The organism is Streptomyces sp. AC602_WCS936 (assembly GCF_019049125.1).
In the GTDB taxonomy this organism is placed as follows: Bacteria; Actinomycetota; Actinomycetes; order Streptomycetales; family Streptomycetaceae; genus Streptomyces.
In genome coordinates this window covers 1-51,316 of record NZ_JAGMUF010000089.1, presented here as the reverse complement: position 1 = coordinate 51,316, position 51,316 = coordinate 1, and the positions used below count along the sequence as shown (strand labels likewise).

At 73.6% G+C, this 51,316-nt stretch carries 45 protein-coding genes and 2 pseudogenes; 34 read left to right on the top strand and 13 right to left on the bottom strand.

What is annotated here, in order from left to right; translation table 11 throughout:
* From KUM03_RS38570 to KUM03_RS25370, 4 genes are all read left to right on the top strand, one after another.
* The coding region (locus KUM03_RS38570) for an alpha-glucosidase C-terminal domain-containing protein (protein WP_254399862.1) at nt 1–585 on the top strand (585 nt) is incomplete at its 5' end.
* A gap of 28 nt (nt 586–613) precedes the next feature.
* Nucleotides 614–1,975: a maltokinase gene (locus KUM03_RS25380; RefSeq protein ID WP_217251606.1), complete on the top strand. Its 1,362-nt coding sequence runs from the start codon at nt 614–616 to the stop codon at nt 1,973–1,975.
* A gap of 3 nt (nt 1,976–1,978) precedes the next feature.
* Nucleotides 1,979–4,201 (top strand): 1,4-alpha-glucan branching enzyme, encoded by a 2,223-nt coding sequence (glgB, locus tag KUM03_RS25375; RefSeq protein WP_217251605.1) that lies wholly within the window; start codon nt 1,979–1,981, stop codon nt 4,199–4,201.
* A gap of 111 nt (nt 4,202–4,312) precedes the next feature.
* On the top strand, nt 4,313–5,404 hold the full coding sequence (locus tag KUM03_RS25370) for a glutamate--cysteine ligase (RefSeq protein ID WP_217251604.1): 1,092 nt from the start codon (nt 4,313–4,315) through the stop codon (nt 5,402–5,404).
* Between the two features lie 36 nt (nt 5,405–5,440).
* Here the strand turns inward: KUM03_RS25370 and KUM03_RS25365 are convergent, their stop codons facing one another.
* Nucleotides 5,441–5,674 carry a DUF6480 family protein gene (locus KUM03_RS25365; protein WP_217251603.1) on the bottom strand — a complete coding sequence of 78 codons (234 nt, stop codon included), beginning with the start codon at nt 5,672–5,674 and terminating at the stop codon, nt 5,441–5,443.
* Between the two features lie 151 nt (nt 5,675–5,825).
* Here KUM03_RS25365 and KUM03_RS25360 point away from each other — a divergent pair, with 151 nt between their 5' ends.
* On the top strand, nt 5,826–7,730 hold the full coding sequence (locus tag KUM03_RS25360; protein WP_217251602.1) for a long-chain fatty acid--CoA ligase: 1,905 nt from the start codon (nt 5,826–5,828) through the stop codon (nt 7,728–7,730).
* Nucleotides 7,731–7,881: 151 nt separating this feature from the next.
* Nucleotides 7,882–8,316 carry an ATP-binding protein gene (locus KUM03_RS25355; protein ID WP_217251601.1) on the top strand — a complete coding sequence of 145 codons (435 nt, stop codon included), beginning with the start codon at nt 7,882–7,884 and terminating at the stop codon, nt 8,314–8,316.
* Nucleotides 8,317–8,332: 16 nt separating this feature from the next.
* Here KUM03_RS25355 and KUM03_RS25350 read toward each other — a convergent pair whose 3' ends face one another.
* Together KUM03_RS25350 and KUM03_RS25345 are read right to left on the bottom strand one after the other, a co-directional pair.
* On the bottom strand, nt 8,333–8,785 hold the full coding sequence (locus KUM03_RS25350) for an ATP-binding protein (RefSeq protein ID WP_217251600.1): 453 nt from the start codon (nt 8,783–8,785) through the stop codon (nt 8,333–8,335).
* 46 nt (nt 8,786–8,831) lie between these two features.
* Nucleotides 8,832–9,224 carry a PRC-barrel domain-containing protein gene (locus KUM03_RS25345; protein ID WP_254399861.1) on the bottom strand — a complete coding sequence of 131 codons (393 nt, stop codon included), beginning with the start codon at nt 9,222–9,224 and terminating at the stop codon, nt 8,832–8,834.
* A gap of 316 nt (nt 9,225–9,540) precedes the next feature.
* Here KUM03_RS25345 and KUM03_RS25340 point away from each other — a divergent pair, with 316 nt between their 5' ends.
* From KUM03_RS25340 to KUM03_RS25295, 10 genes are all read left to right on the top strand, one after another.
* A complete protein-coding gene (locus KUM03_RS25340) occupies nt 9,541–13,536 on the top strand; it encodes a HAMP domain-containing protein (RefSeq protein WP_217251599.1) in 3,996 nt (1,331 codons plus the stop codon).
* A gap of 97 nt (nt 13,537–13,633) precedes the next feature.
* On the top strand, nt 13,634–16,132 hold the full coding sequence (locus KUM03_RS25335; protein WP_217251598.1) for a SpoIIE family protein phosphatase: 2,499 nt from the start codon (nt 13,634–13,636) through the stop codon (nt 16,130–16,132).
* 115 nt (nt 16,133–16,247) lie between these two features.
* Entirely contained in the window at nt 16,248–16,640 is a 393-nt protein-coding gene (locus tag KUM03_RS25330; protein ID WP_217251597.1) for an STAS domain-containing protein, read from the top strand.
* A gap of 156 nt (nt 16,641–16,796) precedes the next feature.
* The gene (locus KUM03_RS25325; protein ID WP_217251596.1) at nt 16,797–17,693 is read left to right on the top strand and encodes an STAS domain-containing protein; all 897 of its coding nucleotides are present in this window, start codon (nt 16,797–16,799) and stop codon (nt 17,691–17,693) included.
* The gene (locus KUM03_RS25320; RefSeq protein WP_217251595.1) at nt 17,690–18,121 is read left to right on the top strand and encodes an STAS domain-containing protein; all 432 of its coding nucleotides are present in this window, start codon (nt 17,690–17,692) and stop codon (nt 18,119–18,121) included. Before KUM03_RS25325 ends, KUM03_RS25320 begins: the two co-directional genes overlap by 4 nt.
* Nucleotides 18,121–18,561: an anti-sigma regulatory factor gene (locus KUM03_RS25315; RefSeq protein WP_217251594.1), complete on the top strand. Its 441-nt coding sequence runs from the start codon at nt 18,121–18,123 to the stop codon at nt 18,559–18,561. Before KUM03_RS25320 ends, KUM03_RS25315 begins: the two co-directional genes overlap by 1 nt.
* On the top strand, nt 18,561–19,625 hold the full coding sequence (locus KUM03_RS25310) for an ATP-binding SpoIIE family protein phosphatase (protein WP_217251593.1): 1,065 nt from the start codon (nt 18,561–18,563) through the stop codon (nt 19,623–19,625). Before KUM03_RS25315 ends, KUM03_RS25310 begins: the two co-directional genes overlap by 1 nt.
* Complete coding sequence (locus KUM03_RS25305; protein WP_217251592.1) at nt 19,622–21,361, top strand: PP2C family protein-serine/threonine phosphatase; 1,740 nt, start codon at nt 19,622–19,624, stop codon at nt 21,359–21,361. Before KUM03_RS25310 ends, KUM03_RS25305 begins: the two co-directional genes overlap by 4 nt.
* A gap of 238 nt (nt 21,362–21,599) precedes the next feature.
* The gene (locus KUM03_RS25300) at nt 21,600–22,976 is read left to right on the top strand and encodes an NAD(P)/FAD-dependent oxidoreductase (RefSeq protein ID WP_217251591.1); all 1,377 of its coding nucleotides are present in this window, start codon (nt 21,600–21,602) and stop codon (nt 22,974–22,976) included.
* 102 nt (nt 22,977–23,078) lie between these two features.
* Nucleotides 23,079–25,325 (top strand): FUSC family protein, encoded by a 2,247-nt coding sequence (locus tag KUM03_RS25295; RefSeq protein WP_217251590.1) that lies wholly within the window; start codon nt 23,079–23,081, stop codon nt 25,323–25,325.
* A 3-nt stretch (nt 25,326–25,328) separates the two neighbouring features.
* Here the strand turns inward: KUM03_RS25295 and KUM03_RS25290 are convergent, their stop codons facing one another.
* The 5 genes from KUM03_RS25290 to KUM03_RS25270 all read right to left on the bottom strand — a co-directional run bounded on the left by KUM03_RS25290 (nt 25,329) and on the right by KUM03_RS25270 (nt 28,567).
* Nucleotides 25,329–25,763, bottom strand: coding sequence for a hypothetical protein (locus tag KUM03_RS25290; protein ID WP_217251589.1), 435 nt, complete (start codon nt 25,761–25,763; stop codon nt 25,329–25,331).
* A gap of 28 nt (nt 25,764–25,791) precedes the next feature.
* A complete protein-coding gene (locus tag KUM03_RS25285; RefSeq protein ID WP_217251588.1) occupies nt 25,792–26,625 on the bottom strand; it encodes a DUF1206 domain-containing protein in 834 nt (277 codons plus the stop codon).
* Nucleotides 26,626–26,817: 192 nt separating this feature from the next.
* Complete coding sequence (locus tag KUM03_RS25280; protein ID WP_217251587.1) at nt 26,818–27,051, bottom strand: DUF5133 domain-containing protein; 234 nt, start codon at nt 27,049–27,051, stop codon at nt 26,818–26,820.
* A 31-nt stretch (nt 27,052–27,082) separates the two neighbouring features.
* Nucleotides 27,083–27,952, bottom strand: coding sequence for a SigB/SigF/SigG family RNA polymerase sigma factor (locus KUM03_RS25275; RefSeq protein ID WP_217251586.1), 870 nt, complete (start codon nt 27,950–27,952; stop codon nt 27,083–27,085).
* A gap of 177 nt (nt 27,953–28,129) precedes the next feature.
* On the bottom strand, nt 28,130–28,567 hold the full coding sequence (locus KUM03_RS25270; protein ID WP_217251585.1) for an ATP-binding protein: 438 nt from the start codon (nt 28,565–28,567) through the stop codon (nt 28,130–28,132).
* Nucleotides 28,568–28,693: 126 nt separating this feature from the next.
* Here KUM03_RS25270 and KUM03_RS25265 point away from each other — a divergent pair, with 126 nt between their 5' ends.
* From KUM03_RS25265 to KUM03_RS25255, 3 genes are all read left to right on the top strand, one after another.
* Complete coding sequence (locus KUM03_RS25265) at nt 28,694–28,909, top strand: hypothetical protein (protein WP_217251584.1); 216 nt, start codon at nt 28,694–28,696, stop codon at nt 28,907–28,909.
* Between the two features lie 49 nt (nt 28,910–28,958).
* Nucleotides 28,959–30,437 carry an aminotransferase class I/II-fold pyridoxal phosphate-dependent enzyme gene (locus tag KUM03_RS25260; protein WP_217251583.1) on the top strand — a complete coding sequence of 493 codons (1,479 nt, stop codon included), beginning with the start codon at nt 28,959–28,961 and terminating at the stop codon, nt 30,435–30,437.
* A gap of 327 nt (nt 30,438–30,764) precedes the next feature.
* Nucleotides 30,765–31,220, top strand: coding sequence for a cyclic nucleotide-binding domain-containing protein (locus tag KUM03_RS25255; protein ID WP_217251582.1), 456 nt, complete (start codon nt 30,765–30,767; stop codon nt 31,218–31,220).
* 15 nt (nt 31,221–31,235) lie between these two features.
* On the opposite strand, the gene KUM03_RS25250 is transcribed toward KUM03_RS25255, so the two are convergent.
* Both KUM03_RS25250 and KUM03_RS25245 read right to left on the bottom strand, forming a co-directional pair.
* The gene (locus KUM03_RS25250) at nt 31,236–32,576 is read right to left on the bottom strand and encodes an MFS transporter (protein WP_217251581.1); all 1,341 of its coding nucleotides are present in this window, start codon (nt 32,574–32,576) and stop codon (nt 31,236–31,238) included.
* Between the two features lie 96 nt (nt 32,577–32,672).
* Nucleotides 32,673–33,287, bottom strand: a complete 615-nt coding sequence (locus tag KUM03_RS25245; protein ID WP_217251580.1) for a LysE/ArgO family amino acid transporter — start codon at nt 33,285–33,287, stop codon at nt 32,673–32,675.
* Between the two features lie 68 nt (nt 33,288–33,355).
* On the opposite strand from KUM03_RS25245, the gene KUM03_RS25240 reads away from it, so the two are divergent.
* From KUM03_RS25240 to KUM03_RS25230, 3 genes are all read left to right on the top strand, one after another.
* A complete protein-coding gene (locus tag KUM03_RS25240) occupies nt 33,356–34,270 on the top strand; it encodes a LysR family transcriptional regulator ArgP (RefSeq protein WP_254399860.1) in 915 nt (304 codons plus the stop codon).
* Between the two features lie 113 nt (nt 34,271–34,383).
* On the top strand, nt 34,384–34,635 hold the full coding sequence (locus tag KUM03_RS25235) for a WhiB family transcriptional regulator (protein WP_217251579.1): 252 nt from the start codon (nt 34,384–34,386) through the stop codon (nt 34,633–34,635).
* A 66-nt stretch (nt 34,636–34,701) separates the two neighbouring features.
* Nucleotides 34,702–35,055, top strand: coding sequence for a DUF488 domain-containing protein (locus KUM03_RS25230; RefSeq protein ID WP_217251578.1), 354 nt, complete (start codon nt 34,702–34,704; stop codon nt 35,053–35,055).
* Between the two features lie 36 nt (nt 35,056–35,091).
* On the opposite strand, the gene KUM03_RS25225 is transcribed toward KUM03_RS25230, so the two are convergent.
* Together KUM03_RS25225 and KUM03_RS25220 are read right to left on the bottom strand one after the other, a co-directional pair.
* Nucleotides 35,092–36,765: an FAD-binding dehydrogenase gene (locus KUM03_RS25225; RefSeq protein ID WP_217251609.1), complete on the bottom strand. Its 1,674-nt coding sequence runs from the start codon at nt 36,763–36,765 to the stop codon at nt 35,092–35,094.
* Between the two features lie 23 nt (nt 36,766–36,788).
* Nucleotides 36,789–37,411, bottom strand: a pseudogene (locus KUM03_RS25220) (TetR/AcrR family transcriptional regulator).
* Between the two features lie 140 nt (nt 37,412–37,551).
* On the opposite strand from KUM03_RS25220, the gene KUM03_RS25215 reads away from it, so the two are divergent.
* The 3 genes from KUM03_RS25215 (at nt 37,552) to KUM03_RS25205 (ending at nt 40,246) form a co-directional block, all read left to right on the top strand.
* The gene (locus KUM03_RS25215; protein ID WP_217251577.1) at nt 37,552–38,181 is read left to right on the top strand and encodes an alpha-ketoglutarate-dependent dioxygenase AlkB; all 630 of its coding nucleotides are present in this window, start codon (nt 37,552–37,554) and stop codon (nt 38,179–38,181) included.
* A gap of 76 nt (nt 38,182–38,257) precedes the next feature.
* The gene (locus KUM03_RS25210) at nt 38,258–39,004 is read left to right on the top strand and encodes an MBL fold metallo-hydrolase (RefSeq protein ID WP_217251576.1); all 747 of its coding nucleotides are present in this window, start codon (nt 38,258–38,260) and stop codon (nt 39,002–39,004) included.
* Between the two features lie 9 nt (nt 39,005–39,013).
* Nucleotides 39,014–40,246 carry a DUF4032 domain-containing protein gene (locus KUM03_RS25205; RefSeq protein ID WP_217251575.1) on the top strand — a complete coding sequence of 411 codons (1,233 nt, stop codon included), beginning with the start codon at nt 39,014–39,016 and terminating at the stop codon, nt 40,244–40,246.
* 25 nt (nt 40,247–40,271) lie between these two features.
* Here the strand turns inward: KUM03_RS25205 and KUM03_RS25200 are convergent, their stop codons facing one another.
* Nucleotides 40,272–41,147 (bottom strand): universal stress protein, encoded by an 876-nt coding sequence (locus KUM03_RS25200; RefSeq protein ID WP_254399859.1) that lies wholly within the window; start codon nt 41,145–41,147, stop codon nt 40,272–40,274.
* Nucleotides 41,148–41,210: 63 nt separating this feature from the next.
* Between KUM03_RS25200 and KUM03_RS25195 the strand changes: the two genes are divergently transcribed.
* The 9 genes and pseudogenes from KUM03_RS25195 to KUM03_RS25155 all read left to right on the top strand — a co-directional run.
* Nucleotides 41,211–41,576 carry a VOC family protein gene (locus KUM03_RS25195; protein ID WP_217251573.1) on the top strand — a complete coding sequence of 122 codons (366 nt, stop codon included), beginning with the start codon at nt 41,211–41,213 and terminating at the stop codon, nt 41,574–41,576.
* A 66-nt stretch (nt 41,577–41,642) separates the two neighbouring features.
* Nucleotides 41,643–41,774 (top strand): annotated as a pseudogene (locus KUM03_RS39330) (UBP-type zinc finger domain-containing protein); the annotation flags it as partial.
* A gap of 192 nt (nt 41,775–41,966) precedes the next feature.
* Nucleotides 41,967–44,921 carry an AAA family ATPase gene (locus KUM03_RS25185; RefSeq protein WP_217251572.1) on the top strand — a complete coding sequence of 985 codons (2,955 nt, stop codon included), beginning with the start codon at nt 41,967–41,969 and terminating at the stop codon, nt 44,919–44,921.
* Between the two features lie 109 nt (nt 44,922–45,030).
* The gene (locus KUM03_RS25180) at nt 45,031–46,341 is read left to right on the top strand and encodes a CAP domain-containing protein (RefSeq protein WP_217251571.1); all 1,311 of its coding nucleotides are present in this window, start codon (nt 45,031–45,033) and stop codon (nt 46,339–46,341) included.
* A gap of 59 nt (nt 46,342–46,400) precedes the next feature.
* Nucleotides 46,401–47,078, top strand: a complete 678-nt coding sequence (locus tag KUM03_RS25175) for an AIM24 family protein (protein WP_217251570.1) — start codon at nt 46,401–46,403, stop codon at nt 47,076–47,078.
* 168 nt (nt 47,079–47,246) lie between these two features.
* Complete coding sequence (locus KUM03_RS25170; RefSeq protein WP_217251569.1) at nt 47,247–48,308, top strand: tetratricopeptide repeat protein; 1,062 nt, start codon at nt 47,247–47,249, stop codon at nt 48,306–48,308.
* On the top strand, nt 48,305–49,357 hold the full coding sequence (locus tag KUM03_RS25165; protein ID WP_308406408.1) for a polyprenyl synthetase family protein: 1,053 nt from the start codon (nt 48,305–48,307) through the stop codon (nt 49,355–49,357). The genes KUM03_RS25170 and KUM03_RS25165 overlap by 4 nt, the downstream gene beginning before the upstream one ends.
* Nucleotides 49,358–49,447: 90 nt before the next feature.
* On the top strand, nt 49,448–50,407 hold the full coding sequence (locus KUM03_RS25160) for a threonine/serine dehydratase (protein WP_217251568.1): 960 nt from the start codon (nt 49,448–49,450) through the stop codon (nt 50,405–50,407).
* A gap of 114 nt (nt 50,408–50,521) precedes the next feature.
* Nucleotides 50,522–51,316, top strand: a 795-nt coding sequence (locus KUM03_RS25155) for a protein kinase (protein ID WP_217251567.1), incomplete at its 3' end; no start/stop codon positions are given.

Here is a 51,316-nt window from a genome sequence, read left to right as displayed (position 1 = left end):
TTCACCGCGCTGCTGCTCTCCCTGCCGGGCTCGCCGATCCTCTACTACGGCGACGAGATCGGCATGGGCGACAACATCTGGCTCGGCGACCGCGACGCCGTACGGACCCCGATGCAGTGGACACCGGACCGCAACGCCGGGTTCTCGACCTGTGACCCGGGCCGCCTGTTCCTGCCGGCCATCATGGACCCGGTCCACGGCTACCAGGTGACGAACGTCGAGGCGTCCATGGCCTCGCCGTCCTCCCTGCTGCACTGGACCCGCCGCATGATCGAGATCCGCAAGCAGAACCCCGCCTTCGGCCTCGGCACCTACACCGAACTGCCCTCCTCCAACCCGGCGGTGCTGGCGTTCCTGCGGGAGTACGAGGACGACCTGGTGCTGTGCGTGCACAACTTCGCGCGGTTCGCCCAGCCGACCGAATTGGACCTGCGCGAGTTCGCCGGACGCCATCCGGTGGAGCTGTTCGGCGAGGTCCGCTTCCCGGCGATCGGCGAGCTGCCGTACCTGCTGACCCTCGGGGGCCACGGCTTCTACTGGTTCCGGCTCACCCGAGTCGCATCCCGCATCGGCCGCCGCGTTTGAGCGCGGGCCGAGGAAAGGACGCGTCACCATGCCGAAGACCGCACCCCTGCGCCCGAGACGTACGCATCTCGTCGAGCCCATGGCGTCGCTCGGCGGGCTGCTGCGTGAGTGGCTGCCGCGCCAGCGCTGGTTCGCGGGCAAGGACCGGCCCGTGGCCGAGCTCGGTCTGCTGTCCATGACCGAGCTCTTCCCGGGCTGTCTGCACCTTCTGGTGCACACCGGGCACGGCCCCGTGCCCGCCCCGGGCGGCGCTCCCCCGGCCGGCGACTGCTACCAGTTGCTGCTCGGCGTGCGCGAGCATCCGTCGCCGCGGCTGGGCCGGGCCGTCATCGGGCAGGTGCAGGACGGTCCGCTGGCCGGCCGGACGGTCTACGACGCCCTGCACGACCCCCGGACGGCCCAGCTGCTCCTGGAACGTCTGCGGCACCCCGGCAAGGCGGGGCCCCTGCGCTTCGAGGCCGACCCCTCGCGGCCGGTGCCCGGCGGACTGGCGCCGCGGCTGCTGGACGCCGAGCAGTCCAACTCGTCGCTGATCTACGGGGACGAGTTCATCCTGAAGCTCTTCCGGCGCGTCCAGCCCGGTGTCAACCCGGACCTGGAGGTGCCGGACGCGCTGGCCCGGCAGGGCTGCGGCCGGGTCCCCGCGCCGGTGGCGTGGATGCGGACCACTCATCCGTACGAGGCGACGCTCGGCGTGCTCCAGCCGTTCCTCAACGACGCCTCCGACGGCTGGACCCTGTCCCTGAACGCGCTGGCCGCCGGGGACGACTTCACCGTGCAGGCCCACGAGCTGGGGCGGGCCATGGCGGACGTCCACCTCGCGCTCGCCGAGGCCTTCCCCTCCGGTGCCCCGGGGGAGAACGGCCGGACGGCGGCGGCGATGACCGAGCGGCTGACCGCCGCCGCGCACTGCGTACCGGCGCTCCAGCCCTTCGTCCCCGGGCTGCGGGCGGCCTTCGCCGCACTGTCCACCTGCGACTCGGGGCCGCCCGCCCAGCGCATCCACGGCGACCTGCACCTGGGGCAGGTGCTGCGGGCCGGCCGGGACTGGTTCGTCATCGACTTCGAGGGCGAGCCGTCCCGTCCGCTGTCCGAACGGCGCAGCGCCCACTCCCCCGTCCGCGACATCGCGGGCATGCTGCGCTCCTTCGACTACGCCGCCCGGCAGCGCCGCCCGTGGCGCCCCGAGTGGGCGCGCCGCTGCCGGGAGGCGTTCTGCGCGGGCTACGCCGCCCGCGCCGGGTGGGACCCCCGCAAGAAGCACGGCCTGCTGCGCGCCTACGAGACGGACCGCGCCGTGTATGAGGTGCTGTACGAGGCCCGGCACCGCCCCGACTGGCTTCCCGTACCCATGGCGGCGATCGAACGACTCGCCGTGAGAGGAGACTGACCCGTGGCCCTCCGCGACACCTCGATCCCCGAGCCGTCCGGTCCCGTCCCGCCCACCTCCGGGGCGTGCGGTACCGCCCCGCCCCTCGATCCGGCCGACCGGGGGCGCCTGCTGGCGGGCGCCCACCACGACCCGCACGCCCTGCTCGGCGCCCACCCCGTCCCGGGTGGCATCGCCTTCCGGGCGCTGCGTCCGTTCGCCCGCGAGGTGAGCGTGGTCGTCGACGGCGAGCGGCACGCCCTGGTGTCGGAGGAGGACGGCCTCTTCTCCGGTGTGCTGCCGCTGGCCCGGATCCCCGCGTACACCCTCGTGGTGGCGTACGAGGAGGGCGAGCAGGAGACGCACGACCCGTACCGCTTCCTGCCCGCCCTCGGCGAGGTCGACCTGCACCTGATCGGCGAGGGCCGGCACGAGCAGCTGTGGCAGGCCCTCGGCGCGCACCCGATGACGCAGGAGGGTGTCACCGGAACCCGGTTCACCGTGTGGGCGCCGAACGCGCAGGGAGTGCGCCTCGCGACGGACTTCACCCACTGGGACGGCACGGCCTTCCCGATGCGTTCGCTCGGTTCGTCCGGCGTGTGGGAGCTGTTCCTGCCGGGCGTCGGCGAGGGCACCCGGTACAAGTTCGAGATCCACTCCCGGTACGGGCACCGGTTCCTCAAGGCCGACCCGATGGCCCGCGCGGCACAGGAGCCGCCGGACACAGCTTCCGTGGTGACCGCCTCGGCGTACGAGTGGGGCGACGCCGAGTGGATGCGCACCCGCGCCGACACACCCGTGCACGAGGCGCCGTTCTCGGTGTACGAGGTCCACCTGCCGTCCTGGCGGCCGGGGCTGACCTACCGCGAGCTGGCCGACGTGCTGCCCGCGTACGTCAAGGACCTCGGCTTCACCCACGTCGAGCTGATGCCGGTCGCCGAGCACCCGTACGGCCCGTCCTGGGGCTACCAGGTCACCGGCTTCTACGCGCCGACCGCGCGGCTCGGTTCGCCCGACGACTTCCGCTTCCTGGTCGACGCGCTGCACCGGGCGGGCATTGGCGTGATCATGGACTGGGTGCCGGCGCACTTCCCGAAGGACGACTGGGCGCTGGCCCGCTTCGACGGGGACCCGCTGTACGAGCCCGGGGACGAGCGGCGCGCGACCCACCCGGACTGGGGGACGTACACCTTCGACTTCGCCCGAACCGAGGTGCGCAATTTCCTGGTCGCCAACGCCGTGTACTGGTGCGAGGAGTTCCACATCGACGGGCTGCGGGTCGACGCGGTCGCCTCGATGCTCTACCTGGACTACTCGCGCGACTCCGACCAGTGGGAGCCCAACCAGTACGGCGGCCGGGAGGACCTGGCGGCGATGGCGTTCCTCCAGGAGATGAACGCGACCGTCTACCGGCGCTGCCCCGGCGTGGTGACCATCGCCGAGGAGTCGACCGCGTGGGGCGGGGTGACCCGGCCGACCGACACCGGCGGGCTGGGCTTCGGCCTGAAGTGGAACATGGGCTGGATGCACGACTCGCTCCAGTACATGAGCCACGAGCCGGTGCACCGCAAGTACCACCACCACGAGATGACGTTCTCGATGGTGTACGCCTACAGCGAGAACTACGTGCTGCCGATCTCCCACGACGAGGTGGTGCACGGCAAGCAGGCACTGGTGTCGAAGATGCCGGGCGACTGGTGGCAGCGGCGGGCGAACGTGCGGGCGTATCTCGGCTTCATGTGGGCGCACCCGGGCAAGCAGCTGCTCTTCATGGGGCAGGAGTTCGCCCAGGGGGCCGAGTGGTCGGAGAAGCAGGGTCCGGAGTGGTGGCTGCTGGACGCGGGGTACCACTCGGCGGGCGACCACCGCGGCGTCCAGGACCTGGTGCGGGAACTGAACACCCGCTACGCGCGGACGCCGGCCCTGTGGCAGCGTGACACCGATCCGGGCGGTTTCCGGTGGGTGGCCGTGGACGCGGCCGAGGACAACGTCTTCGCGTTCCTGCGGTTCGACGCCGACGGCGCACCCCTGCTCGCGGTGTCGAACTTCTCCCCGGTGGTCCGGCACGACTACGCGCTCCACGTCGGCGACGACGCCACCGCCTGGCAGGAGGTCCTCAACACGGACGCCGAGGGCTTCGGCGGCAGCGGCGTGGGCAATCCGGACCCGGTGAAGCCGGAGGACGGGAGCATCCGGATCACGCTTCCCCCGCTGGCGACGGTGTGGCTGATGCCGTACGCCCTGTGAGGCCCGGCGGCGCGACCAGGTGTCCGGCCGCTGTGCCGGGGCATTCGGTGGTCCTACGGACGGGACAGTCCCGTCCTCGCCGCGACCGGGCCCGCAGAAAGGCGGCATCACGTGCGCACCGTCGGAGTGGAGGAGGAGCTCCTCCTGGTCGACCCCGAGTCGGGTGAGCCGCGGGCGCTGTCCGCCGCCGTGCTCGCCCGGGCCTCGCTGGACGACGCCGAGCAGGACGTGTTCGAGAAGGAGCTGCACGAGCAGATGCTCGAGTTCGCCACGCATCCGCAGGCGGACATGGGGCGGCTGCACGCGGAGATCGTCCGCTGCCGCGAGGAGGCCGGGCGGCACGCCGGGGGCATCGGCTGTGCCGTCGCCGCGCTCGCCACCTCGCCGCTGCCGGTCAGCCCGGCCGTCGGCATGAACCGCCGCTACCGGTGGATGGCCGAACAGTACGGCGTGGTGGTCCACGAGCAGCTGGTCCTGGGCTGCCACGTGCACGTCTCGGTGGAGTCCGACGAGGAGGGCGTCGCGGTCATCGACCGGGTGCGGCCGTGGCTGCCGGTACTGGCCGCGCTGAGCGCGAACTCCCCGTTCTGGCAGGGCAAGGACTCCGCGTACAGCAGCTACCGCAGCCGGGTCTGGCAGCGCTGGCCCTCGGCCGGTCCCACGGAGCTGTTCGGGTCGGCGGAGACCTACCACCGCCGGGTGGCCGACATGGTCGCGACCGGCACGATCCTCGACGAGGGGATGATCTACTTCGACGTCCGGCTGTCCCAGCGGTACCCAACGGTCGAGTTCCGGGTCGCGGACGTCTGCCTGGACGCCTCGACGGCCGTCGTCGTCGCGGCCCTCGCCCGTGCGCTGGTGGAGACGGCCGCGCGGGAGTGGCGCGAGGGGGTCGCGCCGGTCGATCCCAGTGTGAGCCTGCTGCGCCTCGCGGCCTGGCGGGCCGCCCGGTCGGGGCTGACGGAGGAACTGCTGCATCCGGCGACGATGCGGCGGGCGCCGGCGGAGACGGTCGTACGGGCGCTGCTGGAGCACGTCGGTGAGGCGCTCGCCGCCTGCGGCGACCTGGGCTTGGTGCGGGACGGCGTCGCCGGTCTGCTGCGGCACGGCAACGGGGCGCGGGTGCAGCGCGGGCTGCTGGAGCGCACCGGCAGCCTGCGGGACGTCGTCACCGAGTGCGTGCGGCGCACGCAGGCGGTCTGAGACGTCCCGGCCAGGGATGCTCTCCTCGCCGGTCGCTCAGAGCATCAGCACCAGGGCGTAGCCCAGGAAGCCCGCCGCGATCAGCGCGACGAGGACGAGGATCACCGTCAGGGGTGCCATGGCCCAGCCCTTGGACGGGTTGTTCCCCTCCCACGGGCCTGCCTCGGACATGCTGCTCTCCCCCGGCGGGGTCTCGCCGGGCGGCACACCGCCGCCCGGCTCCAGTCCGGCGCTGCGTTCGGGTTCGGGGTCCGGATTCGTGTAGGTCATGCCCCCCGGGTCCCCCGATCCGCCGAGATCACCGGGCGGGAACACTTCTGTCGTCCCGGCCCCCCGTGACCACCGCCTCGGCTAGATTCAGCACCGCCGTTCACGGTGCTCGTAGGCGGTGTCACCGTCCGTACATGTCAGGAGCCAGCGCATGCTCGACCCCGCTCTCGCTCCCCGGGTCGCCGGGCCCCTGACCGGCGGGCTCGCCGACAGCCTGTTCGAGACGGCCGCCCGCACGCCGACCCTGCCGATGCTGGCCCGCCGCCCCGCGCCGGGCTCGTCCCTCTGGCAGGAGGTGACGGCCGTCGAGTTCCGCGACGAGGTCGTCGACGTGGCCAAGGGCCTGATCGCGTGCGGGATCTCGCCGGGCGACCGGGTGGCGATCCTGGCGCGCACCCGGTACGAGTGGACGGTCTTCAGCTACGCGCTGTGGACGGTGGGCGCCGAGGTGGTGCCGATCTACCCGACCTCCTCGCGCGACCAGGTCGAGTGGATCCTGCGGGACGCGGGCTGCGTGGCCGTGGTGGTCGAGGACGAGCAGAGCGTGATGACGGTCGGCTCGGTGTGCGCGTCGCTGCCCGCGCTCCGCCACGTCTGGCAGCTGGACGCGGGCGCGCTGGACACGCTGGTGGCGCGCGGCGAGTTCATCCCGTACGCCACGGTCGACTCCATGCGCCGCATCGTGCCGCCGGACGCCACGGCGGTCGTCGCCTACACCTCGGGCACCTCGGGCCGCGCCATGGGCTGCGCGCTGAGCCACCGCGGGCTGGCCAGTCCGTGCGACACGCTGATCGAGGGCTGGGGCCACACGGTGGCGCCGCCCGGGGAGCAGGGCGCGGTCCTCGCCTTCCTGCCCTTCTCGCACGTGTACGGGCTGATGATCCAGAACCTGTGTGTCCGGGGCGGGCTGCTCATGGCGCACGAACCGGCGACGACCGAGGAAGCGCTCGCCTCGGCCCTGCGCTCCTTCCGCCCGACGTACTTCTACGCGGTCCCGTCCGTCCTGGAGAAGCTCTACAAGAATTTCCTGCGCACCGCCCAGCAGGCGGGCCGCGGAGCGCTGTTCGAGCGGGCCGCCGGCACGGCGCGGGACTTCGCCGCCGCGCTGGAGCGCCGGCGGCTGGGCCAGGGGCCCGGGCCCGGCTTCGACCTGCGGCTCCAGCACTCGCTGTTCGAGCGGACGGTCTACCGCCGGCTGCGGAGCGCGCTGGGCGGCAGGGTGCGCCGCGCGACATGCGGCGGTTCACCGCTCAGCCGCGAGCTGTCCCTGTTCTACGAGGGCATCGGCGTCTACGTCCACGACGGCTACGGGCTCACCGAGACCAGCGGCGGGCTGACCATGCAGCCGCTGGGACGGGAGAAGTCCGGCACCGTCGGCCAGCCGCTGCCCGGCATGGAGATCCGTCTGGCCGACGACGGGGAGATCCTGGTGCGCGGGCCGTCGCTGTTCCAGGGGTATCTCGGCGACGAGGCTGCCACCCGCGAGGTGCTGCGCGGCGGCTGGCTGGCCACCGGGGACCTCGGTCACCTGGACGGTGAGAACTACCTGGCGATCACGGGACGCAAGAAGGACGTCATCATCACCAGCGGCGGCAAGAGCGTGGCCCCGGCCGCCCTGGAGCAGCGGCTGCGCATGCATCCGCTCGTCCACCAGGCGGTGGTGGTGGGCGACAACCGGCCCTGCGTCGGCGCCCTGCTCACGCTCGACCCCGAGTTCCTGACCCACTGGCGGGCGGGTCTGGCGCTGCAGGGCGACGCCCCGGCCCGTGAGGCGCGGGAGGAGAACGCGCTGCGCGAGGAGGTGGCGCGGGCGGTGGCCGCGGCCAACAGCGCCGTGTCGCGCTCGGAGTCCATCCGGGTCTTCCGCGTCCTGCCCCAGCCCTTCGACGTGTCCAACGGGCTGCTGACCCCGTCGATGAAACTGCGGCGCGACGAGATCGTACGGACCTACGCCTTCGAGATCGACGCGATGTACGAGGCCCGGCCGCACCGGCGTCCCAGGACGGTGCCCGAAGAGCCGGCGTGGGAGGACGCGGACAACGTGTTCTTCCGGTGACGGCGGTGGCGGGTGACGGGAGTGTCACCCGTGGCCACCGTGCCCGGACCGTGCCGATCGAGGCGCGTAGCCTCGATCGGCACGGGAACTACAGACGAAGGGAATGCGAAGAAGGGACGACGTCCGGCTGGTGCCGGGCCGGGAAGGCGAGATGGCAGCCGAGTCGCGTTGGGACAGGACACTGGCTTCCGAGGAGATCACGAACCGCACCGCCAGCTTCACCGGGGAGCTGCACAATGTGACCGGTGCGCGCCTGGTCGCGGAGGAGTTCCTCTACGACCTGGCCCGTGCGGCACCGCCCGCACAGCCGGAGCACTGGGACGACATCCTGCTCGTCGTCACGGAGCTGGCGGCGAACGCGGTGCAGTACGCCCCGGGACCCTTCCAGCTGCGGCTGCGCCGTACCTTCGACGGCGTGCACGTGGTGATGCACGACACCAGTACGACGGAGCCCGCGCCGCGCCCCTTCCATCCGAGCAGCGGCGGCGGGGGCATCGGCTGGCATCTGATCCACACCCTCTCCGACCAGGTGAGCGTCGTCGCCGGCGAGCGGGGCAAGGACATCCACGTCTTCCTGCCGTGGTGAGCGGCGGCCGGCTCCGTCAGGGAGCACCGGCGTCGCGCAGCGGCACCAGCACGCTGATCGTCTTGCCGCCCGCCGCCCGGCGGTCCACGGCGATGTCACGGGCCAGGCGTGCCACGAGCGGCCAGCCGTAGCCGCTTCCGTGGTGCCGGGTGGGGAAGGCGTACGCGGCACGCGGCACGACCGCGCTGTGGTCGTGGACGGCGATCCACATCCCCTCGTCCGTGGGCCGGACCTCGAAGCCGGCCAGTCCCTCGCCGTGGCGGATCGCGTTGGTCACCAGCTCCGAGACGACGAGCAGCAGATCGACGACGTCCTCTTCGCGCACCCCCCGGCCCGCTCCCCACTGCGCCCGCGCCACCGACTCCGCGTACGCGCGTGCCGCCGCCGCGCTGGTCACGGCTGCCGGTGCCGCCACGCCGGGCGCCGTGACGCCGGACGAGGCCGTGATGATCCCGTCGGTTGGTTCCATGTCAGTGGTGTCCCTGGTGTTCGCCGTGCTGTCGTTCGGCACCGGGTCAGTCCGCGGAGGTCTCCCGCGGCGGCAGCCGATGGTAGTAGTCGCCGACGGACGCCAGGTACTCCCGGTCCATCGTCTCGCTGTCGGTGCGGAACCGGGGCGCGGCCTTGACCTGCGCCCTGGTGCAGGCGACTGTGACCGTGCGCGCCCCGGGGTCGATGCCCCGGACCATGCCGACGGGCACGAGCACGCTGCGGCCGAAGACCCAGACGCCGGTGTCCACGACCAGGTGCCGCATGCCGAAGTGCTCGGCCTGCCGGTCCACGTGCCCGATGGTGCCGTCGGTGGCGACGACGGTGCAGCCGGTGAGGTCCTGTCCCTCCACGTGACCGCTTTCCGCCGCGTACGACCAGATGCTCTCCATCGGCACGCCGTCCCTTCCCTCCCGCATCGATACGACCGTGATGACGACTGCGGGGCCGGGCGACGCCACGGGCCGGACCGGCTCCACAGCAGCAGATACCCGTCCCGGCCCGCCGCATTCGGCCCCCGTTCGATCAGGCCGCTCCATCGGATGACGCCCCGCTTTCGCCGGCGCCCGCGACCCGAGGCGGCCTCTGGGCTATTTTTCTCCTTGAGCAGATCCGTGAGCAGATCCGTGAACTGCGGGAACGCACGCACAGGTCGCCGGACCGCGCCATGCGGTCCGGAGGGGGTTGTCGAGTCCTCGATTCCGAGGGCTCCTGGGGAGCGGAACGAGGGTGCGCATGACCAGCGACAGCACCGGACCCGTCGATTCGGGTCCGGGCGATCAGGAGCTGCGCCGCCTCCTGGCGGGCCTGACGGCCGTCCGGGACGGTGACTTCGGCACCCGTCTGCCGGACGAGGCGGACGGCCTGATGGGCGACATCGCCAAGGTCTTCAACGGCATGGTGGACCAGTTGTCCGTGTTCACCTCGGAGGTCACCCGGGTGGCCCGCGAGGTCGGCACGGAGGGCACCCTCGGCGGCCAGGCACGGGTGCCCGGAGTGTCGGGCACGTGGGCCGATCTGACGGACTCGGTCAACGCGATGGCGGGGAACCTGACCACCCAGGTCCGTGACATCGCGCAGGTGGCCACGGCGGTGGCCAAGGGCGATCTGTCGCAGAAGATCGACGTGGACGCCCGCGGCGAGATCCTGGAGCTCAAGAACACCATCAACACGATGGTCGACCAGCTCTCCGCCTTCGCCGACGAGGTCACCCGCGTGGCCCGCGAGGTCGGCACCGACGGTCGGCTCGGCGGCCAGGCCGACGTGCAGGGCGTCAAGGGCACGTGGCGCGACCTCACCGACTCGGTGAACTTCATGGCGGGCAACCTGACCAACCAGGTCCGCAACGTCGCCCAGGTGGCGACAGCGGTGGCCAAGGGCGACCTCTCCCAGAAGATCACCGTGGACGCCCGCGGCGAGATCCTGGAGCTCAAGAACACCATCAACACGATGGTCGACCAGCTCTCCGCCTTCGCCGACGAGGTCACCCGCGTCGCCCGCGAGGTCGGCACCGAGGGCAACCTGGGTGGGCGGGCCCAGGTGCGCGGGGTGTCGGGCACCTGGGAGGACCTGACCGACAACGTCAACTCCATGGCGAACAACCTCACCGGCCAGGTCCGCTCCATCACGCAGGTCGCCACCGCCGTGGCCAAGGGCGACCTCTCCCAGCGGATCACCGTCGAGGCCAAGGGCGAGGTCGCGGCGCTGGCCGACGTGATCAACACGATGGTCGACACGCTCTCCGCGTTCGCCGACGAGGTCACCCGGGTGGCCCGCGAGGTCGGCACCGAGGGGCGCCTCGGCGGCCAGGCGCACGTGCCCAACGTCGCGGGCACCTGGAAGGACCTCACGGACAACGTCAACTCCATGGCCAACAACCTCACCGGCCAGGTGCGCAACATCGCGCTGGTGACGACCGCGGTGGCCCGGGGCGACCTGTCGAAGAAGATCGACGTCGACGCCCGCGGCGAGATCCTGGAACTGAAGACCACCATCAACACGATGGTCGACCAGCTCTCCGCCTTCGCCGACGAGGTCACCCGCGTCGCCCGCGAGGTCGGCACCGAGGGCCGCCTCGGCGGCCAGGCCGAGGTCGAGGGCGTCTCCGGCACCTGGAAGCGGCTCACGGAGAACGTCAACGAGCTGGCCGGCAACCTCACCCGCCAGGTCCGCGCGATCGCCGAGGTGACCTCCGCCGTCGCCGAGGGGGACCTGACCCGCTCCGTCAACGTGGAGGCGTCCGGCGAGGTCGCCGAGCTCAAGGACAACATCAACTCCATGGTGGAGTCGCTGCGCGAGACGACGCGGGCCAACCAGGAGCAGGACTGGCTCAAGACCAACCTGGCCCGCATCTCCGGGCTGATGCAGGGGCACCGGGACCTGCCCGTGGTCGCCGAGCTGATCATGGACGAGCTGGTGCCGCTGGTGTCGGCCCAGTACGGCGCCTTCTACCTGGCGGAGGACGGCGAGGCCGGTCCCGAGCTGCGGCTCGTCGGCTCCTACGGCTACCCAGAGGACTCCACCAGACCCACCCGCATCGCCTTCGGCCGCACCCTGGTCGGGCAGGCCGCGCGCAGCCGGCGCACCATCGTGGTGGACGAGGTGCCGTCCGGCTACGTGACCATCTCCTCCGGCCTCGGCGAGGTGGTGCCGTCCGCCCTGGTGCTGGTGCCCATCGTGGTCGAGGGCCAGGTCCTCGGTGTCATCGAGCTGGCGTCCGTCGCACCGTTCACGCAGATCAACCGGGACTTCCTGGAACTGCTGATGGAGTCCATCGGCGCCAACGTCAACACGATCGTGGCCAACGCCCGCACCGACGAGCTGCTCGCCGAGTCGCAGCGGCTGACCGCCGAACTGCAGGCCCGCTCGGCGGAGCTCCAGGTGCAGCAGGAGGAGCTGCAGCGCTCCAACGCCGAGCTGGAGGACAAGGCGTCCCTGCTGGCGACGCAGAACCGGGACATCGAGGCGAAGAACCTGCAGATCGAGCAGGCGCGGCAGGAGCTGGAGGCCCGGGCCCAGCAGCTGTCGCTGGCCTCGAAGTACAAGTCGGAGTTCCTGGCCAACATGAGCCACGAACTGCGCACCCCGCTCAACAGCCTGCTGATCCTGGCCCAGCTGCTCGCGCAGAACCCGTCGCGCAACCTCACGCCGAAGCAGGTCGAGTACGCGGGCATCATCCACTCCGCGGGCTCGGACCTGCTCCAGCTGATCAACGACATCCTGGACCTGTCGAAGGTCGAGGCCGGGAAGATGGACGTCTCCCCCGAGCGCGTGACGCTGCGGCAGCTCATCGAGTACGTCGAGGCCACCTTCCGGCCGATGACGACGCAGAAGGGCCTGGAGTTCACGGTGAAGACGGCCGCCGGAGCACCGGCGGACCTGCTGACCGACGACTCGCGGCTGCGCCAGGTGCTGCGCAACCTGCTGTCCAACGCGGTGAAGTTCACCGAGCGGGGCGGCGTGGAGCTGGCCGTCGAACCGGCGCCGGACGACGAGGTGCCGGCGGGCGTGATCCGGGGCGGGGCGGTGGTGGCCTTCCGGGTGAAGGACACGGGCATCGGGATTCCCGAGCAGAACCTGGAGTCGATCTTCGGCGCCTTCCAGCAGGCGGACGGCACGACGAGCCGCAAGTACGGCGGCACCGGGCTCGGCCTGTCCATCACCCGGGAGATCGCCCAGCTGCTGGGCGGCGCCGTCACCGTGGACAGCACGCCCGACCGGGGCAGCACCTTCACGCTGTTCCTGCCCGTGGCCCGGCCCGACTTCGAGGAGCTGCTGGACCACGGCCCGGAGCAGCCCGTCGCCGGGTCGCCGGCCGACGCGCCGGCCCGCCAGGCTCCGGCGGCCGAGCTCACCGGCGGCCACCGGCAGCGCCCCCGGCGGCTGCTCGTCGTGGAGGAGCGCCCCCGGGGCCTGCTCACCCTCGTCGCGGAGAGCGTGATCGCCGACCTGACGCACGGGCGGGACGACACGGGCGAGCGGCCCCCGCTCGACGTGATCACGGCCGTGGGCGCGCAGGAGGCCGCCGGTGCGCTGGCCGCCGAGCCGTGCCACTGCGTCGTACTGGAGCTGGGCATGCCGGACGCCGAGGCGTCCCGCTTCCTGCGGGCCCTGCGGGGCGACTCGGCGCTGGCGAGCGTGCCGGTGCTCGTGCACAGTGGTCACCGCGCGGACGCCGCCCTGGAGGAGGACCTGCGCTCCGGTCCCGGCGGCGGGGCGCTGGAGTTCCTGTCCAGCCTCGACGAGTTGCGCGAGCGCATCGCCCTGCACCTGGCCGCCGAGGAACCCGGGGACGTGCTCTCGCTGGTCCGGCCCGAGGAACCGCAGCGCCTCGCCCCGCCCACGGTGGACGACTCGCCCGGCGGGCGCACCGTCCTCGTCGTCGACGACGACGCGCGCAACCTCTTCGCGCTCAGCGGCATCCTGGAACTCCACGGTTTCCGGGTCCTGCACGCGGAGAACGGGCGCCGGGGCATCGAGACGCTGGTGGACCACCCGGAGGTCGCGCTGGTGCTGATGGACGTGATGATGCCGGAGATGGACGGCTACGCGGCGACGGAGGAGATCCGCCGGATCCCGCGGTACGCCGAGCTGCCGATCATCGCGGTCACGGCGAAGGCCATGCCGGGCGACCGGGAGAAGAGCCTCGCCTCGGGCGCCAGCGACTACGTCACCAAGCCCGTCGACACCCAGGACCTGATCGCCTGCGTCCGACGGTGGCTGCCCGCATGAGCGCGCCGGCCCCCGTCCCCTACTCCGGTGGGCCGGGCGGTGCGCGGCGGTCGGCGTCGCGCACCGTGGCGGTCTCCAGCCGAGGAGAGTCGCACACGTGAGCACGTCCGAAGAGCCCCGCGAGCCGGGCGACGCCGCGCCCCGGGACGCGTCCGCCGCGTCACCACCGGCGTCCGGGCCGCCGCACTCCTGCGCGGTGGACGGCCCGGCGGCCCCTCTGCGCGGCATGACCCCGCTGTCGCCCGTGGGCCGGCTGGCGGCCACGGTGGAACGGCTCAGCCGCGAGGTGCGGGCCGCGCAGGCCGAGGCCGAGGGGCGGGCCCTGATCGAACTGGCCAAGGGCGTCCTGGTCGCCCGGCTGGGCTGCGGTCCGGCGCAGGCCGCCCGGCAGCTGGCCGAACTGGCCGAGCAGTCGCAGGTGACGCCCCTGGAGTTCGCGGTCGACGTGATCAACCAGGCCGCCCGGGACCGGGTGTCGGAGGTGACGGACGCGTTCCTCACGGCCACCGCGGCCGTGCGCGGCGCCGACGCCGACGACGGCGCGGACACCGGGGAGGCGGGCGCCGAGTCGGCCGCCGTGCGCCTCAGGGCGGCCGAGAGCGGCGCGCTGGCCGCGGGCGACACCCAGGCCGTCGCCGACGCCCTGCTGAAGCAGGCGCTGCGTCCGCTGGGCGCGGCCGCCGTGGCCATCTGGGCGGCCGGGTACGACGGGTCGCTGACGCTGGCCGGCAGCGCGGGCTTCTCCGCGGCCGAGGCCACCCGCTGGCACTATGTGCCGCCGGACGTGACGACGGTGGCACGGTGCGGGCTGACCGAGCGCGCGGGCCAGTGGTTCACCTCCCTGGCGGAGACCGGGCTGCCCAGCGTGGGCCGGCACCAGTACCCGGACGGCGGCAGGGTCGCCGTGCCCGCGGGCACCGGGGGCCGCATCCACGGCGTGCTGGAGATCGTCTGGCCGGCGCCGCTGGTCCCGCAGCCGCCGCAGGTGGTGCGCCAGGTGGAGGCCCTGGCGGAGCTGTGCGCGCACACCCTGGAGTCGTACGTGCCGCCGCGCGGTGCCGGGCAGGAGCCACGGGTCATGCCGGACGCGGTGGAGCTGATGGACCTGGCCGACGGGCTGTACGACCCCGCGCTGGTCCTGGTTCCGCATCTGGACGCCTACGGGCACCTGGCGGACTTCCGCATCCAGCATGTGAACGAGAGTTTCCTGGACCCGGCGGGCCGGCCGCGTGCCGTCGTGGGGGGCGCGCTGCTGCTGGAGGCCTACCCGATGGCCGCCGGGGACAGCGAGCTGTTCCAGAACGTGGAGCGGGTGTACGCCACCGGCGAGCCGTTCCGGGCGCGGCGCATCAACCTGACCGCGCTGGTGGACCAGGTTCCGCTCTCGGCGGTCGCGGACATCAGCATCAGCCGGCACGGCAACGCCGTCCTGCTCATCTGGCGCATCGAGGACGAGACGGCCCGGCTGGCCAGCCTGCTCCAGCACGCCCAGCGCCTCGGCCGCATCGGCGGTTTCGAGGAGAACCTGCTCACCGGTGAGATCACCTGGAACGGGCAGCTCTTCGACCTCTACGGGCGCCCGCAGTCGAGCGCCCCGGTGCCGCTGGAGGAGCTGACCGCGCACGCCCACCCGGACGACGCCGTCACCATCGGCCGGTTCCTGCGCACGCTGCTGCACCACCGGCGGCCGGCGTCGGCGGCGTTCCGGCTGCAGCGCCCCGACGGGGTGACCCGGCACGTGCGGGTGGTCGCCGAACCGGTCCTGGACACCGACGACCGGCTGCTCCTCGTACGCGGGGCCTATCAGGACATCTCGGCCCAGCACTGGACCGAGGTGGCGCTCGCCGCCACCCGCGACCAGCTGGCACACACCGAGCAGCAGGCCATCGAACGCGCCCGGCTGACCTTGCAGCTCCAGCACGCGATCATGCCGCCGGCCCAGATCCCGCTCAAGATGCCCGACCTCCGGGTGGCCGTCCGCTACCGGCCCGCGGAGACCGAGCAGCTGGTGGGCGGCGACTGGTACGACGCCGTGCGGCTGCCGAACGGGCTGGTGCTGCTGTGCGTGGGCGACGTCTCCGGGCACGGCATAGAGGCGGCGACCAGCATGGTGGTGCTGCGCAACGCGCTGCGCGGCCTGGCGGTGACCGGCGCCGGCCCGGGCCAGCTGCTGTCGTGGCTCAACATCGTGGCGCACCATCTGACCGGCGGCATCACCGCCACGGCGGTGTGCGGGCTGTACGACCCGGCCCGGCGCACGCTGCGCTGGGCCCGCGCGGGACATCTGCCGCCGGTGCTGGTCCGGGGCGCCGAGGCGGGACCGCTGCCGCTGGTCAAGGGGATGCTGCTGGGCGCGGTGGCCGAGGCGTCGTACGAGGAGGACGAGGTGCGGCTGGCGGCCGAGGACACGCTGCTGATGTACACGGACGGTCTGATCGAGCGCCGCGACCGCTCGGTGGAGGAGGCGCTGGCCCAGCTCCTGAACACGGTCCGTCCGGCGCCGAACTCCCTGGACCAGCACCTGGACCGGCTGCTCACCTACAGCAGGTCGGACACGGACGACGACACGTGTCTGGTGGGCATCCGGGTCGGGTGACGCGGGGCACGTACGCCCGCCGCGGACGGGTGGGTGTGACGGACGGATTCGGGGGTAATCGCCGGGCGCGGTGGGACATGACGTACCACCGCCCGGCCGTTTGTTGGAGGTACACGTGCCCATAGCCCAGAACCCGCTGTCCGTCGAGGTGACGCTGGAGCGGGAGGAGGTCGCGCTGCTCAAGGTGGCGGGATACCTGGACGTCGACACCGCGACCGAGTTCCAGCACCACCTGGCCAACCAACTGCACCACGGGCGGCGGCACTTCCTGCTGGATCTGTCGGAGGTCCCGTTCATGGACTCCTCCGGCATGAACATCATTCTGCGCGTCTACCAGGAGGCCCGCGAGCTGCCGGGCAGCGTGCACATCATCGCCCCCACCGCGGCGGTGCGACGGGTGCTGGATCTCACGGGGGTGAGCATCACGGTGCCGGTCTCCGAGAGCGTCGACGAGGCGCTCTCCCGCGTCGACGCGCAGCCGGAGGGCCCGCAGATACCGGAGGCCTGAGTTCCTGTCCTGCCCGACGCTCATCCGGACCGTTCGTGCGGGAGCAGGTGTCGTGCGAGGTCGGCGGGTGGTTACAGTTGACGCCCGGCAGAGACACGTCGCCGCCACGCAGCTTTCTGGGTGCTGCGGCGCAACGCGGATGAGGGAGTGGGACAGGTGCCGGATCAGGCGGAGGGAACGGCGGGATCGCCGACGCACGAGGTCAGGGACTTTCTGCGGCGCCGCCGTGAGCAGATCGCCCAGCGATGGGCGGACGAGCCCTTGTTCCGGGCGGTGTTCACCGTCTCGCGCGACGAGGCGGTCGAGGCGGGCAAGACCGTGGTCGACGCCCTGGCCCAAGTCGCGGACGCGGACCGGGTCGAGGACCCGGACGCCGCCGGGTTCACGGCGGTGCGCGAGCAGTTGGCGCGGATGGGCGCGGCGCGTTCCCGGGCGGGCCTGAGCACCGCCCAGGTGTCGGGCGAACTGGCCGCTCTGCGCCCGCCGGTGGAGAACCTGCTCCTGGCCGATCTCCCGGACGCCTCGGTCGAGCACTCCCGGGCCTGTGTCACCACGCTGAGCGTGCTGATGGGCACCCTGCGGGTCGTGGTCATGCAGACGGCGCTCAGCGAGGGACAGGCGCTGATCGACCGCCAGCGGCTGCAACTGCTGGAGGTGGCCACTCCGGTGATCAAGCTGTGGGACGGCATCGTGGCCGTCCCGCTGATCGGCACGCTGGACAGCGCCCGCAGCCAGGTCGTGATGGAGACGCTGCTGGAGTCCATCGTGGAGCAGCAGGCGCGGTACGCGATCCTGGACATCACCGGGGTCCCGACCGTGGACTCGCTGGTGGCCCAGCACCTGATGAAGACGGTCGCGGCGGCCCGGCTGATGGGCGCCGAGTGCATCGTCTCCGGCATCCGGCCCGCGATCGCCCAGACGATGGTCCACCTCGGTCTGGACCTGGGCACCGTGGTGACCCGGGCGAGCCTCGCCGACGCGCTGGGCTACGTGCTGCACCAGCTCGGGGTCGGGATCGTGAACCCTGGTACGAACGGCACGGTCACGCGGTGAGCGGCGGGTTCCCGGGGCCCCACGGGGGTCCCGTGACAGGTCATGTCCCGGTGCTGCGGCTCGGCGAGGTGCTGCTGGTCACCCTCCAGGGGGACCTGCACGACAGCACGGCCCAGCAGCTCCAGCAAGACCTCGCCGAGACCATCTCCCGCAGCGGGGCGCGGGGGGTGGTCATCGACATCTCCGGGGTGGAGATCGTCGACTCCTTCCTCGGCCGGGTGCTGGCCGAGATCGCCGGGCAGACCGAGCTGCTGGCCGCGCGGACCGTGATCGTCGGCATGCGGCCGGCGGTCGCCATCACCCTGGTGGAGCTGGGCCTGACGCTGCCGGGGGTGCACACCGCGCTCAGTACCGAGGTGGCCATGCAACTGCTCACGGAGCACGCGCCGTCGTCCCGCTACGGCGGCCTGCGCCGGGAGAGTTTGTGATGCCCACCACCGCGGGCGCCCAGGCCCGCCTGCCGATCCGTTCGGACATGGATCTGGTGTGGGTACGTCAGCACGTGCGGCAGGCGGCCGCGCAGCTCGGCTTCGGTCTGGTGGACCAGACCAAGCTGGTCACGGCGGCCAGCGAACTGGCCCGCAACACGCTGGTGTACGGCGGTGGCGGGACGATGGAGACGGAGCCGGTCACCGAGGGCGGTGCGCAGGGGCTCCGGCTGACCTTCAGCGACGAGGGGCCGGGCATCGCGGACCTGGAGCAGGCGCTCAGCGACGGTTTCACCTCGGGCGGCGGGCTGGGCATGGGGCTGGGCGGGGCGCGGCGTCTGGTGCACGACTTCGCGATCGAGAGCGATCCGGGGGCGGGCACCACCGTACGGGTCACCTCCTGGGTGGGCCGGGCCCCCCGCCCGCGTGAGGAGTCCTGATGCCGCGCGTGTGGGACGTACCGGTGCACGACTCCACCCGGGTGCGCGACGCCCGGGTGGCCGCGGAGCACGCGGCGGCCGTGGCCGGGCTGGACGAGCAGCGCACCGCGACGGCGGCGCTGGTGGCGACCGAGCTGGCGACCAATCTGCTCAAGCACGCCGGGGGCGGTCAGGTACTCATCGACGTCGTCGCTCCGCCGGTCCTCGCGTCCGGCCGGGAGCGGAACCTGCTCGTGCAGGTCGCGACGGTCGACCACGGTCCCGGGATCGGCGACGTGTCCGCCGCGCTGAGCGACGGCTTCACCACGACGGGCTCCCTCGGCGCCGGTCTCGGCACCTGCGCGCGGCTGTCCGACGACTTCGACCTGCACAGCGTCCCCGGCCGGGGCACGGTGGTGGTCGCCCGGATCGGTGCCATACCCGTAGCCACGGCCGGCGACCGGGGTCCGGCGGCCCGGGTGCGGGCCGGGGCTGTGAACGTGCCGTTCGGCGGTGCGGAGTACTCGGGCGACGCCTGGGCGTGGGTCCGGTCCGGGGACCGGGTGACGCTGATGCTGGCCGACGGGCTGGGCCACGGCCCGGAGGCCGCCCGCGCCTCCACCGCCGCCGTGGAGGCGCTGCGCGGCGCGGCCCATCTGCCGCCAACCGAGGCGCTGCGGCGGCTGGACACCGCGCTGTCCGGGACCCGCGGCGCGGCCGTCGCCGTGGCCCAGGTCGACACCGGTGCCGCGGTGCTCCGCTTCGCGGGCGTCGGCAATATCGGGGCGCGGCTGTGCGAGGGGGGCACCTGGCGGCACCTGGTGTCCCGGCCGGGCATCGTCGGCACCCACCGGCCCGCCACCCTGCGCGAGGAGGAGACGACGTGGGCGGACGACCGGGTGCTGGTCCTGCACAGCGACGGCCTGCCGAGCCGCTGGACGCCGACGGACGACACCTGCCGTACGGCGGCTGATCCGGCGGTCACGGCGGCCGTGACGGTCCGGGACGCCAGCAGTCCGGCCCGTCCGGTGCGGGACGACACCGCCGTGGCCGTGCTTGCCTCGACCCCGCCGGACGGCCCATGACCCGTACCTGGCAGATCACCGACCTCACCGACGCGGCGCGGGCGCGCATCGCCACCGCGCGTCTTGCCGCGGCCTACGGTGTGCCGCCGCTGGAGCGCGCCCGGCTGCTGGCCTCGCTCGGCGCGCAGCTGCGGCTGTGTCTGGCCAAGGGAGGTACGTGGCGGCTCACGCTGGAGGCGGGCACGGCCTCTCCCGCCACCGGGGAGGCGGAGGCCGGCCGGGGTGTGCTGCACGCGGTGGTGACGCCGTCGCGCGACGCCGCGGCCGCCGGTCAGCCGCCGTGGCGGGTCACGGTGCCCTGCCCGGAGGCGGTGCCGACCGCCGATGCGGACGTCGCGGTGGACGACCCGGCCGCGCTGGCCGAGGCCCTGCTCGGGGCCGACGAGGACACCGCACTGGTCCTGGAGCGGCTGACCGAGCAGGAGAACCTGGTCGACTTCCACCGCGAGGAGTTGCAGCAGACCAACCAGGGCGTGGTGGCGCTGCACGCCGAGCTGGACGCGGCCGGGCGCGCCCAGCGGAAGGCGTTCGCCGCCGAGCGCAAGGCGCGCACGGAGGCGGAGAACGCCCGGCGCCGGCTGACCTTCCTGGCGGACGCGAGCGCCGTGCTGACCGCGTCGCTGGACCACCACGAGATCGTGCGCCGGCTGCCGGAGCTGCTGGTGCCCGAGTACGCCGCCACCGTCGACGTCTGGCTGTTCGACCAGGACGGCGACCGGCCGGGTCCCGCCCATCCGGCCGCCGCCGTGGTCGCCGCCCGCACCGGCCGGCCGCAGTACGCCGCCCCGTATCCGGGCGATCTGCCGGGTGTCGACGACCAGCCGCCTTCGGCGCTGGCTCCGGATCGCCCCCTGCTGTGCATCCCGTTGCCGACCCGGCAGGCGCCCCTGGGCGTGGTGACCCTGTCCCCGCCCGGGGAGCGCTGGGACCCGGACGACGCCGTGATGGTCATCGAGCTGACCCGGCGGGCGAGCACCGCGATCGACCACGCCCAGCGCTACCAGCACAACCGCGACATCGCGGAGACACTCCAGCGGGCCCTGCTCACGGAACTGCCCGCCCCGCCGGGGCTCGCGATGGCGGCGCGCTACCTCCCGGCCACTCACGGGCTGAACATCGGCGGTGACTGGTACGACGCGTTCCGGCAGCCGGACGGCGGCGTCATCGCCGTGGTCGGCGACGTGACCGGGCACGGGCTGCGCGCGGCGGTGATGATGAGTCAGCTGCGTACGGCGCTGCGGGCCTACGCCGTCGACGGCGGCAGCCCCGGCCGGCTCCTGACCCGGCTGCACACGTTCCTGCACCACCTCCAGCCCGATCTGTTCGCCACGGCCGTCATCGCCCGCTTCCACCCCGACGAGCCCACGCTGACGTGGGCCGCCGCCGGCCATCCGCCGCCGGTGCTGCGTACCCCGGACGGGCGGGTCCAGACCCTGGACGCCAAACCGGGCGCGATGCTGGGCATTCCGCTGAAGCAGGAGATCGCCGACCACACGGTGCCGCTGGCGCCGGGTTCGACGCTCGCCCTGTACACGGACGGCCTGGTGGAGCGGCGCGCCCGGGGCATAGACCCGGGTATCGCGCGGCTGGCCGAGACGCTCGGGTCATTCGGCCCGGCGGCGCTGGAGACGGACCTGGAGGGTTCGGCGGACGGCATCCTGGGTCCGCTGCTCAGCGACTCGGAGCGGGACGACGACGTCTGTCTGCTGCTCTGCCACCTCCGCGGCACCCGCTGACCTCGCTCCCCCGGCCGGCCGGGCACCGCTCGCCCACCGGAAAGTTCCCGCCCGTTCACTCCCGCCCGGTGCGCTCCGGGCCGGGGCGGGGCATGGTGGTGATCAGGACGTGTCGCCTGCCTGCCGCGCCCGGCTGGCCGGATCCGGGCGGGCGCGATGGGATCGACGAGGTGCGAAACAGCGATCCGGGGGCACGCGAACGGCGTTCGCGGCAGACCGCCTGGAGCCGCAGAAAGGGATGAACACCGTGACACGACCCAGGATCCTGGTGGTCGGCGCAGGCTTCGCCGGCGTGGAGTGCGTCCGTCGTCTGGAGCGCAGGCTCTCCCCCGGCGAGGCCGAGATCACCCTGGTGACACCGTTCTCCTACCAGCTCTATCTGCCGTTGCTGCCCCAGGTGGCCTCCGGTGTGCTGACTCCCCAGTCGATCGCGCTGTCCCTGCGCCGCAGCAGCAAGTACCGCACCCGGATCATCCCGGGCGGCGCCATCGGCGTGGACCTCAAGGCGAAGGTGTGCGTGGTGCGCACCATCACCGACAGAATCGTCAACGAGCCCTACGACTACATCGTGCTGGCGCCCGGCAGCATCACCCGCACGTTCGACATCCCGGGCCTGACCGACCACGCGTTCGGCATGAAGACGCTGGCGGAGGCCGCGTACATCCGCGACCACGTCATCGCGCAGCTCGACCTCGCCGACGCCAGCCAGGACCCGGTGGAGCGGGCCTCGCGGCTGCAGTTCGTGGTGGTCGGCGGCGGGTACGCGGGCACCGAGACCGCGGCCTGTCTGCAGCGGCTGACGCACGCGGCCGTCAAGCGCTACAACCGGCTCGACCCGGGTCTGATCAAGTGGCATCTGATCGACATCGCGCCGAAGCTGATGCCGGAGCTCGGCGAGAAGCTCGGGCGGGACGCGCAGGAGGTGCTCACCCGGCGCGGCATCGAGATCTCGCTCGGTGTCTCCATCGAGAAGGCCGGGCCCGAGGAGGTCACCTTCACCAACGGCCGGGTGGTGCCCACCCGCACGCTGATCTGGACGGCCGGTGTGGTGGCGAGCCCGCTGATCGCCACGCTCGGCGCGGAGACGGTCAAGGGACGGCTCGCGGTGACGGCCGAGATGTGCCTGCCCGACCACGACGGGGTGTTCGCGCTCGGCGACTCCGCGGCCGTGCCTGACCTCGCCAAGGGCCAGGAGGGCGCCGTCTGCCCGCCCACCGCCCAGCACGCCATGCGGCAGGGCCGGCACGTCGCCGAGAACATCATCGCGACCCTGCGCAACCAGCCGATGCGGCCCTACGTCCACAAGGACCTGGGTCTCGTCGTGGACCTCGGCGGCGCCGACGCGGTCTCCAAGCCGCTCGGTGTCGAGCTGAAGGGCCTGCCGGCCCAGGCGGTGGCCCGCGGCTACCACTGGTCGGCGCTGCGCACGGGCGTGGCGAAGGCGCGGGTGGCGGCCAACTGGGCGCTCAACGCGGTGGCGGGCGACGATTTCGTGCGCACCGGCTTCCAGGCCCGCAAGCCGGCCAAGCTGCGGGACTTCGAGTACACGGACGCCTATCTGACGCCGGAGCAGGTGCAAGAGCGCGTCGCGGAGGCGGGCGGGGCCCGGCTGTGACCCTGTGGCGGTCACGGGCGCGCGGCATGACATCCTGAGAAGCGGATCTCGGCGTGAACCGGCCGGGAGTCGGGCGTGTGAGTCGGGAGAGTGTACGGCGGCGTGAAGGCAGCGGGGCGCTCGGTGCGGACACGGCTGCGGGACCGGATCGCCGCGTCCGACCCGGGGCTGCTGCGGCTGACGGCGGGCCTGCGGACGGTCGGCGCCATCGCTCTGGCGCTGGGTGTGCTCGCCGCGTTCGGCGCGGACGTCACCCATCTGGTCGCGGGCGCCATGGCGGCGATGGTCGCCACCTTCGCCATCCGCGAGAAGGAGCTCGGCGCGCAGGCGGTCACCCTGGCACTGGGACTGCCCGTCGCCCTGGCCTCGGTGTCGGTCAGCTCGCTGCTCAGTTCACGGGTCGTCGTCGGCGACGCCTTCTTCGTCGTCCTCATCTTCTTCGCCGTCTTCGTGCGGCGGTTCGGCGACCGCGGCACGGCGCTCGGGCTGATCGGCTTCCAGGTCTACTTCGTCTCCCTGTTCGTCGGCGCCGACGTGTCGGTGCTTCCGGGGGTGCTGGCCGCCATCGCGGTGGCGTTCGCGTGCAGTGCGGTGGTGCGCTTCGCCGTGGTGCCGGCGACACCGGCGGGTGTCCTCCAGCGGCTGCGGCAGGCCTTCCGGGCGCGGCTGGCCCAGCTGATCGCCACGCAGATCGAGCTGCTGGACGCCGGACCGGACGGGATCGAGCGGACGCTGGAGCACCTGCGGGACGGCACCGCGCGCCTGCACGAGACGGCCCTGATGATCCAGTCCCGGCTGGAGGACGGCACCCCGGACGCGTCCACGGCGCGTCTGGTGCAGCGGCGCATCGCGGACGCGGAGATCGCCGCCGAGCGGCTGGGCCTGCTGCTGCTGACCGCGCGCAGCGCCGAGCGGGCGGACACCCTGACCCTGCACCTGCCCGGGGCGCCGGCGCCGTCGGTGGGCAGTTCCCCGGCGCCGGGCGAGGCCACGGAGATCCTGCGCCGGGACCTGGGGGCGCTGCGCACGCTGGTGCTGCGGCCGCCCGCCGAGGCACGCGGCACCGCGCTGTCCCACCTGCGCAACCGGCTGCTCGGTTACCGCGACGAGGACAACCTGCCGGAGGCGATCCCGGCCGTCCAGGACGTGTTCCGCGGCATCGGTGAGGCCGCGAGGGCGGTCATGGGCCTCAGGATCGCCCTGGACGGGCCGCAGGACGAGTCGGACGACACTCCGGCGACCACCAGGTCCCGGGAGGAGCTGGACGCCGAGGACGCCGCGATCGACGCGGGCGAGGAGGAGGCGGAGAAGGACGAGCCGACCGGGCTGCGGCGGCCCACCACTCGGGCCGCGGTACAGGTCTCGGTGGGGTCCTCGCTGGCCATCGTCGGCGGGGAGTTCCTGTCGGCGCAGCGCTGGTACTGGGCGGTGCTCGCCTGCTGGATCGTCTTCCTGAACACGGCGTCCACCGGGGAGATCCTCGTCAAGGGCTACCGCAGGGTGCTGGGCACCCTGTTCGGGGTGGTGGCCGGCATCGTGCTGGCCGGCCTGGTCGGCGGCCACACGTGGATCGCGTTCGGGCTGGTGCTGCTGCTCATCTTCGCGATGTTCTACACGGCGCCGCTGTCGTACACACTGATGTCGTTCTTCGTGACGGCGATGCTGGGGCTGCTGTACACCCTGCTGCACACCTACAGCCTGTCGGTGCTGCTGCTGCGCATCGAGGAGACGGCGCTCGGCGCGGCCTGCGGGATCGTCGCGGCGGCGCTGGTGCTGCCGATACGCACCGACCGCCGTACGAACGAACTGCTCGGCACGGTGCTGGAGCGGCTCACCGACGTCACCGAGGGTGCCGTGGACCAGCTCAGCGGCGGGCCGGCGGCCGATCTGCTGGACAAGGCGCGGGAGCTGGACCAGGCGCTGGGCGATCTGCGGGCCGCCACCTCGCCGCTGACCCATCCGATCACGCCGCTGCGGGCCCGCCGCAACACCGCCCAGTACGTGGTGGCGCTGCTGGAGACGTGCGCGTACCACGCGCGGTCGCTGGCGGCCACGGCCGAGCTGCTGCCGACGCACCCGTCGATCGCGGCGGACCCGCGGCTGCGCGGGGCGGTGCGGCGCACGGTGCGCAACATCGAGGCGATCGCCGCGCGCGTCGCCGACGAGGACGCGGAGACCGGGGTGGAGACCGGGCCCAGTATCGCCTCGCTGCTGCAGTTCGAGGCGGGCGGGGTGCCGCGGTACGGCCGGATCACCGGGCGGGTACTGCGGCACCTGGAGCGTCTGGACGAGGCGGTGGTCGGTCTGGCCCGGCCGCTCGGCGTCGACGTGGCGACGCCGAAGCGGTGAGGTTCAGAAGTCGCTGGGCAGACCGCTGGCCTCGGCTATGCCGCGCAGTTCCTCGTTCTGCTGGTGGCGTTCCTTGAGGTAGTCGGCGATCTCGCCGAGGCGCTCGGGGTCGGAGGCGGTGGCCGCGTCGGTGACGACCCGGACCGGGCCGGTCTCGTCGGTACTGATTTCCACGACCTCGTTGTCCAGGCGGCCGGTGACCGCGGTGGCGATGACCAGTGCGGCCTCGTCCCTGATCTCCTGGGGCAGCGCCTCGGCGCTGTCCCCGTCCAGGGAGAAGTCGATGGTGGGCATCTGGTGCTCGTCGATGGCCTGGAGGACCGGTTCGACCACGCTGAGCAGGAGCTGGTAGTCGTCGTTCTCCATGCGTACGCGCAGGAGGTCGAGGTAGACGTCCACGGGACGTCCGTCCGGCGGAGGAATCTCGTGTTCGTTCATTCGCCCCGTGTTCCCCGGTCCGCGCGGCTCAGACCCTGCGCCAGCGTGCGAGGGCGAAGGAGAACACGCCGAACAGCACCAGGCCCGCGGCGACGCAGACCAGCAGCCAGGGGCCGAGCGGGGTGTCGGCGAAGGAGCGCAGGGTGTCGTCGAGGCCCTTGGCCTTGTCGGGTTCGTAGTCGACGGCGGCCCGTACGGCGAAGGCGCCCGCCGCGGCGAAGACGATCCCGCGGGCCGCTCCGCCGCCGACGCCGGTCACGTCGACCAGCCGTCGGGCCCGGGGGCTCAGCTCGCCGAGTTTCAGCTTCTTGTGGTAGCTGCGGCGCAGTGCCTGTACGGCGATGACGACGCCGGCGACGGCGATGGCGGCGCCGGCCAGGCCCACGATCCAGCGCCCGGCGGGCATCTCCATGACCTTGGCGGTGACGTCCCGGGACTGCCGGTCGCTGGAGCCGCTGCCGCCGGAGCCGGCCGCGAAGGCGAGGACCGAGTAGGCGACGAAGGCGTAGAACACGCAGCGGGCGGCGGCCGGGAGCCGCTTCTTTGCCGTGCGGCCGTCCTTGCCCGTGACGCCGAAGAGTGCCTCGGACAGCCGCCACAGGGCCATGCCGACGAGTCCGGCGCCCAGCGCCCACAGCAGTACGGCGCCGAACGGCTTGTCCGCCAGCTCGGCCAGGGCGCCGCCCCGGTCGGCCTGCCGGCTGCCGGTGCCGAAGGCGATCCGCAGTGCCAGGACGCCGACCAGCAGGTAGATGACGCCACGGGCGGTGAGTCCTGCCCGGGCGGCCCCCTCGGCGGCCGAGCCGTTCGCGGCCCGGCGGGCCCGGCCGCGGCCGGAATGTGCGAGAACACGTGCGTTCATCGTGAGCCTCCCCTCCGGGACAGCGGATGCCCCGGCATCACGGCCGCACACCCGGCGTCCGGCTTCCCGGTCACGACCGGCTTCCGGAGCGGCCCGTACGCCCTTTCGATGGCCTCGTACGCCCGCGGACACGCCGGCTGCCCGCACACCGCCGGGGTGTGCGGGCAGCCGGTACACCAGCCGTCCTCGAGGTCAGTCCGCCGCGACCGCGGGCTCGGGGGCCGGGACCGGAGGGGCCGCGAGCTGCCGCCGGGCGGCCTCAAGGGCCTGCCGGACGTCGCGCGTGCCGGTCGACACGCACAGCGTGTACGCCAGGTCCCGCGTCCGGGGGCCGGGTCCGCCCAGGTCGTCGGCGGGTTCGTGCAGGGCCGCCGCCTCGTACTCGTCGAGGAGCCCGCGCAGCACCGCGGGGTGGGGCATCAGCATCCGTCTCGTTCCTCCTCCGTCGCCCGGTCCGTCAGGTCCGCACCGGGCGGCCGGTGCCCCGCTGGCCCGTCCGCTGCCCCATCGCCTCGTCCCGCACGCGGGCGCAGCTGCGGCTGATGAGCCGGGAGACGTGCATCTGCGAGATGCCCAGGCGGTCGGCTATCCGGCTCTGTGTCATGTCCTCGAAGAAGCGCATGTAGAGGATGGCCCGCTCGCGTTCGGGCAGCCTGCGCAGCCCTTCCTTGGCGGATTCGCGGTCGATCACGGTGTCGTACGAGGCGTCGGCGGCGCCGAGGGTGTCCGCGAGGCTGTAGCCGTCGTCGCCGGCCGAGAGTTCGGCGTCCAGCGACAGGGTGCTGAAGCTCTCCAGCGCCTCCATCCCGGCACTGACCTCCTCCTCGGTCAGCCCGGTGTGGGCTGCGAGGGCGGCCACCGACGGTTCGGGGCTGCCGGGGCTCTGGGTGAGCTCGCGTCGCGCCACCCGCACCTTGTTGCGCAGTTCCTGGACCCGGCGGGGCACCCGCAGGGCCCACATCCGGTCCCGGAAGTGGCGCTTGACCTCGCCGGTGATGGTGGGCACGGCGTAGCTCTCGAAGGCGCCGCGCTCCGGGTCGAACCGGTCGACGGCCTTGACCAGGCCGAGCGCGGCGACCTGGCGCAGGTCCTCGATGGACTCGCCGCGGTCGCGGAAACGGCCCGCGATCCGGTGGGCCATGGGCAGCCACGCGGCGACGAGTTCGTCGCGGAGGGCGTCCCGCTCGGGCCCCTCCTCGAGGCCGGCCAGCCGGCCGAAGAGGGCCATGGTGTCGGGGGCGTCGTCGTGCCGGCGACGGGCGGGGGCGGCGGTGGTTTCGGTGGACTCGGGCGTTCCGGGACGGACGGTGGGTGTTTCTGTGAGCATGCGGATCGCTCCTGAACGGTGGTCTCAGGGGACATTCCGCGGGAACGGCGCCGGCCGGGTCACTCACCCGGAGGACCCGAGCAGCCATACCGCTCCCGCTGCTGCGCCTCCGGTCCGAAGCACGAACTTGCGACTGCCCCTGCCCCGGTGGAACAAACTCCGCTTTTGCAAAAGTACTCAGGACAGCGGAACGACCACGGTGATGCACTTGCCTCCCGACGGCAGGTCTGCCACGCGTACGTCACGGGCCAGCCGGCAGACGATCGGCCAGCCCCGGCCGCCGACGCGGCGGCGTCCCTCGGGGTCGGTCTGCGGCACGGCCACCGGAAGGTCGTGGCTGCGGTCGCACACCGACAACTCGACGCCTGGTCCGACCACGTCGACCCGGAAGTCGGTGATGCCGCCGCCGTGCAGGATCGCGTTGGTGGTCAGTTCCGAGGCGACCAGCACGGCGTCCGACAGGGCGTCCGCGTCGCAGGACGCGTGGTCCCCGGTGCCGCAGCACTCGTTGACGACGCGTTCGACGGTCTGCCGTGCCTCGGCGGGTTTGCACGGCCGGTGCAGGCCGGCGCCGGGCCGGGCGACGGCGGGTCGGGTCGGGTACCTTTCACTCATCCGTCAGCTCCCTGGTCGGTGGGACTAGCCGTTACTTCCGGCTGACCTCTGCCGGTACCCCCAAACCTCCGGCCCCCCTTACGGCTCAGGGGCCATCCGGGCGGCCGTCGGGGGTACGCGGAAGACATGACGGATGTTGTGGACTCGGACGAACTGCTGCGCCGCATGCACCGGGCGAGGGCCTGCGCGGTGGAGCAGGAGCGGACCTGGCGGGCCCGGAGCGAGGAGCTGCGGCCGACCGATCCGGACGGCTCCCGGGAGGCCGCCGTACGGACGATGGCGTACGAGGCCGTCCTGCGGGTGCTGGACGAGGTGCTGACCCCGGGGCGCGGTCCCCGGTGACCGGGCGCGGGACGGATTGACGGCGGCCCGGCCGGGAAACCGGGTCGGCATGACAGCCGACCACACCCGTGCGCCCGTGTTGGAAGCCCTCGTCGACTACCGCCGCGAGGGCCGGCTCTCGTTCACGCCGCCGGGGCACAAGCAGGCGCGCGGGGCCGACCCGGAGGTGCGCGAGGTGCTGGGCGACGCCGTCTTCTACGGTGACGTGCTGGCGACCGGCGGCCTGGACGACCGGCTCACCAGCTCGCGGGTGCTGCAGCGGGCGCAGGAGCTGATGGCCGACGCGGTCCACGCCGAGCACACGTTCTTCTCGACGTGCGGGAGTTCCCTGTCCGTGAAGGCGGCGATGCTGGCGGTCGCGGGCCCGCACGAGAAGCTGCTGATCGGCCGGGACGCCCACAAGTCCGTGGTGTCGGGGCTGATCCTCTCCGGCATCGAGCCGGTCTGGGTGGAACCGCGCTGGGACGCGGAGCGGCACCTGGCCCATCCGCCGTCGGCCGAGGAGTTCGAGCGGGCCTTCGCCGCCCACCCCGATGCGAAGGGTGCCCTGATCACCAGCCCGACGCCGTACGGTGCGAGCGCCGATCTGCGGGCCGTCGCCGAGGTGTGCCACCGGCGGTCGGCGCCCCTGATCGTGGACGAGGCGTGGGGCGCGCATCTGCCGTTCCACCCCGATCTGCCCTCCTGGGCGATGGACGCGGGCGCCGACATCTGCGTGACCAGCATCCACAAGATGGGCAGCGGTCTGGAGCAGGGTTCCGTGTTCCACCTGCGCGGTGACCTCGTGCCGCCGAAGCTGCTGGGCATGCGGGCGGACCTGCTGGGCACCACCAGCCCGTCGGCGCTGATCTTCGCCGGGCTGGACGGCTGGCGGCGGCAGATGGTGCTGCGCGGCCGGGACCTGATGGGCGGGGCGCTGGAACTGGCGGCCGAGGTGCGGGCGGCCGTCGAGGAGATCGACGGCATGCACGTCGAGGGCCGGGACGACTTCTGCGGTCCGAGGCTGGCCCACGGATTCGATCCGCTGCCCGTCGTGATCGATCTCGACGGGCTCGGCGTCTCGGGTTTCCAGGCGGCGGACTGGCTGCGCGAACAGCGGAGCGTGATCGCGCACCTGGCGGACCACCGCCGCGTCAACATGCAGATCACTCACGGCGACGACCGGGAGACCACCGGGGAACTGCTCGCCGCGCTCAAGGACCTCGCGCGTGCCGCCCCGGGCCTCGGTCCCGCACCGCGTATCGAGGTGCCCTCGCCGTCCGAGTTGCGGATGCCGCAGGCGGTACTCTCCCGGGACGCGTTCTTCGGGCCGACCGAGGACGTGCCGCTCGGCCGGGCGGCCGGCCGGGTCGCCGCGGAGATGATCACGCCGTACCCGCCCGGCATCCCGGCCGTCCTGCCCGGCGAGCGGCTGGCCGAGCCGGTCCTGCGGTACCTGCGCAGCGGTCTGAACGCCGGCATGTACCTCCCGGACCCGAGCGATCCGGCCCTGGAGACGATCAGGGTGGTCGCCGGGGGCGACGGGTGAGGCCTCGGATGTCGCGGATGTCGCCGTGAGTGAAACGGGTCACGTGCCCCGGTTCCGGGTTCGCGGAACCCCCGAAGATGGTTTAGCGTTCATCCATACGTGGCGACGGAGTCGACGGACATGTCCTTCGTGCGTCACCGCTTACGGCCCTGGCCGGCCTCCCCCGTCCGGCCAGGGCTTTTTCATGGCCTGCCGCGCCCGTGCCCGAATCCGGCACCGAATCCGTACGGAATTCGCCCTCCGCCGAGGTGCCCGGGGAGCCGACAGCGTCTGAAATGGGCATAGGGAAAGCCCCGGAACCGAATCGCCGGCGAGGAGCCCCGTGCCATGACCAAAGCGATCAAACTGCTGACCGCACTCCCCCAGCCGCAGCGCGCACGCCTCACGGCGCTCGCCCGGGAGGTCTCTTTCGCGGAGGACGCCCGGATCTTCGAGTCGGGCGGCCGGGCCGACCGCTTCTGGGTCATCCGCTCCGGCGCGGTCTCCCTGACCCAGGAGGTGACCCCCGTGCAGCGGGTCACGGTCGCCAGTCTCGGGGCGGGCGATCTGCTCGGCTGGTCCTGGCTGTTCCCGCCCTACGAGTGGGACTTCGGCGCCGAGGCCTTCAGCCCGGTGCGCGCCTACGAGTTCGACGCCGCCTCGGTGCTCCGCCTGTGCGAGGAGGACCCGCAGCTGGGCGTCGTGCTGGTGCGGTCGGTCGCCGAGATCCTCGCGCACCGGCTGGAGACCACCAGGGGCCGGCTCATGGAGCACTACGCGCTGCACGGTCGGGGCTCCCTGTGAGGTGGTGAGGCGCCGTCAGACGCGGTAGCGGCGCAGCGCCGGCATCGCGGCCGCCAGGGCCAGCATCACCACGACGACGAGCAGCCCGCCGCCGGCCACCGCCTCGCGCGCGCCGAAGGCGGAGCCCGCGCCGCCGTGCAGGACGTCGGCCAGGCGCGGGCCGCCCGCCACGACCACGGTGAAGACGCCCTGCATGCGCCCGCGCATCTCGTCGGTCGCGGCGGACAGCAGGATCGCCCCGCGGAACACCATGGAGACCATGTCCGCGACGCCGGCCACCGCCAGGAACGCCACCGCGAGCCACAGGCTCGAGCTCAGCCCGAAGCCGGTGACGGCGGCGCCCCAGACCACGACCGAGCCGATCACCATCCAGCCGTGCCGGCGGGCCCGGGAGAAGGTGCCGGAGAACAGCCCGCCGGCCACCGCGCCGACGGGTATCGCCGCGAACAGCACGCCGAGGGCGAATCCCTCGCCGTATCCGGCGTACGTCTCGGCGGCGAGCTGCGGGAACAGCGCGCGGGGCATGCCCAGGACCATGGCGACGATGTCGGCCAGGAAGGACAGCAGCAGCACCTTGTGCCCGGCGATGTACCGGAAGCCCGCCACCACCTCCCGCACACCCGCGCGCCGGACCGCCGTGCCCGTCAGCGGCGGCAGAGCGGGCAGCTTGTGGACCGCCCACACCGTGACGCACAGGGCCAGGGCGTCGATCAGGTACAGCTCGGGCAGGCCGATCACCGGGATGAGGACGCCGGCGAGGAGCGGGCCGACGACCTGTCCGGTCTGCATGACGGTCGAGCCGAGCGCGTTGGCGGCGGGCAGTTCGTCCGCGGGGACCAGGCGGGCGATGGAGGCGCTGCGGGCCGGCGCGTTCAGGCCCCAGAAGGCCTGCTGGAGCGCGAGCAGCAGCATGAGCGCGGTCACCGACTCCAGGCCGGTGACCGCCTGGAGCCAGAACAGCACCGAGGTCACGGCGATGCCGCTGTTGGTGATCAGCAGCAGCTTGCGGCGGTCCATGGTGTCGGCGACCGCGCCGCCCCACAGCGCGAACACGATCAGCGGCAGCAGGCCCGCGAGGCTCGCGGCGCCGACCCAGGCCGAGGAGCCGGTGATGTCGTAGATCTGCTTGGGCACGGCGACGGCGGTGAGCTGGCTGCCGACCGCCGTGACGATGGTCGACGACCACAGCCTGCGGTAGGCCGGGCGGCGCAGCGGCCGGGTGTCCATGGCCCAGCGGCGCGGGCCGCGCCGCGCTGCCCCGTCGGGGGCCCGGTCCTTGTCTCCGGCTTCCTCCGGCCCGGCTTCCTTCTTCCCGGGTTCGGTACCGCTCTCGCCGCTGCTCTGGCTGGTGTCCACGCGATCCCTACGTGCTCGTTACATCTTTCGGGCTGCGGGCTTACTATCGCAGCTCCGTTCGAGCCCTCGGACCCCAGCGAGCCGTTCCCGGCGCGTTCACGCCCCGGCGATGAGCGTGACACCGAGGACGATCATGGTGGCGGCGACCAGCCCGTCGAGCACCCGCCAGGTCGCGGGGCGGGCCAGGAAGCGGCCCAGGTAGCGGGCGCCGAAGCCGAGCGCGGCGAACCAGCACAGGCTGGCGACCGCGGCGCCCATGCCGAAGGTCCAGCGCAGCGCCCCCTGGTCGGCGGCGACCGAGCCCAGCAGGAACACGGTGTCCAGGTACACGTGCGGGTTGAGCCAGGTCAGCGCCAGGCAGGTGAGGATCGCCCGGCGGCGCGAGCCGGCCGCGTCGCCCTCCGCCCGCAGCGCGCCGGCCGGCCTGAACACGCGCCGGGCGGCCAGGGCGCCGTAGCAGAGCAGGAAGGCGCCGCCGACCCAGCCGACCACGGTCAGGGCGTCCGGCCAGGCCACCACCACCGCACCGACCCCGCCGACGCCCAGGGCGATGAGCAGCGCGTCGGACAGCGCGCAGATGCCGACCACGGCGAGGACCGCGTCGCGGCGGATGCCCTGGCGCAGCACGAAGGCGTTCTGGGCGCCGATGGCGACGATGAGCGAGAGGCCGGTGCCGAAGCCGGCGGCCGCGGCGGTGAGGGCGTTGGTCATGCTCCGACGCTAAGCGGACGATCACAGCACGTACAGCTAAAGATTCTTACGTATCCTTAGCATCCGTGATGACGGAACCGAGCATGCCGGCCTTCGCGGACCTCCCCCTGGACCAGGTGCGCACCCTGCTGGCCGTGGTGGACGAGGGCACCTTCGACGCCGCCGCGGCGGCGCTGCACGTGACGCCGTCCGCGGTCAGCCAGCGGGTGAAGGCGCTGGAGCAGCGCACCGGCCGGGTGCTGCTGCTGCGCACCAAGCCGGTACGGCCGACGGAGTCCGGGGCGGTGCTGGTGCGCCTCGCCCGGCAGGTGGCCCGGCTGGAGCGGGACGCGTACGCCGAACTCGGGCTGAGCGTGGCCGGGGAGCCGACCCGTATCCCGGTGGCCGTGAACGCCGACTCGCTCGCGACCTGGTTCCTGGGCGCGCTGACACGGGTCCCCCGGGAGCCCCGGCTCTGCTTCGAGCTGCGCCGCGAGGACGAGGACCACACGGCGACCCTGCTGCGGGAGGGCGTGGTCATGGCCGCGGTGACCTCGTCGGCCGACCCCGTCCCCGGCTGCACCGTCCGGTACCTGGGGCGGATGCGGTACCTCCCCTGCGCCGCCCCGGACTTCGCCGCCCGACACCTGGACGGGCCGGTGCGCGAACGGATCGCCGAGGCGCCGGTGATGGTGTTCGACCGGCGGGACGACTTCCAGGACGGCTTCGCCCGGCGGCTCGGCCATGGCGGCGCGAGTGCCGCGCGGCACTACGTGCCGACCTCGGAGGGGTTCGTCGAGGCGGTCGCCGCCGGTCTGGGCTGGGGCATGGTGCCCGAGCCGCAGGCGCTGCCGCTGCTGCGCACCGGCCGGCTGCTGGAGTTCGCTCCGGAACTCCCGGTGGACACCCCGCTGTACTGGCAGCAGTGGAGGCTCGACTCCCCGGCGCTGGCCACGCTGGCCGAAGCGGTGGCGTCGGCTGCGGCCGAGGCGCTGCGGAGGTAGGCGCGGAGCGCGATCGAAGGCGCGGCGCCGGTTTCACCCCGAATCGACAGGCCACCCGGAACGGGGTAAGGCAATCACGAGGGCGCGAACGATACCGATCGCAGGTGACATTGATGGACGACTGGCGAGAGCACGCCGCGTGCCGCACGGAGGACCCCGACCTGTTCTTCCCGATCGGCACCACCGGCCCGGCCGCGCTGCAGACCGAGCAGGCGAAGGCGGTCTGCCGGACGTGTCCGGTGCAGGAGCAGTGTCTGCGATGGGCGCTCGACACCGGGCAGTCCATCGGCGTGTGGGGCGGGACCAGTGAGATGGAGCGCCGGGCGCTCAAGCGCCGCGAGGCGGTGCGCAGGAGGTCCGGCTGAACCCCGGCCCGGCGGCTTCTTCAGCGGCCGGGCGTCGGCAGCACTGCCACCGAGAGGAGAGTGGCCATGAGCGTGCGCGTGCGCCGCGTCTACGATCCGCCCGAGCCGGACGACGGCGTGCGGGTCCTGGTCGACCGGTTGTGGCCGCGCGGCGTGGCCAAGGACGCGGCACACGTGGACGAGTGGCCCAAGAGGCTCACCCCGTCGACCGAGTTGCGCCGCTGGTACCACGCGGGCGAGGGCTCGTACGAGGAGTTCGCCGAGCGGTACGAGGCCGAGCTGGACGCCCCGGAGGCGGCGGAGTCCCTCGATCATGTGCGGGAGCTGGCGGGCGAGGGCGACGTGACGCTGCTGACGGCGTCCAAGTCGCCCGGGGAGAGCCACGCGTCCGTGCTGCTCCGGCTCCTCGACGGGGCGTGAGAAGCCGGAGCGGCCGCTGAGGCGCGCCCTGTTGCCTCAGGCCGTCTGCCGTGCCGCGGCCCGGCCCGCCGCGCGCCCGGAGAACAGACAGCCGCCGAGGAAGGTGCCCTCCAGCGCGTTGTACCCGTGCACCCCTCCTCCGCCGAAGCCGGCCACCTCGCCGGCCGCGTACAGGCCCTCGACGGGTGTGCCGTCGGCGCCGAGGGCGCGGGAGTCGAGGTCGGTCTGGATGCCGCCGAGGGTCTTGCGGGTGAGGACGTGCAGCTTGACGCCGATCAGCGGGCCCGCCGCCGGGTCGAGGATGCGGTGCGGGGCGGCGACCCGTCCGAGGCGGTCGCCGATGTAGCGGCGGGCGTTGCGGATGCCCTGGACCTGGACGTCCTTGGCGTAGGGGTTGGCCATCTGGAGGTCGCGGGCCTCGATCTGGCGCCGGATCGGGGCCGCGTCCAGGAGCGGCTTGTCGGTGAGTCCGTTCATCCGGTCGACGAGCTGCTCCAGGTTCGGCGCGGTCACGAAGTCGGCGCCCTCGCGCAGGAAGGCGTCGACCGGGCCGGGTGCGCCCTTGCCGAGGACGCGTTCGCGCAGGAAGCCGGCGCGGTCCTTGGCGGTGATGTCGGGGTTCTGCTCGGAGCCGGAGAGCGCGAACTCCTTCTCGATGATCTTCTGGGTGAGGATGAACCAGGAGTGGTCGTGCTCCGCGAGGCCGTCGGCGGTGCGCAGGTGGCGCAGGGTGCCGAGGGTGTCGTAGCCGGGCAGGCAGGGTTCGGGCAGTCGGCGGCCGAGGGCGTCGAACCACATCGAGGAGGGTCCGGGCAGGATGCGGATGCCGTGGCCGGGCCAGATCGGGTCCCAGTTGCGCACGCCCTCGGTGTAGTGCCACATCCGGTCGCGGTTGACCAGGCGTGCGCCCGCCTCGGCGCTGATGTCGAGCATCCGTCCGTCGACGTAGGCGGGGACGCCGGTGACCATCTCGGCGGGCGGGGTGCCCAGGCGCTCGGGCCAGTGGCGGCGGACGATGTCGTGGTCGCCGCCGATGCCGCCGGAGGTGACGATCACGGCTCGGGCGGTGAGTTCGAACTCGCCGACGGCGTCGCGGTTGGAGGCGACGCCGCGGGGCGAGCGGTCCTCGGCGAGGACGGTGCCCCGCACGCCGCGTGCCGTGCCGTCCTCGACCACCAGGTGGTCGACCCGGTGGCGGTGGTGGAAGGTGAGCAGCCCGTCGCGCGCGGCCTGCTTCGCGTACCGCACGAACGGCTCGACGACTCCGGTGCCGGTGCCCCAGGCGATGTGGAAGCGCGGCACCGAGTTGCCGTGCCCGCCCGCCCTGAGGTCGCCGCGCTCGGCCCAGCCGACGGTGGGCAGGAAGCTGATGCCGTGTCCGGCGAGCCAGGAGCGCTTCTCCCCGGCCGCCCACTCGACGTACGCGCGCGCCCAGCGCACCGCCCAGGAGTCCTCGTCCCCGGTCCGGTCGAAGCCGGCGCTGCCCTGCCAGTCGCTCCAGGCGAGGTCGACGGAGTCCTTGACGCCGAGGCGGCGCTGCTCCGGGGAGTCGACGAGGAAGAGGCCGCCGAAGGACCAGAAGGCCTGCCCGCCGAGGTTGGCCGCGTTCTCCTGGTCGACGAGGGCGACCCTCCTGCCCCGGCTGGTCAGTTCGTGCGCCGCGACCAGGCCCGCCAGGCCCGCTCCGACCACGATGACGTCGGCATCCATGGCGACCGTCCCTTCCTGTTCCGTCATTGACTGGTGCTGCCGTCGGTGAGCAGAGCGGTGAGCAGCTGCCCCAGCCAGACCCGGGCGTGTTCGACGTCCCGGTCGAGCAGCAGCTGGGTGGTGACTCCGTCGTACGCGGCGACCACGGCGTGCGCGGCGCCCTCGGCGTCGCCCAGCGCGGCGGGCAGCGGGGTGTGCCCACGGGCCCGGGCGAGCCGGTCCGCGATCGCGCGCCTCAGCCGTGCCCGGTGCTCCAGCAGGGCGCGGGCCACGTCGGGGTCGCGGGCGGCGTGCACCAGGAAGTCCGTCTTGACCAGGAGCCAGTCCCGGTCGAGGAGCAGCACCTCGGTGACCCGGTCCACGGCGGCCGGCACGTCCAGGTCGGGGCCGTCGGAGGCGAGGGCGCCGGACACCTGCTCGGCGATCAGGTCGGCGCGTTGCCGGTAGAGCGCGAAGAACAGCTCGTCGAGGCTGTCGAAGTTGGAGTAGAAGGCGCCCCGGCTGTACCCGGCGGCCTCGCACACCTCCTCGATCGACACCCGCCCGAAGCCTTGGCGGCCAACACCTCGAACGCGGCGTCCAGGAGGTTCGCGCGGGTGCGCACGCGCCGCCTGGTCACCCGCCCGGTCGTCGTCCTCACCACCACGCCCTCTCCCTCCGTTCGATGCGTGAACGTATCGGATACACCGGCGTATCGAAAGAGGTACGGCACGAGGACACGGGCGCCCGGGGACACGGGGCCCGCCGAGTAGAACGTATTTTCGAATACGGAGTACGCTGGTCCTCATGACCACGCACCTCCAGAGTTCGCTCTTCGACCAGACCGACGAGGTCCGGCTGGGCCCGCTCGACGGTCTGCGCCGCACCGAGCTGGGCTCCGGCGCCTGGATCGACCTGCTCCCGGGCTGGCTGAGCGGCGCCGACGCGCTCTTCGAGCACCTGGCCACCGAGGTCCCGTGGCGTGCCGAGCGGCGAGCCATGTACGACCAGGTGGTGGACGTGCCCCGGCTGCTCGCCTTCTACGGCGCGGGCGACCGGCTCCCGCACCCGCTGCTGACCGAGGCGCGCGAGGCGCTGACGGCCCACTACGCCGGGGAACTGGGCGAGCCCTTCACCACGGCCGGACTGTGCCACTACCGCGACGGCCGGGACAGCGTCGCCTGGCACGGGGACCGGATCGGCAGGGGCGCGCGCCAGGACACGATGGTCGCGATCCTCTCGGTCGGCGCGCCCCGCGATCTCCTGCTGCGCCCGGCGGGCGGGGGCGGCGACACGGTGCGCCGGCCGCTCGGCCACGGCGACCTGATCGTGATGGGCGGCTCCTGCCAGCGCACCTGGGAACACTGTGTGCCCAAGAGCACCCGCGCCGCCGGGCCGCGCATCAGCGTCCAGTTCCGCCCGCACGGCGTGCGCTGAGGGTCGTGCGCCCTCCCCGGCCGCCGCGTCTGGTTGGCTGTCGCCCGACGGCCAGCCACCTCGACGTGGGAGAACCATGCGACCGGACGTACGGCAGGTCGCCGACGGCACCTATCTGGTGCACGGCGGCCACACCAACTGGGTGATCCTCACCGACGGCGACGCGGTGACCCTGGTCGACACCGGCTACCCCGGCGACCGCCGGACGCTGCTGGACTCCCTGGCCGCCGTGGGGAGTTCCCCCGAGGCGGTGGCGGCCGTGCTGATCACCCATGCCCACAACGACCACCTCGGCTCGGCCGAGTACCTGCGCGCCGCCCATGGCACGCCGGTCCTGCTCCACCCGGCCGAAGTGCCCCACGCCCGGCGGGACTTCCTCCAGCAGGTGTCCGTCGCCGCCGTGCTGCGCAACGCCTGGCGGCCGGGGGTGCTGCCCTGGACGGTGCACGTCCTGCGCTCCGGCGGCACCGAGCGGCACCCGGTCGCCTCGCCCGAGCCCTTCCCCGCCGACGGCGCCCTCGACCTGCCCGGCCGGCCGGTGCCGGTGCACACACCCGGGCACACGGACGGGCACTGCGTCTACCACCTCCCCGACGCCGGCGTGGTGATCTCCGGCGACGCGCTGGTGAGCGCGCACGCCACGTCCCGGGTCTCCGGGCCCCAGCTGCTGCCCGGCATGTTCCACCACGACCGGGCGGGCGCCCTGGCCTCCCTCGACGTCATCGCGGAACTGGACGCCGACGTACTGCTCCCCGGGCACGGCCCGGTCCACCGGGGCCTGGTGAAGGAAGCCGCGCGCCAGGCCCGGGAACGGGCGTTCTAGAGTCGGGGCATGGCCTTGCAGATCAGCGCCACCAACCCGGAGCACCCCGCGCTCCTGCTCGAACTGCCCTGGCAGACGCCGCTGGAGGAGTGGCCCGAGGAGTACCTCGTGCCGCTGCCGCGCGGCATCTCCCGGCACGTCGTCCGCTACGCCCGGGCCGGGGACGAGGTCGTCGCGGTCAAGGAGCTGGCCGAACGCCCCGCGCTGCGCGAGTACCAGTTGCTGCGCGACCTGGACCGGCTCGCCATCCCCGCGGTCGACGCGCTGGGCGTGGTCACCGGCCGCGTCGACGCCTCGGGCGATCCGCTGGAACCGGTGCTGATCACCCGGCACCTGGGCGGTTCGATGCCGTACCGGTCGATGTTCGAGACGACGCTGCGTCCGGCGACCATGCACCGTCTGATGGACGCCCTCGCGGTGCTGCTGGTGCGGCTGCACCTCGCCGGGTTCGCCTGGGGCGACTGCTCGCTGTCCAACACCCTCTTCCGCCGCGACGCGGGCGCCTACGCCGCGTACCTGGTGGACGCCGAGACCGGGGAGCTGCACCAGCGGCTCAGCGACGGGCAGCGCGACTACGACCTCGACCTCGCCCGGGTGAACATCAGCGGGGAGCTGCTCGACCTGGAGGCGTCGGGGGCACTGCACCCCTCCGTCGACCCGGTGGACTTCGGCATGGAGATCTGCGCGCGCTACGGCCGGCTGTGGGAGGAACTGACGCGCACCTCCGTCTACCCGGCGGGCAAGTACCACTACATCGAGCGTCGCATCCGGCGCCTCAACGACCTCGGCTTCGACGTGGCCGAGATGCAGATCGAGCACGCCTCCAACGGCGACACCGTCACCTTCGTGCCCAAGGTCGTCGACGCGGGCCACCACCAGCGCCAGCTGCTGCGCCTGACCGGCCTGGACGCCGAGGAGAACCAGGCCCGGCGGCTGCTGAACGACCTGGAGAGCTGGATGGCCACCCAGGACGACTACGCCCCGGGCGACCCCCTGGGTGCCCGCCCGGAGGTCCTCGCCCATCGCTGGGTGCGCGAGGTCTTCCGGCCCACCGTGCGCGCGGTGCCGGTGGAGCTGCGCGGCGCGATGGACCCGGCCGAGATCTACCACGAGCTGCTGGAGCACCGCTGGTACCTGTCCGAGCGGGCCCAGCACGACATCGGGCTGGACACCGCCGTCGCGGACTACATCACCAGCATCCTGCCCAGGGCCCGCGAGACGCTCCAGCCGACGGCCGACTGAGCGGCGTACCGCGCTTCCGGCGCCCTCAGGCGTGCGGGACCACCGCCACCGGGCACTCTGCGTGGTGCAGCACGCCGTGCGCCACGGAGCCGATGCGGGCGCCGACGGCCGTACGGCGGGCTCGGCGGCCGACGACCATCAGCTGGGCGCCGCCGGCCACCGAGAGCAGCACCTGACCGGCGCTGCCCATCTCCACGTGCTCGATCACCGGCACGTCGGGGAAGCGTTCGCGCCACGGTGCCAGCGCCTCGCCGAGCGCCTTGCGCTCGTACTGCTCCAGGCCCCCGGCCTCGTCGGCGAGCGCCATGGAGCCCGGGCTGTAGGTGAACACCGTCGGCAGGGCCCAGGCCCGCACGGCACGCACGGTGGCGCCGCGCGCGGCGGCGGCCTCGAAGGCGAACCCGATCACGTCGGCGCTGTCCTCCGGCTCCCCCTGCTGGCCCACGACGACCTCGCGGCCCGCCGCCTCGGCCGCGGCGTCGTCCCCGGACCGCACGAGGACCACCGGCCGGGTGGCCTCGGCGATCACCTGCTGTCCGACGGAGCCGAGCAGGAACCCGACGACCGCCCCGTGACCGCGCGAGCCGAGCACCAGCGTCTCGGCACCGGCCCCGGCGGCGAGCAGCGCGGCGACCGCGTCGTCGGCCTCGCGGACCTCGGTGGACACGGTCAGCTCCGGGTGCCGTTCGGTGACGGTCCCGACGGACTCGGCGACCGCGTCACGCACCCACCGCTCCTGCGCGTCCCGGTCCCCCGCGCCGTCCCCGTCCAGTGCCTGCACCCGCCAGGCGTGCACGACGTGCAGCGACGCCTCGCGCCGGACCGCCTCCCTGGCCGCCCAGTCCAGCGCGGCCAGGCTCTCCTCCGAACCGTCCACGCCTGCCGTGATCGGGCGCGTCATCCGGGTCCCTCCCTGTGTCGCGGTCACGTCGTCCATGGGGCCAGTGTTCCCTACGCTGTCCTCATGACTCTGGAGTGGGAGCAGGTGAACGTCGACGCGGCCGATCCCGTGGCGCTCGGCCGCTGGTGGACCGAGGTGCTCGGCTGGGTCGTGGTGAACGACGCCCCCGACGAGTACGAGATCCGTCCGGCCCCGGACCGGCTGCCCGGCCTGCTCTTCGTGCCGGTGCCGGAGGGCAAGACCGTGAAGAACCGGCTGCACCTCGACTTCCGGCCCGACGACCAGGAGGCCGAGGTGACCCGGCTGCTGCGCATGGGCGCGCGCCCCACCGACGTCGGGCAGGGCGAGCAGCCTTGGGTGGTGCTGGCCGACCCGGAGGGCAACGAGTTCTGCGTGCTGGGCCCCCGCGGCGGCCGCCCCGCTGCCTGAGCGAGGACCCGCGACACCGGAACCGATCCCACCGCCGCGTCCAGCGGCACCGGCTGCGCCGACTGCGACACGTCCGGCGGCTGGGGGTTCCCCCTGCGGCGCTGCGCGAGCTGCGGCCACGTCGGCCGCTGCGACAGCTCGCCGGGGCAGCACGCGACCGGCCACTACCGGTCCACCGGGCGCCCGGTGGTGCAGAGTTTCGAGCCGGGCGAGGCCCGGCGGGTCGGGTACCGGCGGACTGGGCCCGGACACTGCGACGCTGACCACGCGGCCCGCCTCCTCCCGCAAAGCCCGACACCAGCCACGCAAGCACCAACCCCACGGCACAGACCACAAAACCGCCCGCCTCCTCCCCGAGGCGCTGTCGGACTCGCGTGCCAGGATGGACGCGTGTCGCTGACCTCATTCACCAGCCCGCTCGTCGGCCGCGAGGACGAACTCGCGCGTCTCACCGGCGTGCTGGAGCGCGCCCGCGCCGGGGAGGCCCGCGCGGTGCTGATCGCCGGGGACGCGGGAGTCGGCAAGACCCGGACCCTGGACGAGGTCGCCGGTCGGGCCGCCGCGGCCGGGACGACCGTGCTCACCGGGCACTGCGTCGACCTGGGCGACGTCGGCCTGCCGTATCTGCCGTTCACCGAGATCCTCGGCGTGCTGGCGGCCGACGAGGGGTTCGCCGCCGTGCTGGCCGCCCACCCGGTGGCCGGCCGGCTGCTCGGCGGCGGTGCCGAGGACCCGGAGAGCGGGGACGCCGGCACGCGGTCGCGGCTGCGGCTGTTCGAGGGCGTGGCCGCGCTGCTGGCCGAACTCTCCGACATCGCCCCGCTGCTGCTGGTCCTGGAGGACCTGCACTGGGCCGACCAGTCCTCCCGGGACCTGCTGAGGTTCCTGCTCAGCCGGGGAGTCCTGCAACGGCCGACGGGCGGGGCACCCGGTCACCGCGTCGCGCTGCTGGCCTCGTACCGGGCGGACGATCTGCACCGCCGCCACCCACTGCGGCCCCTGCTCGCCGAGCTGGTGCGGCTGCCGGCCGTGGAGCGGCTGGAGCTGCGGCCGCTGCCCGACGACGACGTGGCCCGGCTGGTGCGTTCGCTGCGCGAGCGGCCGCTGCCGGAGACGACCGTGCACCGGATCGTCGAACGCGCCGAGGGCAACGCCTTCTACGCCGAGGAGCTGGTCGCCGCCACGGACGCGCCCGCCCGGGGCGTGCCCAGCGGTCTGGCCGACGTCCTGCTCATCCGGTTCGAGCAGCTGTCGGAGACCGCCCAGCAGGTGCTGCGCACCGCCGCCGTCGCCGGACGCAAGGTGGGGCACGTACTGCTGCGGGACGCCGTCGGGCTGCCCGAGGAGGAGCTGGAGTCGGCACTGCGCGAGGCCCTGGGGCGGCAGTTGCTCGTCTCCGGCGACGGCGACACCTACTCCTTCCGGCACGCCCTCGCGCGCGAGGCCGTCTACGCCGACCTGCTGCCCGGGGAGCGGGCCCGGCTGCACGGCGCGTTCGCCCGGCTGCTCGGCGGTCCGAACCGCCGGTCCGACAGCGCCGCCGAGCGCGCGCACCACTACCGGGAGAGCCACGACCTGCCCGAGGCGCTCGCCGCGTCCCTGGAGGCCGCCGACCACGCCCAGCACATCGGGGCGCCCGCCGAGGAGCTGCGGCACCTGGAGACGGCCCTCGACCTGTGGTCGGCGGTCGACGCGGGCGCACGGCCCGCCGGCCCCGACGCCGTGACGCTCACCCTGCGCGCCTCGGCGGCCGCCGCGCACGCCGGGGACCTGCACCGGGCCGTCTCGCTCACCCGGTCCGCGCTGGCCGGCCTCGGGCAGGACGCGGACCTGGAACTCGCCGCCCGCGTCCGCTACACACTCGCCGGGAACCTGCTCCGCGTCGACAACCTGTCGGCCGCGTTCGCCCACAGCAGCGAGGCGTTCGCCCTGATCCCCGCCCAGCCGCCGTCGCCGACGTGGGTGTGGGCCGCGGCGACCCACGTCATGGCCGCCCGTCAGGTCGGGGAGAACGAGACAGCGCTCCGGGTGGGCCGCCGGGCCCTGCGCGTCGCCGAGGAGCTGGGGGTCGCCGACGCCCGGGCGGACCTCCTGATCTCCGTGATCGGTCTCGAGGACGACCACCGGGCCACCTCGCGCGGCCGGGAACGGCTGCTGGAGGCGAGGGAGCTGGCGCGCCGGGCGGGGAACGCGCCGGTGGAGCTGCGCGCGTTGTTCAACCTGGCCATCGGCTGTTTCGAGGCCGGCGCGCCGGCGGACTGCCTGAGCTGGGCGGCCGAGGGACTGGAGCGGGCCCGCCGTTCGGGGCTGCTGTCCTCGCCCTATCCGCGGGAGATGCGGTATCTGCGGCTGCTGGTGCTGTACACGCTGGGTCACTGGGACGAGTGCCTGCGCGAGGCCGCGGAGGACGACGCCGGTCCCCCGCCCGCCGCGGGCGCCCACGCCGTCGCGGCCGGCCTGTACGTGGCGCTGGCGCGCGGCGACCTCGGGGCCGCCGACCGCGCCCGTGCCCTGCTGGAAGGGCCGTTCGACTGGATGGTCACGCTGGTCGCGGGCATCGTGCTGACCGACGCCGCCGCGCTGCGCGCGGACGCGGAGGGCGCCGTGCGGTGGGCGCGGTCCACCGTCGCGACGCTCACCGACGACGCGGGCACGCCGCCCGCCGTCACCGTCCGCCTTGCCGCGCTCGCGCTGTCCGCGGTCGCGGACACCGTCGTCGAGCTGCGCGCGGCCGGTGACGAGGCGAGAGTCCGCCGTTGGACGGACACCGCGGCACAACTCCTGGAGCAGGCCCGCCGGTCCGCCGGCAGGGGCGAGGACGACCGGCCGCAGGGCCTGGAAGGGCAGGCGTGGCTGGCCCGCGCGGAGGCGGAGTGGACCCGGCTCGACTCCGGGCCCGATCCGGCTTCCTGGCAGCGGGCGATGGCCGGGTTCGCGCACGGCGACGTGTACGAACGGGCCCGGTGCCGGCTGCGGCTGGCCGAGGCACTGCTGGCGGCCGGCCGCCGTGCGGAGGCGGCCGACGAGGCCGGTCTCGCGCACCGGGAGGCCGGCCGGCTCGGCGCCACGCCGCTGCGCGAGCGGCTGGACGACCTGCTGCGCCGCGCCCGGCCGGCGGACACCGGGGACCGGGCCGCGTCGCTGACCGCCCGCGAGCGGGACGTGCTGCGGCTGCTCGCCCTGGGGCGCAGCAACCGCCGGATCGGCGAGGAGCTGTTCATCACCGCCAAGACGGCGAGCGTCCACGTCTCCAACATCCTCGCCAAGCTGGAGGCGGCGAGCCGCACGGAGGCGGTGGCGGTCGCCTACCGGCAGGGTCTGATCACCCCGGAGACCGCGGGGTAGGGCTGACCGGGCCGCGACAGCCTCCGCCCCCGGGAACCCCCGGCCCGCGGCGGACGTTGACCCGGCAGCCGACACCCGTGGGAGCGCCGACCGGGAGGGAGGGCTGCGGATGACCGAGCTGGTGCCCGGGGGCAACATCCCCCTGCCGGGCGGCCCCGTGAGCGTGCGGGTGCCCGGCGCCTTCGACGTGTCGGCGCTCGTCACGGACGACGGCGGCAAGGTGGACGGGGACGGCGACTTCGTCTTCTACAACCAGCCGCGGGTGCCGGGCGCGTGTCTGCGGGGCGACACACTCACCGTCGATCCGGCGCGGCTGCGTCCGGGTGCCACCCGGGTGACGGTCGCGGTGAGCCCCTCCGGCCCGGGCACCGGCTTCGGCGCGCTTCCCTCCCCCACGCTCCACGTCACCGACGCGCGCGGGCGCGCGCTGACGCGGTTCACGCCCGCCCGCCCCCGGCAGGAGACCGTGCTGCTGCTCGTGGAGTTCTACCGGCGCGGGGAGGGCTGGAAGCTGCGCGCCCTGGGGCAGGGGTACGCCGACGGACTCGCCGGGCTCGCCCGGGACTTCGGGGTGGACGTCGTCGACGAGGCGGGCGGAGCGGGCGAAGCAGCGGAGGAGCCCGACGGACGGGCACCGGCCGGCGACTCCGACGGTTTCCTGTCGCTGGTCAACTCGGCACGCTCGGCGGCCGGTTCCCGGCCCGTCTCCGCCGACGCCCGCCTCGTCACGGCGGCCCGGGCGCACGCGGCAGCCATGGCCGCCGCCGGCGCGCTGAGCGTCGAGACCCGCGACGGCGTCTCGGTGCACCAGCGTGTCGTCTCCGCGGGGTACGCGTATCTCACCGTGGGCGAGCACCTGGTCTCCGGCCCGCGCACGCCCGCCGAGTTCGTCACGTACTGTCTGCGCTCCGAGCGGACCCGGCGCACCCTGCACGAGGCCGCCTTCACGCACGCCGGGTGGGCGTACGCGGCCGACGGCCCCTCGGGCGACACGTACTGGACGGCGCTGTGGGCGGTGCCGCTCACCCCGGACGGTCTGGACCGCACGACGTCCAAGGTCGCGGACCTCACCAACCGGGAGCGGGTCCGGGCCGGTCTGCCGGCGCTGGCCGTCGACCCGCGGCTCACCGCCGCCGCCCAGGCGCACAGCGCCAACATGGTGGCCCGGGACTTCTATTCCCACACCGATCCGGACGGCGGCAAGCCCTGGGACCGGGCCGCCGCGGCGGGCGCAGCCCGGCGCACGGTCGGCGAGAACATAGCCTGCGGCCAGCGCTCCCCCGCCGACGTGGTGGAGGGCTGGATGAACAGCCCCGGTCACCGGGCCAACATCCTCAAGGCCGACTTCACCCACATCGGGATCGGCCTCGCCGGCGGCGGCCGGGCGGGCACGTACTGGACCCAGCTCTTCGGCGGCTGAGCGGAGCAAGGCGCCGCCCGATCTTGGCGGAACGGGGCACTCCGGGCCAGGATGCGCGTATGAAGGGTGACCTCTTTTCCAGCGAGCACATGGTTCAGCCCGCCACCGCGCCGGGCATGACCGTCGAGAACTCCAAGTGCATCCGTTACACGGTGAACGGCGAGATGCTGGCGCGGCAGGGCGCGATGGTCGCCTACCGCGGCAACCTCCAGTTCGAGCGCAAGGGCCAGGGCGTGGGCGGCATGCTCAAGCGCGCGGTCACCGGGGAGGGCCTGCCCCTGATGGCGGTCCGCGGACAGGGCGAGGCCTGGTTCGCGCACGAGGCGCAGAACTGCTTCGTGGTGGATGTCGAGCCCGGCGACGAGTTCACCGTCAACGGCCGCAACGTGCTGTGCTTCGACGTGTCGTTGTCGTACCGCATCTCCACCGTCAAGGGCTCCGGCATCGCCGGCGGCGGGCTGTTCAACAGCGTCTTCACCGGGCAGGGCAGGCTGGGCCTCATCTGCGAGGGCAGCCCGCTGGTGATCCCGGTCTCGCCCCAGTACCCCGTCCACGTCGACACGGACGCGATCGTCGGCTGGTCCGCGGGGCTGGCGACCTCGCTGCAACGCTCGCAGTCCATCGGCTCCATGCTGCGCGGCGGTTCCGGGGAAGCCGTGCAGCTGGTGCTCCAGGGCGAGGGCTTCGTCGTCGTACGGCCGAGCGAGGCGACGCCGCAGAAGACGCAGCAGCACTGAGGCAACCCGGTCCGCCCCGCCGACGTCTTGATCGGCGACAGGTGAAACGCCCTGGTCGCCCCACGTGGCCAGGGCTGTTTTCCGACCCACTATACACAGGGCGTATACACGCAGTGCATACCGCGCTCGCAGTGTGCGCGTGCTGTGGACCAGGACCGAAAGGCTTCCATGTACGGCAAGGCATTCGCCCCGGAGTACCAGGGCGCCCTCACCGCCCTCTCCGTCAACTCCTCGCTGACCGACGTCCTGGCCGCGGGCCAGGAGGAGCTGGCCGCCGCCGAACGGGCGGGACGGCACGCGGAAGCGGCACGCTCCGGGCTGGCGGTGGCCGAGGCGCAGCGCCGGCTGGGCCGGGTCCCGGACGCCGACCGGGCGTGGAAGGCGAGTTACCGTGCGGCCCGCACCGCCGGGGACACCGCGGCGATGGCCTGGGCGCTGTGGAGCGGCGGCACGCTGGCCCGGCAGCGCGGGGCCCTGCGGCTGGCGCGGCGGCTGCTCGGGCTCGCGGCCGAACTCGGCGAGCTGGGCGGTGACGTCGTGGTGCGCGGCTACTCGCTGGCGGGCCTGGCCGAGACGGGCCGCATCCAGGGCGACTACGAGGCCGTGGGGCGGCTGCACGAGCAGTTGCTGGCCGAGGCCCGGCGGCGCGGCGAGGCCCGCCACACGGTGTGGGCGCTGGAGGGCATCGCGCAGATGCACCGCAACACCGGTGCGTACGACCGCGCGTACGAGCTCTTCGAGGAGGCGGCCGGCATCGCGGCGCGCGCCGAGGACCGCCGCGGACACGCCTGGGCGCTGCGCGGGCTCGCCGACGTCGTCTCCGTCCGCGACGGCGACACCGCACGGGCGCTGGAGCTGCTCACCGAGGCGGAGGCCGGGTGCCGGGCGATGAACCTGTCCGGGGCGCTGGCCTACAACCACAAGATGCGGGGCAACGTCCTCTACCGCGCGGGGCGTTACCCCGAGGCCCGCGACCTGTACGAGCGGGCGCTCGCGGAGTTCCGCGCCATGGGCGAGCCGCGCGGCGAGGCGCTGGCCCGGCTGGGCCTGGCCAAGTCGCTGGCCCGGCTGGGCCGCGACCGTGCCGAGACGGCAGCCGAACTGGCCGACCTGGCCGGTGTGCTGGAGCGGATCGGGCTGATGCACGCACGGCGGATGGTGGCGCGGGCGCAGGAGGAATTCGGTCTGACGGGCACGCCGGCGGGCGCCGCGGCGGAGGCGGTACGGTGACGGCGCGGGCCACGGCGGCGCAGGCGTCGCCCCCGGCTGCGGTACGGGAGCCGCGGGTCCTCGGCCGTTGCCGCACCCTGGTGCGGCCCGCACTGGAGGAGGGCGTCGGACGGCTGCACCCCTGGGTGGGCGAGATGGCCGCGTACTCCTTCGGCTGGTGCGAGGTGGGCGGGGCACCCGCCCGTGCCCGGGGCGGCAAGGGTCTGCGGCAGGCACTGGCGGTGCTCGGGGCCGAGGCGGCCGGCGCGTCCGGGCGGGCCGGGGTGCCCGCGGCGGTCGCGGCGGAGCTGGTGCACGCCTTCTCGCTGCTGCACGACGACATCATGGACGGCGATCCGGCCCGGCGCCGGCGCCCGGCCGTGTGGAAGGCGTACGGCACCGGGCCCGCCGTTCTCGCGGGCGACGCGCTGTTCGCGCTGGCCGTCGAGACACTCGCCACCGCCCCGGCCGGTCCCCGCACGGTCCGACTGCTGTCCACCGCGCTCGGTGACCTGGTCCGCGGTCAGGCGGACGACCTGCTGTTCGCCGAGCGTCCGTGGACCGGTCCGGGGCGGGTGCGGACGGGTGAGTACCGGACGATGGCCGAGCACAAGACGGGGTCCCTGCTGGGCTGTGCGGCCGCGGCGGGGGCCGTGCTCGGCGGGGCTCCCCGGGCGACGGCCGACGCCCTCGACCGGGTCGGCCGGCACCTCGGGATCGCCTTCCAGGTCGTGGACGACGTGCTGGGCATCTGGGGCGACCCGGCCGTCACCGGCAAACCCGTACTGGGCGACCTGCGGGAGCGCAAGAAGACCTTCCCGGTGCTGGCCGCGCTCGAAGCCCCCGTCCCGGCGGCCGGGCGGCTGGCCGCGCTGCTCGCCTCCGACACCGCCGATCCCGAGGAGGTGGCCGCCCTGATCGACGAGGCGGGCGGTCGTACGGCGGCACTGGCCGAGGCGCACCGGTGCCTCGGCACGGCACAGGCGGCGCTCGCCGGCGCGGCCGCGGCGGCGGGCCCGGCCGCGGAGCTGCGGTCGCTGCTGGACTACCTGCCGCGCCGAGACCTCTGAGACCCACGGGACCGTGTTGACCTGGGGCACCTCGCGCGAAAGGGTGCCAAGGGGCGCGGACGGGCGCCCGGGTTCGGAAGGAAGAGTGCCTTGATCGGGATCACGGACATCGAAGCCGCGGCCGAGCGGATCGCCGGACACGTCGTACGCACCCCGACCGTGCCCAGCCCCGGGCTGTCCGCGCTGCTCGGGGCGCCGGTGACCGCGAAGCTGGAGCTGCTCCAGCGCACCGGCTCGTTCAAGGCGCGCGGCGCGACGGCGAAGCTGCTGTCACTGACGGGGGCCGAGCGGGCCGCCGGGGTCGTCGCGGTCAGCGGCGGCAACCACGGCATCGCGGTGGCGGTCATGGCCGCCGCGCTGGACGTGAAGGCCACGGTGGTCATGCCGCGTACGGCACCGGCCCGTTCCGTGGAGACCGCCGAGGAGGCGGGCGCGCTGGTGCGGCTCACCGACGGCATGGACAGTGCCTTCGCCCTCGTGTCCCGGCTGCGCGATGAGGGACTGACCCTGGTCCACCCCTTCGACGACCCCGTGGTGGTCGCCGGGCAGGGCACCGTGGGGCTGGAGTTCGCCGAGGACGCCGGGGAGCTCACCGACGTCCTCGTGAGCATCGGGGGCGGCGGGCTGATCGCGGGGGTGGCGGCGGCGCTGCGGGCACGGCGGCCCGACGTGCGGATCTGGGGCGTGGAGACGGAGGGCGCCGAGGCCATGTCCCAGGCGCTGGCGGCGGGCGGCCCGCGGTCCGTGGCCCTGTCGTCGATCGTCACGACGCTCAGCGCCCCGGCCGTCTCGCAGCTGACGTACGAGCATGTGTCGGCACTGGTCACCGAGGTGTTCGTGGTACCGGACCGGGAGGCGGTCGAGGGTTCGCTGGCGCTCGCCGAGCACGGCAAGGTGTGGACCGAGCCGGCCGCCGGATGCCTGCTGCCCGCGGCCCGGCGGGTGGTGGAGCGGGTCGGGGACGGCGCCCGGATCGGGCTGGTGGTCTGCGGCGGGAACGCCACGACCGCCGACATGACGGGCTGGGCGGACCGCTTCGGGCTGCGCTGACGGGTTTCCGCGCGACATTCGCATTTACCGCGGGTTACCTCGTATGCGTTGAACGCGGCCCGGTCCGCTCGCCGTACCTCTGGTCAAGCCGAGAGCCGGCGGTGCGAACGAGGGATGGCCATGGGCAGGGCGCGCGTCTCCACACACGAGTTGATCGCCGGACGGTACCGCCTGCTCGAGGTCGTCCACCGCGAGACGAACCGCGTCTCCTGGTCCGGGGAGGACGCCCACACGGGCCGCCCGTGCCTGATCGCGCAGACGGCGCTGCCGGAGGAGGAGGACCAGTCCGGCGAGACGGCGCGCCGGACCGCCGGGCGGGTGGTCCGTACCTGCGAGACCGTGCAGGCGCTGTGCCCCGGGCGGGTCGCCGAGGTGGTCGACGCGGTGGTGGCGGACGGCGTCCTGTGGACGGTGACCGAGTGGGTCGACGGCGTGCCGCTCGGGGAACTCCTGGAGCGGCACAGCACGTTCAACTACGTGCGGGCGGCGCGCATCGGGCTGGAACTGCTGGCCGTGCTGGAGGCTGCGCACGGCCAGGGCATCACGCACGGCGAACTCAGCCCGGGGCAGGTGTTCGTGCGCGAGGAGGGCTCGGTCGTCGTCACCGGCTTCGGGCTGGCCGGCGCCACCCTCGCCCCGCGCCTGGCCGCACCCTCGTACGCCGCGCCCGAGCAGGCCCGCGACGAGCGGATCGGGCCCGCGGCCGATCTGTGGACGCTCGGGGCGATCCTGTACTCGATGGTCGAGGGACGTCCGCCGTTCCGCGACCGGGGGCGGCCCGAGACGACGCTGCGGGGCGTGGACCGGCTGGCGCTGCGCACGCCGGTGCGCGCCGGTCCGCTCGCGCAGGCCGTGCAGGGGCTGCTGCGCAAGAACTCCCGGGAGCGGCTGACCCGCCCGGTGGTCCGT

Coding starts and splice junctions, on each gene's coding strand:
- KUM03_RS25380 (WP_217251606.1), top strand. CDS start 614: ATGCCGAAGACCGCACCCCTGCGCCCGAGACGTACGCATCTCGTCGAG.
- KUM03_RS25365 (WP_217251603.1), bottom strand. CDS start 5,674: ATGACCTACACGAATCCGGACCCCGAACCCGAACGCAGCGCCGGACTG.
- KUM03_RS25360 (WP_217251602.1), top strand. CDS start 5,826: ATGCTCGACCCCGCTCTCGCTCCCCGGGTCGCCGGGCCCCTGACCGGC.
- KUM03_RS25355 (WP_217251601.1), top strand. CDS start 7,882: ATGGCAGCCGAGTCGCGTTGGGACAGGACACTGGCTTCCGAGGAGATC.
- KUM03_RS25350 (WP_217251600.1), bottom strand. CDS start 8,785: ATGGAACCAACCGACGGGATCATCACGGCCTCGTCCGGCGTCACGGCG.
- KUM03_RS25345 (WP_254399861.1), bottom strand. CDS start 9,224: ATGCGGGAGGGAAGGGACGGCGTGCCGATGGAGAGCATCTGGTCGTAC.
- KUM03_RS25340 (WP_217251599.1), top strand. CDS start 9,541: ATGACCAGCGACAGCACCGGACCCGTCGATTCGGGTCCGGGCGATCAG.
- KUM03_RS25315 (WP_217251594.1), top strand. CDS start 18,121: ATGCCCACCACCGCGGGCGCCCAGGCCCGCCTGCCGATCCGTTCGGAC.
- KUM03_RS25310 (WP_217251593.1), top strand. CDS start 18,561: ATGCCGCGCGTGTGGGACGTACCGGTGCACGACTCCACCCGGGTGCGC.
- KUM03_RS25305 (WP_217251592.1), top strand. CDS start 19,622: ATGACCCGTACCTGGCAGATCACCGACCTCACCGACGCGGCGCGGGCG.
- KUM03_RS25300 (WP_217251591.1), top strand. CDS start 21,600: ATGAACACCGTGACACGACCCAGGATCCTGGTGGTCGGCGCAGGCTTC.
- KUM03_RS25290 (WP_217251589.1), bottom strand. CDS start 25,763: ATGAACGAACACGAGATTCCTCCGCCGGACGGACGTCCCGTGGACGTC.
- KUM03_RS25285 (WP_217251588.1), bottom strand. CDS start 26,625: ATGAACGCACGTGTTCTCGCACATTCCGGCCGCGGCCGGGCCCGCCGG.
- KUM03_RS25280 (WP_217251587.1), bottom strand. CDS start 27,051: ATGCTGATGCCCCACCCCGCGGTGCTGCGCGGGCTCCTCGACGAGTAC.
- KUM03_RS25275 (WP_217251586.1), bottom strand. CDS start 27,952: ATGCTCACAGAAACACCCACCGTCCGTCCCGGAACGCCCGAGTCCACC.
- KUM03_RS25270 (WP_217251585.1), bottom strand. CDS start 28,567: ATGAGTGAAAGGTACCCGACCCGACCCGCCGTCGCCCGGCCCGGCGCC.
- KUM03_RS25265 (WP_217251584.1), top strand. CDS start 28,694: ATGACGGATGTTGTGGACTCGGACGAACTGCTGCGCCGCATGCACCGG.
- KUM03_RS25260 (WP_217251583.1), top strand. CDS start 28,959: ATGACAGCCGACCACACCCGTGCGCCCGTGTTGGAAGCCCTCGTCGAC.
- KUM03_RS25255 (WP_217251582.1), top strand. CDS start 30,765: ATGACCAAAGCGATCAAACTGCTGACCGCACTCCCCCAGCCGCAGCGC.
- KUM03_RS25245 (WP_217251580.1), bottom strand. CDS start 33,287: ATGACCAACGCCCTCACCGCCGCGGCCGCCGGCTTCGGCACCGGCCTC.
- KUM03_RS25240 (WP_254399860.1), top strand. CDS start 33,356: ATGACGGAACCGAGCATGCCGGCCTTCGCGGACCTCCCCCTGGACCAG.
- KUM03_RS25235 (WP_217251579.1), top strand. CDS start 34,384: ATGGACGACTGGCGAGAGCACGCCGCGTGCCGCACGGAGGACCCCGAC.
- KUM03_RS25230 (WP_217251578.1), top strand. CDS start 34,702: ATGAGCGTGCGCGTGCGCCGCGTCTACGATCCGCCCGAGCCGGACGAC.
- KUM03_RS25225 (WP_217251609.1), bottom strand. CDS start 36,765: ATGGATGCCGACGTCATCGTGGTCGGAGCGGGCCTGGCGGGCCTGGTC.
- KUM03_RS25215 (WP_217251577.1), top strand. CDS start 37,552: ATGACCACGCACCTCCAGAGTTCGCTCTTCGACCAGACCGACGAGGTC.
- KUM03_RS25210 (WP_217251576.1), top strand. CDS start 38,258: ATGCGACCGGACGTACGGCAGGTCGCCGACGGCACCTATCTGGTGCAC.
- KUM03_RS25205 (WP_217251575.1), top strand. CDS start 39,014: ATGGCCTTGCAGATCAGCGCCACCAACCCGGAGCACCCCGCGCTCCTG.
- KUM03_RS25200 (WP_254399859.1), bottom strand. CDS start 41,147: ATGACGCGCCCGATCACGGCAGGCGTGGACGGTTCGGAGGAGAGCCTG.
- KUM03_RS25195 (WP_217251573.1), top strand. CDS start 41,211: ATGACTCTGGAGTGGGAGCAGGTGAACGTCGACGCGGCCGATCCCGTG.
- KUM03_RS25180 (WP_217251571.1), top strand. CDS start 45,031: ATGACCGAGCTGGTGCCCGGGGGCAACATCCCCCTGCCGGGCGGCCCC.
- KUM03_RS25175 (WP_217251570.1), top strand. CDS start 46,401: ATGAAGGGTGACCTCTTTTCCAGCGAGCACATGGTTCAGCCCGCCACC.
- KUM03_RS25170 (WP_217251569.1), top strand. CDS start 47,247: ATGTACGGCAAGGCATTCGCCCCGGAGTACCAGGGCGCCCTCACCGCC.